The organism is Ruegeria sp. O11 (genome assembly GCF_056535285.1).
The window spans coordinates 1-57109 of sequence record NZ_JBQERS010000018.1 but is presented as its reverse complement, the minus strand read 5'-3'; the positions used below and the strand labels follow the sequence as shown (position 1 = coordinate 57109).

The 57109-nt window shown below is 53.8% G+C and carries 55 protein-coding genes and 1 tRNA gene (1 of these 56 cut by a window edge); 38 read left to right on the top strand and 18 right to left on the bottom strand.

What is annotated here, in order from left to right; translation table 11 throughout:
- From torC to ACRZ91_RS20500, 3 genes are all read right to left on the bottom strand, one after another.
- Window positions 1–648, bottom strand: partial view of a pentaheme c-type cytochrome TorC gene (torC, locus tag ACRZ91_RS20510; protein ID WP_480908232.1) — the 5' portion only. 540 nt of this gene lie to the left of the window's left edge; only the first 648 of its 1188 coding nucleotides appear in the window; it begins with the start codon at window positions 646–648; the stop codon falls past the left edge of the window.
- 31 nt (window positions 649–679) lie between these two features.
- Entirely contained in the window at window positions 680–853 is a 174-nt protein-coding gene (locus tag ACRZ91_RS20505; protein WP_170477205.1) for a periplasmic nitrate reductase, NapE protein, read from the bottom strand.
- Between the two features lie 259 nt (window positions 854–1112).
- Window positions 1113–2294 carry an adenylate/guanylate cyclase domain-containing protein gene (locus tag ACRZ91_RS20500; RefSeq protein WP_480908230.1) on the bottom strand — a complete coding sequence of 394 codons (1182 nt, stop codon included), beginning with the start codon at window positions 2292–2294 and terminating at the stop codon, window positions 1113–1115.
- A 194-nt stretch (window positions 2295–2488) separates the two neighbouring features.
- Between ACRZ91_RS20500 and ACRZ91_RS20495 the strand changes: the two genes are divergently transcribed.
- From ACRZ91_RS20495 to ACRZ91_RS20470, 6 genes are all read left to right on the top strand, one after another.
- Window positions 2489–4021 carry a phospholipase D family protein gene (locus ACRZ91_RS20495; RefSeq protein WP_480908228.1) on the top strand — a complete coding sequence of 511 codons (1533 nt, stop codon included), beginning with the start codon at window positions 2489–2491 and terminating at the stop codon, window positions 4019–4021.
- 630 nt (window positions 4022–4651) lie between these two features.
- Window positions 4652–5818, top strand: a complete 1167-nt coding sequence (locus ACRZ91_RS20490; RefSeq protein WP_480908226.1) for a 4Fe-4S double cluster binding domain-containing protein — start codon at window positions 4652–4654, stop codon at window positions 5816–5818.
- Between the two features lie 272 nt (window positions 5819–6090).
- Window positions 6091–8013, top strand: coding sequence for a DUF3604 domain-containing protein (locus ACRZ91_RS20485; protein ID WP_480908224.1), 1923 nt, complete (start codon window positions 6091–6093; stop codon window positions 8011–8013).
- Window positions 8014–8172: 159 nt separating this feature from the next.
- A complete protein-coding gene (locus tag ACRZ91_RS20480; RefSeq protein ID WP_480908222.1) occupies window positions 8173–9003 on the top strand; it encodes a peptidyl-prolyl cis-trans isomerase in 831 nt (276 codons plus the stop codon).
- A complete protein-coding gene (locus tag ACRZ91_RS20475) occupies window positions 9000–9989 on the top strand; it encodes a HupE/UreJ family protein (RefSeq protein WP_480908220.1) in 990 nt (329 codons plus the stop codon). The genes ACRZ91_RS20480 and ACRZ91_RS20475 overlap by 4 nt, the downstream gene beginning before the upstream one ends.
- 391 nt (window positions 9990–10380) lie before the next feature.
- Window positions 10381–10569, top strand: a complete 189-nt coding sequence (locus ACRZ91_RS20470) for a hypothetical protein (RefSeq protein WP_480908218.1) — start codon at window positions 10381–10383, stop codon at window positions 10567–10569.
- Between the two features lie 265 nt (window positions 10570–10834).
- Here ACRZ91_RS20470 and ACRZ91_RS20465 read toward each other — a convergent pair whose 3' ends face one another.
- The gene (locus ACRZ91_RS20465; protein WP_480908216.1) at window positions 10835–11905 is read right to left on the bottom strand and encodes a hypothetical protein; all 1071 of its coding nucleotides are present in this window, start codon (window positions 11903–11905) and stop codon (window positions 10835–10837) included.
- Window positions 11906–12480: 575 nt separating this feature from the next.
- On the opposite strand from ACRZ91_RS20465, the gene ACRZ91_RS20460 reads away from it, so the two are divergent.
- From ACRZ91_RS20460 to rpe, 4 genes are all read left to right on the top strand, one after another.
- Window positions 12481–12693: a hypothetical protein gene (locus ACRZ91_RS20460; RefSeq protein ID WP_480908214.1), complete on the top strand. Its 213-nt coding sequence runs from the start codon at window positions 12481–12483 to the stop codon at window positions 12691–12693.
- Between the two features lie 31 nt (window positions 12694–12724).
- Window positions 12725–13384: a response regulator transcription factor gene (locus tag ACRZ91_RS20455; protein ID WP_480655222.1), complete on the top strand. Its 660-nt coding sequence runs from the start codon at window positions 12725–12727 to the stop codon at window positions 13382–13384.
- A complete protein-coding gene (locus tag ACRZ91_RS20450) occupies window positions 13384–14742 on the top strand; it encodes an ATP-binding protein (protein ID WP_480908212.1) in 1359 nt (452 codons plus the stop codon). The genes ACRZ91_RS20455 and ACRZ91_RS20450 overlap by 1 nt, the downstream gene beginning before the upstream one ends.
- Window positions 14743–14922: 180 nt before the next feature.
- Window positions 14923–15612: a ribulose-phosphate 3-epimerase gene (gene rpe / locus ACRZ91_RS20445; protein WP_170545820.1), complete on the top strand. Its 690-nt coding sequence runs from the start codon at window positions 14923–14925 to the stop codon at window positions 15610–15612.
- A gap of 107 nt (window positions 15613–15719) precedes the next feature.
- Here rpe and ACRZ91_RS20440 read toward each other — a convergent pair whose 3' ends face one another.
- Complete coding sequence (locus ACRZ91_RS20440) at window positions 15720–17813, bottom strand: 3-hydroxyacyl-CoA dehydrogenase NAD-binding domain-containing protein (RefSeq protein WP_480908210.1); 2094 nt, start codon at window positions 17811–17813, stop codon at window positions 15720–15722.
- A gap of 266 nt (window positions 17814–18079) precedes the next feature.
- On the opposite strand from ACRZ91_RS20440, the gene ACRZ91_RS20435 reads away from it, so the two are divergent.
- From ACRZ91_RS20435 to ACRZ91_RS20400, 8 genes are all read left to right on the top strand, one after another.
- On the top strand, window positions 18080–18898 hold the full coding sequence (locus ACRZ91_RS20435; protein ID WP_480908208.1) for a cyclase family protein: 819 nt from the start codon (window positions 18080–18082) through the stop codon (window positions 18896–18898).
- Window positions 18899–19095: 197 nt separating this feature from the next.
- Window positions 19096–20298: a 3-oxoadipyl-CoA thiolase gene (gene pcaF, locus ACRZ91_RS20430; RefSeq protein WP_480908206.1), complete on the top strand. Its 1203-nt coding sequence runs from the start codon at window positions 19096–19098 to the stop codon at window positions 20296–20298.
- 15 nt (window positions 20299–20313) lie between these two features.
- Window positions 20314–21306, top strand: coding sequence for a 1,2-phenylacetyl-CoA epoxidase subunit PaaA (gene paaA, locus ACRZ91_RS20425; RefSeq protein WP_170545809.1), 993 nt, complete (start codon window positions 20314–20316; stop codon window positions 21304–21306).
- 18 nt (window positions 21307–21324) lie between these two features.
- Complete coding sequence (gene paaB, locus ACRZ91_RS20420) at window positions 21325–21609, top strand: 1,2-phenylacetyl-CoA epoxidase subunit PaaB (protein ID WP_010437865.1); 285 nt, start codon at window positions 21325–21327, stop codon at window positions 21607–21609.
- A complete protein-coding gene (gene paaC / locus ACRZ91_RS20415) occupies window positions 21609–22367 on the top strand; it encodes a 1,2-phenylacetyl-CoA epoxidase subunit PaaC (RefSeq protein ID WP_170775009.1) in 759 nt (252 codons plus the stop codon). Before paaB ends, paaC begins: the two co-directional genes overlap by 1 nt.
- Window positions 22368–22373: 6 nt before the next feature.
- Window positions 22374–22832, top strand: coding sequence for a 1,2-phenylacetyl-CoA epoxidase subunit PaaD (paaD, locus tag ACRZ91_RS20410; RefSeq protein WP_480908203.1), 459 nt, complete (start codon window positions 22374–22376; stop codon window positions 22830–22832).
- A gap of 14 nt (window positions 22833–22846) precedes the next feature.
- Complete coding sequence (gene paaE, locus ACRZ91_RS20405; RefSeq protein WP_480908201.1) at window positions 22847–23920, top strand: 1,2-phenylacetyl-CoA epoxidase subunit PaaE; 1074 nt, start codon at window positions 22847–22849, stop codon at window positions 23918–23920.
- A gap of 13 nt (window positions 23921–23933) precedes the next feature.
- On the top strand, window positions 23934–24692 hold the full coding sequence (locus ACRZ91_RS20400) for a Phenylacetic acid catabolic protein (RefSeq protein WP_480908199.1): 759 nt from the start codon (window positions 23934–23936) through the stop codon (window positions 24690–24692).
- A 3-nt stretch (window positions 24693–24695) separates the two neighbouring features.
- Here ACRZ91_RS20400 and ACRZ91_RS20395 read toward each other — a convergent pair whose 3' ends face one another.
- The 5 genes from ACRZ91_RS20395 to paaG form a co-directional block, all read right to left on the bottom strand.
- Window positions 24696–24908 carry a hypothetical protein gene (locus ACRZ91_RS20395; protein WP_480908197.1) on the bottom strand — a complete coding sequence of 71 codons (213 nt, stop codon included), beginning with the start codon at window positions 24906–24908 and terminating at the stop codon, window positions 24696–24698.
- Window positions 24909–24977: 69 nt separating this feature from the next.
- Window positions 24978–25574, bottom strand: a complete 597-nt coding sequence (locus ACRZ91_RS20390) for a TetR/AcrR family transcriptional regulator (RefSeq protein WP_170477697.1) — start codon at window positions 25572–25574, stop codon at window positions 24978–24980.
- Window positions 25575–25596: 22 nt separating this feature from the next.
- Complete coding sequence (gene paaK / locus ACRZ91_RS20385) at window positions 25597–26904, bottom strand: phenylacetate--CoA ligase PaaK (RefSeq protein WP_480908195.1); 1308 nt, start codon at window positions 26902–26904, stop codon at window positions 25597–25599.
- Window positions 26905–26919: 15 nt separating this feature from the next.
- On the bottom strand, window positions 26920–27348 hold the full coding sequence (gene paaI / locus ACRZ91_RS20380; RefSeq protein ID WP_480908193.1) for a hydroxyphenylacetyl-CoA thioesterase PaaI: 429 nt from the start codon (window positions 27346–27348) through the stop codon (window positions 26920–26922).
- Window position 27349: 1 nt separating this feature from the next.
- Window positions 27350–28135 (bottom strand): 2-(1,2-epoxy-1,2-dihydrophenyl)acetyl-CoA isomerase PaaG, encoded by a 786-nt coding sequence (paaG, locus tag ACRZ91_RS20375; protein WP_480908191.1) that lies wholly within the window; start codon window positions 28133–28135, stop codon window positions 27350–27352.
- A gap of 200 nt (window positions 28136–28335) precedes the next feature.
- Here paaG and ACRZ91_RS20370 point away from each other — a divergent pair, with 200 nt between their 5' ends.
- The 14 genes from ACRZ91_RS20370 to ACRZ91_RS20305 all read left to right on the top strand — a co-directional run bounded on the left by ACRZ91_RS20370 (window position 28336) and on the right by ACRZ91_RS20305 (window position 41138).
- A complete protein-coding gene (locus ACRZ91_RS20370; RefSeq protein WP_170545786.1) occupies window positions 28336–29355 on the top strand; it encodes a TRAP transporter substrate-binding protein in 1020 nt (339 codons plus the stop codon).
- Window positions 29356–29409: 54 nt separating this feature from the next.
- Entirely contained in the window at window positions 29410–29913 is a 504-nt protein-coding gene (locus ACRZ91_RS20365) for a TRAP transporter small permease (RefSeq protein ID WP_170397701.1), read from the top strand.
- Window positions 29913–31265: a TRAP transporter large permease gene (locus ACRZ91_RS20360; protein ID WP_010437888.1), complete on the top strand. Its 1353-nt coding sequence runs from the start codon at window positions 29913–29915 to the stop codon at window positions 31263–31265. Before ACRZ91_RS20365 ends, ACRZ91_RS20360 begins: the two co-directional genes overlap by 1 nt.
- Before the next feature lie 28 nt (window positions 31266–31293).
- A complete protein-coding gene (gene paaZ, locus ACRZ91_RS20355) occupies window positions 31294–33318 on the top strand; it encodes a phenylacetic acid degradation bifunctional protein PaaZ (RefSeq protein WP_480908189.1) in 2025 nt (674 codons plus the stop codon).
- Window positions 33319–33371: 53 nt separating this feature from the next.
- The gene (locus ACRZ91_RS20350; protein ID WP_480908187.1) at window positions 33372–34175 is read left to right on the top strand and encodes a PaaX family transcriptional regulator C-terminal domain-containing protein; all 804 of its coding nucleotides are present in this window, start codon (window positions 33372–33374) and stop codon (window positions 34173–34175) included.
- Window positions 34176–34258: 83 nt separating this feature from the next.
- Complete coding sequence (locus tag ACRZ91_RS20345) at window positions 34259–35731, top strand: flavin-containing monooxygenase (RefSeq protein WP_480908185.1); 1473 nt, start codon at window positions 34259–34261, stop codon at window positions 35729–35731.
- Entirely contained in the window at window positions 35731–36702 is a 972-nt protein-coding gene (locus ACRZ91_RS20340; RefSeq protein WP_480908183.1) for an alpha/beta fold hydrolase, read from the top strand. The genes ACRZ91_RS20345 and ACRZ91_RS20340 overlap by 1 nt, the downstream gene beginning before the upstream one ends.
- 82 nt (window positions 36703–36784) lie before the next feature.
- Window positions 36785–36861 (top strand) — tRNA-Met (locus ACRZ91_RS20335).
- 82 nt (window positions 36862–36943) lie between these two features.
- Window positions 36944–37732 (top strand): helix-turn-helix domain-containing protein, encoded by a 789-nt coding sequence (locus tag ACRZ91_RS20330; protein ID WP_480908182.1) that lies wholly within the window; start codon window positions 36944–36946, stop codon window positions 37730–37732.
- Window positions 37733–37873: 141 nt separating this feature from the next.
- Entirely contained in the window at window positions 37874–38158 is a 285-nt protein-coding gene (locus ACRZ91_RS20325; protein WP_480908180.1) for a CopG family ribbon-helix-helix protein, read from the top strand.
- A complete protein-coding gene (locus tag ACRZ91_RS20320; protein WP_480908178.1) occupies window positions 38155–38436 on the top strand; it encodes a type II toxin-antitoxin system RelE/ParE family toxin in 282 nt (93 codons plus the stop codon). The genes ACRZ91_RS20325 and ACRZ91_RS20320 overlap by 4 nt, the downstream gene beginning before the upstream one ends.
- Window positions 38437–38695: 259 nt before the next feature.
- Window positions 38696–39538: an IS481 family transposase gene (locus tag ACRZ91_RS20315; RefSeq protein WP_480908238.1), complete on the top strand. Its 843-nt coding sequence runs from the start codon at window positions 38696–38698 to the stop codon at window positions 39536–39538.
- 354 nt (window positions 39539–39892) lie between these two features.
- Window positions 39893–40099, top strand: a complete 207-nt coding sequence (locus ACRZ91_RS20310) for a cold-shock protein (protein ID WP_010443199.1) — start codon at window positions 39893–39895, stop codon at window positions 40097–40099.
- 76 nt (window positions 40100–40175) lie between these two features.
- Window positions 40176–41138, top strand: coding sequence for a fatty acid desaturase (locus ACRZ91_RS20305; protein ID WP_480908176.1), 963 nt, complete (start codon window positions 40176–40178; stop codon window positions 41136–41138).
- A gap of 41 nt (window positions 41139–41179) precedes the next feature.
- Here the strand turns inward: ACRZ91_RS20305 and ACRZ91_RS20300 are convergent, their stop codons facing one another.
- The 4 genes from ACRZ91_RS20300 to ACRZ91_RS20285 all read right to left on the bottom strand — a co-directional run bounded on the left by ACRZ91_RS20300 (window position 41180) and on the right by ACRZ91_RS20285 (window position 47083).
- A complete protein-coding gene (locus ACRZ91_RS20300) occupies window positions 41180–41428 on the bottom strand; it encodes a ParB N-terminal domain-containing protein (RefSeq protein ID WP_170447556.1) in 249 nt (82 codons plus the stop codon).
- 74 nt (window positions 41429–41502) lie between these two features.
- Complete coding sequence (locus ACRZ91_RS20295; protein WP_480908175.1) at window positions 41503–42192, bottom strand: hypothetical protein; 690 nt, start codon at window positions 42190–42192, stop codon at window positions 41503–41505.
- 1538 nt (window positions 42193–43730) lie between these two features.
- A complete protein-coding gene (gene rbbA / locus ACRZ91_RS20290; RefSeq protein ID WP_480908173.1) occupies window positions 43731–46091 on the bottom strand; it encodes a ribosome-associated ATPase/putative transporter RbbA in 2361 nt (786 codons plus the stop codon).
- Window positions 46088–47083: an HlyD family secretion protein gene (locus ACRZ91_RS20285; RefSeq protein ID WP_260023720.1), complete on the bottom strand. Its 996-nt coding sequence runs from the start codon at window positions 47081–47083 to the stop codon at window positions 46088–46090. The genes rbbA and ACRZ91_RS20285 overlap by 4 nt, the downstream gene beginning before the upstream one ends.
- A 365-nt stretch (window positions 47084–47448) precedes the next feature.
- Here ACRZ91_RS20285 and ACRZ91_RS20280 point away from each other — a divergent pair, with 365 nt between their 5' ends.
- From ACRZ91_RS20280 to ACRZ91_RS20270, 3 genes are all read left to right on the top strand, one after another.
- Window positions 47449–48429, top strand: a complete 981-nt coding sequence (locus tag ACRZ91_RS20280; protein ID WP_480908171.1) for a nuclear transport factor 2 family protein — start codon at window positions 47449–47451, stop codon at window positions 48427–48429.
- A gap of 143 nt (window positions 48430–48572) precedes the next feature.
- On the top strand, window positions 48573–49526 hold the full coding sequence (locus ACRZ91_RS20275; protein WP_170804870.1) for an ornithine cyclodeaminase family protein: 954 nt from the start codon (window positions 48573–48575) through the stop codon (window positions 49524–49526).
- Between the two features lie 182 nt (window positions 49527–49708).
- Window positions 49709–50758, top strand: a complete 1050-nt coding sequence (locus ACRZ91_RS20270) for a GFA family protein (protein ID WP_480715959.1) — start codon at window positions 49709–49711, stop codon at window positions 50756–50758.
- Here the strand turns inward: ACRZ91_RS20270 and ACRZ91_RS20265 are convergent.
- Both ACRZ91_RS20265 and ACRZ91_RS20260 read right to left on the bottom strand, forming a co-directional pair.
- Complete coding sequence (locus ACRZ91_RS20265) at window positions 50755–50994, bottom strand: hypothetical protein (RefSeq protein WP_480715958.1); 240 nt, start codon at window positions 50992–50994, stop codon at window positions 50755–50757. The two genes, ACRZ91_RS20270 and ACRZ91_RS20265, sit on opposite strands and share 4 nt — an antisense overlap.
- Before the next feature lie 221 nt (window positions 50995–51215).
- Window positions 51216–52940, bottom strand: coding sequence for an adenylate/guanylate cyclase domain-containing protein (locus tag ACRZ91_RS20260; RefSeq protein ID WP_480908168.1), 1725 nt, complete (start codon window positions 52938–52940; stop codon window positions 51216–51218).
- A 457-nt stretch (window positions 52941–53397) separates the two neighbouring features.
- Between ACRZ91_RS20260 and ACRZ91_RS20255 the strand changes: the two genes are divergently transcribed.
- From ACRZ91_RS20255 to ACRZ91_RS20245, 3 genes are all read left to right on the top strand, one after another.
- Window positions 53398–54234: a sulfotransferase domain-containing protein gene (locus tag ACRZ91_RS20255; RefSeq protein ID WP_480908166.1), complete on the top strand. Its 837-nt coding sequence runs from the start codon at window positions 53398–53400 to the stop codon at window positions 54232–54234.
- A gap of 266 nt (window positions 54235–54500) precedes the next feature.
- Complete coding sequence (locus ACRZ91_RS20250; RefSeq protein WP_170816229.1) at window positions 54501–54989, top strand: RidA family protein; 489 nt, start codon at window positions 54501–54503, stop codon at window positions 54987–54989.
- A 74-nt stretch (window positions 54990–55063) separates the two neighbouring features.
- Entirely contained in the window at window positions 55064–55711 is a 648-nt protein-coding gene (locus ACRZ91_RS20245) for a Spy/CpxP family protein refolding chaperone (protein WP_480456287.1), read from the top strand.
- Window positions 55712–55783: 72 nt separating this feature from the next.
- Here the strand turns inward: ACRZ91_RS20245 and ACRZ91_RS20240 are convergent, their stop codons facing one another.
- Together ACRZ91_RS20240 and ACRZ91_RS20235 are read right to left on the bottom strand one after the other, a co-directional pair.
- Entirely contained in the window at window positions 55784–56233 is a 450-nt protein-coding gene (locus ACRZ91_RS20240; protein WP_171239031.1) for a DUF411 domain-containing protein, read from the bottom strand.
- 437 nt (window positions 56234–56670) lie between these two features.
- On the bottom strand, window positions 56671–57109 hold a 439-nt coding region (locus ACRZ91_RS20235; RefSeq protein WP_480908163.1), incomplete at its 5' end, for an adenylate/guanylate cyclase domain-containing protein.

The window sequence follows — 57109 nt, the reverse complement described above, 5'->3', positions numbered from 1 at the left end:
GTAGTCTTCACCGACGGATACACTTCCAGAATTTGCCTTGTTTTCCAATTTGGCCATGGCCGGGCTTCCGACCGCAACGTTGTCTGGCAAGTGATGGGCTATGCCTTTGTGACACTCGATGCAGCCGGTATTTAGTGCTGCTGCAGGTTCCATGTAAAACCGCGCTTCGGCCGACATAGCGTCCCAATCCATGCTGTCATAATCATGACAATTGCGGCATTCGAGAGAGTTGTTTGCCTCCAGTCGAGCCCATTCGTGTTTTGCCAATTCTGCACGGCGCTCTTCAAACTTTTCACGGGTGTTTATGGTTCCAAATACAGCTGCCCAGACCTCCTTCGAGGCTTGCATTTTTCTGGCAACCTTATTGGTCCACTCGTGTGGCACATGACAATCCGGACATGTTGCACGCACACCCGTACGGTTCTCCCAGTGGACAGTGGACTGAAGTTCCACGTAGACATTATCGCGCATTGCATGGCAGGAAACGCAGAATTCCTCTGTATTGGTAAGCTCCATCGCGGTATTGAAACCGCCCCAGAAAATTATCCCTGTAATGAAGCCGCCGAGGCTGATTACACCAAGACTAATCGTCGTAGCTGGGCGCGAAACCGTACTCCAAAATGATGACAATGTGGACTTCAGAGACATGAGAAAGTGCTCCTCGGTTCATGTTCTGGGTTTATAGAGATCCAGTTGGTGGGCCGTAGATCATTTGCAGAATCCAAACGGTAAAACCGTATGCTCCTACTCCCAGGACCGTAATGCCTGGCAATAATATCAAAGTAATAAATAAGAAGGACAGCCATTCGCGTCTGGCTGCGCCTTTCGAGCTGCTGACGGATTGGTCTGACATAGCTATCTCGCTCAGCTAAGAAAAATTCAATTATGGAAGTATTAGTATCATAGATAAACTTGCCTGAAGCAAACGGCGCGTCGGAATGTCGCACAAAGAGGCCGACGTAACTTGCTGACTTTGAATATTATCCTTTGAAAAAGATCGGCTTTGGGCTCAACGCTGCCATTTTCCGCGACGAGCAAGATTGACCGCTCGCAGCACTAAGCGGACCTTTCAAAAATGCAAAGAACGATTGAAGTCCTAACAAGAGAGAGCATCACTTTGCTTGATCAAAGAGACTGATAACGCGAAAAATCTGCACAGGGCTACCGATGCCCTTCAGTTCCTGTTCCCCCAGTTCTTCGGTCTCCACATGTTGTTCTATGTCTAGAAGCGCCCGTTGGTTCAAAAGGATCTGCCCGTCGCTGGCAAAGTCGCAAAGCCTGGATGCGGTGTTCACAACTCCACCGATTGCGGTGTAGTCGGCGCGACCATGAAACCCGATAAGCCCAAGCGTCGCGTAACCACTACTGATCCCAATACCCAAACCCATCGCGTGCCCGAGTTTCTGCCAGGGTGCACGTATTCCCTCGAAGGCTTCGCTTATTTCTTTAGCCAGCCGCACGGCTTGCAGAACGGGCTGATCGCAGGGAACCGGATCATTGAAGAACACCATCAATCCGTCTCCGGCTCGGTATCCGATTGTTCCCTTGTGTTGTGCAACTAAATGGCCAACCTCATCGTGGAAATGCTGGAGAAGCGTAATGACATCTTCTGGCTCAATCGCCTCGGAAATCGCCGTGAAATTGCGGATGTCGCAGAATAGGCAAGCGATGTATCGACGATGAGTTTTAAGAAGCTCGTCAGAATTTTCTTCTACGACAAGCTCCGCAACCTGAGGAGCAAGGAATTGTTTGAGTCGTGCCAGCCTGTCAATCTCGCCTTCCTGACGCTTTACCTTCTCGGTCAGTCTGTCGTTCAATGCCTCTATTTCATGTGTCTGGTTGCGAACCGTGTGGTTCAAAGCATCGAGTATAAAGTTCTGGTTTAGCAAAGCCGCGATCACCAGAAGCACATAGGCGAGCGCTTCGACACGTTCGTCATAGCCGAAGTACAGCGTGACAATCAGGATGACGGCAGCAATCCCTCCGAGGACGAGTGGAAGCTCCTTGGCATGCCGTTTCCGGTCTCTCCATAAGAAACTAACCGCCAATAATGCAAACACCCACATGAGAACCGCTTGCACATGAGGGTTTATGGAAAGCGCTTCATAACCAACCAAATAGGTCAGTAGAATCCCGGAATAGCACGTGGCCAAAGAAGCTAGAGCAGCCAAGACAGCTCCGATCCCGATTGGCATCGAAATTCTGAACTCCTCTGTTGCCACGCCGATACCGTCGTCCACGGCACGCGGCGGAGGTTCCGCGGCAGAGTCATTTCTGTGTTCGGGATCAGACATGGTTCTCGTTTGCGCTTGGCTGCTGGTAGAGTACGTTTGAATTGAGGTTGCGTCAAAATCACATACCTGCGTGGGGCAGTTGAGGGTTTCACCAAATCAACAACGACAAGCGAAACAACCTCATGCTTCACAGAACAAACTTGCAATCACCCGTCTCGGCGTAGTCACCTAGGATACAGGGATGGAGGAAGCTGATGACGCGATGGAAGTTTGTGGTTTGTGTTTGGTGCGCGCTGACTCTTGTTGCTTGCGCTCCAAAAACTCGCACTTATGAAAAGACGGTATCGGCCTCACTTCCGGCAAACTCGCGCACAGCTCTTAGTCAGGCAGCCAACCGGCTTGGCGATCCCAAAGACGGTCGGTCGGGGGTCAAGCTGATCAGTGACGGCGAAGAAGCGCTTGTTTCACGTTTGCTGTTAGCGGCTGCGGCTGAGCAAACGATAGACGCGCAATACTACCTGCTGCACAACGACCCAACGGGCCACCTTTTTGCAGCCAGTCTTTTGCAGGCGGCAGATCGGGGTGTTCGCATCCGATTGCTACTGGATGACATGGATACGTCCAGTTATGACGCGATGACGGCCGCGTTGGACAATCACAAAAATATTGAGATCAGGTTGTTCAATCCTTTTTGGCGAGATCAAAGCCTGTTGATCGCGGGGCTGACGGACTTCAAACGCATCAATCGCAGAATGCACAACAAGTCAATGACAGCAGACAACGTGTTCACGATTGTGGGTGGGAGAAACATCGGCGCCGAGTATTTTCTCGCACGGGAAGAAATGAACTATGCTGATCTGGATGTTCTGGCCGCAGGCCCGGTTGTTCGCGAGGTGTCGCGAAGCTTTGACTCTTACTGGAACAGCGAATTCGCCGTACCAGCTCGGGTGGTTGTTGGAGAACCTCAGGAATTTGACCTTGGTGATGCGCGAGTCAGGTTGAACGAACTGGTCGATGAAGCGAAGCAAACGCAGTATGGCGCGGCTCTCAGAAAGTCAGCACAAGAGAACTTCGCAGATGGTGTCCTGTCACTGGATTGGCTGCCTGCGAAGCTTTATGCTGATCCGCCGTCAAAAGCCGCCGGTCTCGAGAACTCAGGTCCCGTTCTGGCATCTCAATTGCTTCCGTACTTTGAGAATGCCAGCAGTGAGGTGAACATCGTCTCTGCCTATTTCGTGCCGCGCAACAACGGTGTGAAATGGTTGACCGAATTGGAAAGCCGCGGCGTCGACGTAAAGGTTGTAACCAATTCACTTGCATCTAATGACGTCGCACCCGTCTACGCGCACTACGCCAAGAAACGCCGTGCACTTCTACGCGGTGGAGTAGAACTATATGAGCTGCGACCGGACGCCGATAAGGTCCAACGCCGCGGTATCAATTGGGCGCAATCGAAGTCAGGTCTACATTCCAAGGCGTTTGCAGTTGATGACCGATACTTGTTCGTAGGGTCGTTCAACTGGGACCCGCGATCTGTCAACATCAACACCGAGATGGGAATTCTGATTGACTCGCCAGCATTGGCTACACAGACCATGGGTGCCTTGGACGACGCGCTACCTGCATACACATATAACGTGACGCTCGAGAAAGCTGGTCAGCTTAAATGGACGACAAGAGGCGATGATGGCACCGTAATTGAGTACCAATCCGAGCCGACGGGATCGGCCTGGGATCACATAGTTGCTGGATTTCTAAGTATTTTACCAATTGGTTCGCAGCTTTAGGTTTTTTGGCAGATAGCCGACGCTACCAGAGAACTCCGGCCTGTAAAACGGCAGCCTTGGGTAGAAAACGCCTGTTGATCGTTTCCAGCCTGTCATTTGGTTTGTCCGATAGCTAGAATTTGCAAAATCTGCTTTCCTGCGCATTGCCGTCCTTAGCGCGGACCGCAGCACCCGGAAACTTTGGGCTCGAAGCGGATGTTCAGTGATTTCAGCCTGATGTCTGCCATGCGGACACAATCGTCGGTCACCTCGGCCATTTCATTGCAGGGGTTGCACGGCGTTGGTCTCCGGGACAACCTTGGTCTTGAATTTACCCAAGCGGAGTGGCCATCTGTCGACCACTTCAATCAATCAACTACTAGAGTTCCTTCTTTATGGCCCTGTACGAACACCCAAGGGCTGCACATTGATAGCTTGTTAGGTGAAAAGTTTCGTTGCTGTTCGGCAAAGGCCAATTTCTGCTCCCACAACCAAATTCCAAGCAACCCGTTCGATCTACAAACAGTCCACCAAACTGCTTGCTTCACGATCAATCCTCCTCAGCACCATAATCGGAAACTCAGACGGGCAAATGTAAGCGTTGCCTCTGCCCCCTTTGACAACTGACCTATCTCGCGGCAACGTCTCGCAATGGGCTATCCCTCCAACCACCCCCAACGACCCGACGACGCCGCCGCAGGTATTGATGTCACGAATGACTTTGAACGCTTCAACCAGCGTAATGATATATTTACCCGCGCTTTCTGGGATGAGCGTATCCGCAGCAAACAAACCGACGCCTTCTTTGCCTCGTACCGCATGGAAGCCATTCCGCGTCGTGGGGATGGTTTCACCCAACGCGACTTTGCGCTTAGAAACGCGGCTTGGTTGATTTCAGACTTGATCTCCGAAAGAGGAGGCGAGACCGGCAGGCGCGAGGGCTTCCAAGCCCCCATCAACAATGACACACCTGTGGCCCCGACACAGCACCCGATAGACGACCCTGTCGCGATGGCAAGGGAGGTCAAACGAATTGCGAAATTCTTTGGGGCCGATCTCTGTGGCATCACCGATATGGATGACCGTTGGCTTTACGCGGCCCGAGTTGACACTCGCGACTTCTCTGATGCGCCCAACGACCTGCCAGAAGGCACGACATCCGTCATCGTGATGGGCCATCAGATGGATGAAGACCTTGTGGCTACATATCCGTCTGCCCTCGCGGGAGCGGCCACTGGGCGTGAATACTCCCATGAGGCCAGTATCGTGATGCAGCTTGCAGCCTACATCCGTAATCTGGGCTATGAGGCCACGGCCTCTATGAATGACACCGGTCTCGTGATCCCTTATGCTATCAAGGCGGGCTTGGGAGAATATGCCCGCAACCAGATGGTGATAACACCTGAATATGGCCCGCGATTGCGGTTCTCCAAGATATTCACCAATCTTCCACTGGCACATGATCCCCCCAGGCCTTTGGGCGTACGTGCTTTCTGTAGCATTTGCACCAAATGCGCAGATGCCTGCCCGGTCAAAGCGCTCCCTTACGGAGAGCCGGAGACAACCGAGGATCCCTCGGCCATAAAGGGTGTGCGCAAGTGGACTTCCGACGCGGCTAAGTGCTTTGGGTTTTGGGCCAAACTGTCCTCCGACTGTGCAATTTGCATGCGCGTCTGTCCGTTCAACCGCGACTTTACGCTATTGCGCCATCGTTTCTGGTTGGCACTGGCGCTTTCACCCTTGCGCAGATTTGCCCTTTGGCTTGACCGTAACCGCGGCAAACGCGCCAAGCCGACCGATTGGTGGGAAAACCCCTGAGTTCAACACGAAATTTGGCCGATCACTGGAGCAATCGAATTGTGGTCCGCTCCGGTGCTCCCCAGACTGTTGGACACGTATTCAAGGGCGAAAGTCAGCAGTTTTGATCCGGGAACGAGGAGCCGACCGCCTCGAATACAATTAGCTCAAAGACTTAGCGGCAAAATTTTTTCCACGAGCCCGTTAGATATGATATCATAAAAATCGAATATATTAGAGTCACAACAGACTCTGGGAACTCGCTGAGTATTTTTTGCTTTTTGGGGGGCACTATGTATCGAATTTCTGCTTGTTTTCTCACTCTTATTCTTTCGCCGACCGTTGTGCTTTCTGACGCTGTTCCAAGCGAACAGGCAGTCGAAGGTTTGTTTTCCAATCAACCATATTCGCCGTACGCACAGCGTTCTTTCCCTGAACGCCCGCTTTGGGGTGATACACATCTACACACCGGGCTGTCATTAGATGCAGGAGCCTTTGGAAATACCCTGCTACCCGATGAAGCTTGGCGTTTTGCAAAGGGAGAGCAGGTCATTTCTTCCACAGGGCAGCCCGTAAGGCTGGCCAGACCATTGGATTGGATGGTTCTGACAGATCATACGGACCTCATGGGCTTTGCTCCGGATTTGCAAGCTGGTAAACCCGGTGTTCTGGCTGATCCAAAAGGGTTGGAATGGTACGAAGGCTACAAAGCAGGAGGCGAGGAGGCCGGGAAAACAGCCTTCGACATAATTACCAATTTCTCGCAAATGACCCTGCCAGAAGTTCTGTTGGAGTCTTACAGCCCCGGTGCCGACGCATTTTCCTTTACCTGGGAACATATTGTCCTTGCGGCCGAGCGGCACAACGACCCGGGTAATTTTACTGCATTCATCGGGTTCGAATGGACTTCGGTGCCTAAGGGTTTCAACCTGCACCGGAACGTCATGCTGCGCGATGGGCCGATCCGTGCCTTGCAGATGGTGCCACCGGTCACACAACCACCCTACGGCGATACCGACCCAAAAGCACTATATGCTTGGCTTGAAGAATATCAGGAGAAAACCGGAGGACGCGCAGTTGCGTTTGCGCATAACGGCAACCTTTCAAACGGGTGGATGTTCCCAACCGAAGATACCTATCACGGTGGCAAGGTCGACGCGGATTACGTAGCCGCCCGCGCAAAATGGGAGCCTCACTATGAAGTCACCCAAATCAAAGGTGACGGCGAAGCGCATCCGTTCCTGAGCCCAGACGACGAATTTGCGGATTACGAGAACTGGGACGTCGGCAATCTCGACATAACCGAGCTGAAGACCGATGACATGCTAGCAGGGGAGTACGCCCGAGAAGCTCTGAAACGAGGATTGCTGCTGGAAGAAAAGTTTGGCGTGAATCCCTATAAATTTGGCATGGGAGGCGCGACGGACAGCCATACGTCTTTGGCCACTGCCGAAGAAGACAACTTCTTTGGCAAGTCGGTCAGCGTTGAACCGTCGGCCTCGCGGATCAAGCACCCTTTCATTGCGAATGATCTCGGTGAAATACCCGGCGACCTTTTGGTGGCATCCGGATACACGGCAGTTTGGGCCACCGACAATACGCGTGCTGCGATTTTCGACGCGTTTAAACGACGTGAGACATACGCGACAACAGGTCCTCGGATCGGTCTGAGGTTTTTTGGTGGTTGGGATTTCAGTGAAGCTGATGTTGAGACCCGTTTTCTTGCTAATGTTGGTTATACCAAAGGCGTTCCAATGGGTTCGGACATGCGCCCACGCGAGGGAGATGGTGCACCTTCATTCCTGATCGCTGCGCTGCGCGACCCTGTGGGTGCTAACTTGGATCGTGTGCAGGTGATCAAAGGCTGGCTTGATTCTGAAGGCGCCCTGCAGGAAAAGGTCTACGACGTTGCGTGGTCGGATGATCGTGTTGCAGATGATAGCGGAAAGGTTCCCGCTGTGGGAAATACAGTGGATGTTGAAGCCGCCAGTTGGGCCAACACAATCGGTGCCTCCGAGCTTGTGACCGTTTGGTCCGACCCTGAATTCGACCCAAATGCACGGGCATTTTATTATGTACGCGCATTGGAAATTCCGACTCCGCGTTGGATACTGTATGACAAGCTAAGATATGGTATCGACTTGCCCGAGGATGCGGTGCTGACGCATCAGGAACGCGCGTATTCATCACCGATTTGGTACACGCCGGCAGAGTGATCAGCATTAATCACATTAGTATAAGTCGAGGTGGCGATTGTTGCCTCGGTAGAAGCCTATAATTCTGCAGCGCGACAAGAGCCTACTTTATTGCAAAAATTAACTCGCTGATGTCAGCATTGGTACTTAGAACCTGATGCATTTCACGCAGGAGCCTGCATGCGCCTATTGAAAGAACCTTTGTTTCATTTCTTCCTGATTGGGGCGGCTATATTCATTTGGTTCCATATAGTCGCGCCGGAAAATGAGACCACCGAAATTCTCGTGACAATATCAATCGACAAAGATGATGTCGCGCTTCTGGTTACTCAATTTGAGGCCAGGTGGAAACGCCAACCAAACGAAGCTGAACTGCAAGCGTTGATCGATGCATCAATTCGTGAAGAAGTTTTGGTCAGAGAAGCAAGAAAGCTTGGGCTGGATCGCGGAGATAGCGTGATCAGATCGCGGCTAAGCCAAAAGATGGATTTTCTTACTGAAGCGATTGCTGCATCAGTTACCCCTGAAGACGAAGATTTGGAGGCCTATCTTCAGAAGAACCGTGAAAGATACGCGACGTCCAAAAAGGTAGCCTTCAATCAGATCTTTCTTGGCGAAGCGCCAGGTGACGCTGCGATCGCAAACGCGTTGAGCGCGGTGCGCGAGGAACAAGAGCTTCCTGAATTTGGGCGTTCAACATTACTGCCTGCCTCAATGCCTTTGACTGCAACTCGGGTTGTCGACTCGGTGTTTGGCGCCGGGTTTTCGAACGGTCTAACTGAACTCGAACCAGGTCAATGGGGAGGGCCGATCCAATCAGGTTACGGCGTTCATCTTGTTCAAGTGGTCGCTATCGAGCCTGCTCAAACACCGCCTTTATCAGAGATACGCAATGCGGTCCTACAGGATTGGCGTCGCACCATGAGTGCAGATCTGGCGCAAGCGCAATATGAGGCGCTTGCTGATGCCTATGAGATTGTGGTGCCCGATACCGCGGGACCAACCAAATGAGACATTTGGTCTGTATGTTAATTGCGTTGCTGTTCGTGTGGCCCGAAGGCGACGCCAACGCACATGCGCTTGATCCGGGATATTTGGAAATCCGTCAAATCGCGTCAAACACATGGAGCGTTCATTGGCGAAAGCCCGATGTGAATGGTCAGCCAATGGCGATTGACGCAGTGCTGCCAAATGGTTGCGCTCCTTCACGTGGTCCGGAAGCAACACGTGACAGTCGGGCCTGGGTTTCATCATGGGTCATGGAGTGTCGTGAAGATATTGCGGGGAAATCCATTGCGATTGAAGGCTTGGAGGCACAAAGAAACGATGTTTTGGTGCGCTTGCACCCCTTAGAGACCGCACCGACGACCCTTCGTTTCACCTCAGATACAGCAATCCAAACCATACCTCCTGAACAGACGACATGGTCAGTTTTCGTATCCTATTTTCAATTGGGATTTGAACACATACTGGAAGGCTGGGATCACCTTTTATTCGTGTTCGCGCTGTTTATTCTGGTCCGAGATGTCTGGAGACTGGTAGGAGCCGTAACAGCTTTTACACTAGCGCATTCAATAACTCTGGCGCTGGCGACCTTTGGTATTTTGAATGTTCCTGGGCCACCGGTCGAGGCAGTAATAGCGCTCTCAATCGTGTTTCTGGCGATGGAGATTGTCAAAGGTGGCGAAGGTCGCTTCCGACTTTCCAAGCAAAAACCGTGGATCGTTTGCTTTGGGTTTGGCCTTTTGCACGGCCTTGGTTTTGCAGGTGCCCTGGCAGAAATTGGACTACCACCAAACGATATTCCGGCAGCGTTGCTGGCATTTAATCTCGGTGTTGAGGCTGGTCAGTTGAGTTTCATCGCTGCGCTGGCCGTCTTCACTGCGATTTGGCGCTTGGTTGCCTCGCCGACTGATCGAGGACCGGTCGTTCTCACCGCCTATGGCATCGGATCGGTTTCAATGTACTGGCTTATCGAGCGCTTAAGCGGTTTCTAGTGTCTACGACCCCAATCAAGACGTCACCCTAGAAGTGCGGGTCAATAAGTAACACTGTAGGCTTGAACAAAGGACCACTCTCAGGGCGCTGAACACAACTAGGCGATCCTTGAGGCCGACAATTCGAGGGAGCTGAGGCAAACGAGGGTCAAACAAGCAATTTAGCCTAGCCAATTAAGACCATTGACAGATCGCAGGTGAAGCAAAGGCATGCCCTGATCTGCGCAACAAACCCCGGCAAATGGCCGTACTATCCCATTGTTTTCGTTTTGGGGACAACATTAACAGAACGTGAACAATGTATTTTCGCGACGTTCAACCGAGATGAGCCATAGTGCTCTATAGAGTTGAACGAGCGAGTCATTGTTCAATTGCAAATGAGGGGAAACGCATGATCAAGTCTGCCTTTATGACTGAAGATTCCGACACTGTTGCTGTGATGCCAACCTCTGGCAGTATCGCTGCGGACAAGTTGCCAACCAAACGCCCTACAATCAGCGGTCGCTTCCCTCCTATCGAAAATGCACTAACAGAAATTATAAAAAACAAGCGACTTTCTGATGCGCAAACCAACGTCTGAAGGTAGTTCAGTCGACCCTTGTTCGATTCCTGATACTCGTCCTAAACAACGGAATTGACAACAGAATCCCGCCTAACTTAGGCGGGATTCTTTCGTTTGGTACTATAAGAAATCGTGGGTTGTAGCTCACAAAGCATAGTTAAATGCCAGTAAACCAAGGGGCGGCCATTCCGCTTCTGATGAAGTAAATGACCGCCCCGGCTTATGGTGCTTCCGTGAGTTGTCTGCACCGTTAGAAAGTTATACCTGAGATTTGAGGCTGCGATTACAAACCCAGAAGCGACTTGACCTCTTCTTCAACGGCATCGGTAACAGGTTTGTTGGCCGCCGCTTCCAAGGCTTCGCGCTCGGCTAATTCTTGTTCTTCAACAAGTTCAGCCAGTTCCCGAACCTCTTCTGTCGCTTCTTCATATTCTAATGCTGCCTGACGTTCGTCATTGAGGTCCTGTGCCTCCTCAATTGAACCTTCCAGATCCATCCGTGCTTGTTCGAGTTGCTCTTCGATCACAGGGTCCTCTCCGTCGGCATCTTCCAAAGCCTGTTCAAGTTCTTCAACAAGCTCTTGATTGGTTTGAACATCATCCAATGCGACTTCTAAATCTTCTTCGATTTCTGCGACAGTACGCTCTGGTGGCTCCAGTCCGGTAAGCTCTTCCAACTGTTCTGCAAGATCCTCCCGCAAGAGATCTCCGGCCAGCACCGTGTCACGATATGTCGCTATTCTTCCGACACGTGAATTAAGTGAAGCATTGGCCAAGGCTGTCGCACTTGCGTTCGCAGCATTAAGCGCACCCAGTTCAGAAGGGTGGGCACCAAGAAGCGCCGCCATCCTGTTACCCGTGGGCCGAACTGCGGGGCGAACAGATTCTTCGACAATCAAATTTTCTGTAGTCTGCTTGTAGGTCTTGGATGTTTGCTTTCCACCGCTGGTGGTCGTGCGCGTCCTAGAATTTGCAGTGCCTTTTGATTTGCCGCTTCCATTAAAAAGTTCTTTTAGTGAAAATCGACCGCGGTTCTCTGAAGTGGAACGCGAAGACTTGCTCTTTGAGTCGCCGAAAATGGATTTCCCGGAATTTCCAACTTTGCGGTTTCCGTCAGACCCTTTCTTACTGTTATTGTTACCAGCTGAATCGCGATCGCCTTTGTCGGCACCACCATTGTTCCCGCTGTTCCCGTTTCCACCGGAATTGCCGCCGCCATTACCCCCGCCGTTGCCTTTTCCTTCTTTGGCAATGGCAACATCCGGCATTGCGACTGCAACAATAACGGCGGTCGATCCCAGCAAAGCGATAGCCACTGCAGAGGCTTTTATGGGGCTGAGGATAGAGGTTTTCATATCAGTCTCCTTGGTGGAACAACAGCGGCGCTTTATTCTAAGAAATGGCGTGCTGTGTTCGAATGCTGCAATTCACGTACGAATCGTCTGATCTCTCAATCATTTAACTTGAGTGCGCTTGAACGCAGGGCTAACTGCTTGTTCATCACCGGTTCACGTCGATTGACGTATCCTCTGACCTGCAAGAGTGAGGAAGTTGATGCGTGCAGCGGTTTTACTGACGGTGGTAAGTTTGCTTGTTGCTCTACCTGTTAGGGAAGCAACGGCCGACGTCCGTGAGCTTAAACAGAGCGAACTGCGCAAGGCGACCCTATCGGGTAATACAATTCGGCTTGCACGGGTCATCAAAGGCGTCGCAAAAACTTACGGAGGCACCCCGGTTGATGCCCGCGCGTTTCAAGCGGGTGAGATCTATTATCGTATTCTTGTAAAAAAGCCGGATGGAAAAATCGTTAGCGTGATTGTGAATGCGCAGACGGGCGCCGTTGTGTCCAACCGGTCTGGGGTGGGCAACCAGATTACGAAAGCTGCGCGTTCCAATTCGACCAAAGCCAATAGCAATCGTGGTAACCGCAATGGACGCGGATCAGCTGCAAATCGCAATAATGGGAATGCTGGTGGCAATGGAAATGGTTCCGGAGGCGGCGGCGGAAATGCCGGTGGAAACAGCGGCAGTAACAGCGGTGGAAATTCTGGCGGAAACGGCGGAGGTAATGCTGGCGGGAACAGCGGTGGAAACGGCGGCGGCAATTCCGGTGGGAACGGGAAAGGCAGAAATTAGGACTTAAACCAACGCGAATGTGCCTGTAGTTTTAAGATATGAGAATACTTCTGGCTGAAGACGAATCCCAACTCTGCGAACAGATTAAAAAACTTCTGGGGGTCGAGGGTCATGTGGTGGATGTGGCCCATAATGGAACGGACGCTCTTCATATGGGCGCGACCGAACCATATGACATGATCATACTCGACATTGGGTTGCCTGAACGGGATGGAATTTCCGTTTTGCGCGAATGGCGCAGTTCCGGTGTTAAGACGCCGGTATTGATACTGACGGCCCGTGACGGTTGGAGCGAGCGGGTCGATGGTCTTGATGCGGGAGCGGACGACTACATGACCAAACCGTTTCACATGCCGGAACTGGCCGCGCGTGTGCGGGCAATATTGCGCAGGCAGAGTGGTCAGCTCAATCCAGTTATCGAAATGGGAGACGTCTCGCTGGATACCAGGAACGGGCGGGTCAGTGTTGCGGGGATTCCGGTCGATCTAACCGCGCAGGAGATTGCAGTGCTAACCTACCTTGCGCACAACTTGGGGCGCATGGTTTCCAGAACTGAATTATCGGAACATATATACGAATACGACGGTGACCGAGATTCAAACACTATCGCCGTATTCATTACCCGGCTACGCAAGAAATTGGGGCCTGATCTCATCACTACGGTCAGAGGACGCGGCTATATGATCGATACCGCCTGATGCTATCGCTGCGCCATCGCGCCCTACTTAGTGGGCTGGCGTCTGCCACAGTGTCGGTAGGTGTCGGAACGTTGGTCGTTTTCTCATACATCAATACGAGGGTGCTCCAGCAGTTTGATGAAACGTTACGTGACCGTCACACTCAATTAGTTGTCGGACTAAGTGTCACCACCGATACTCCGGATGTCCTGAGAGAGCTGATATTCGACCCCGCATATGGTACGCCTTATTCAGGCAGATATTGGCAGGTGACGAATAACAAAGGCGACATCTATACATCGGCCTCATTGTTCGACGAAACGATCGCAGAGCCCACGCGTACTGGCAACGAAGCAACCATTTGGAACACGCTAGGACCAGACAATGAAGCTGTTCGCAGCATTTATCAGAAAATCACCTTTGAAGACGGAACGGAATGGGGCGTGAGCGTTGCGGAAAGCAGGCTTGAACTGCTAAGCGAACGCCGGGCTGCACAATCAAACCTGCTTCCAGTCTTTGGGCTGGTTGGGCTGATTGGTGTTGCGGGCTCTCTTTTGTTGATGTCTGCGGTCATTGGCCCGCTCAGGAAATTGCGTGCTGACGTTGCCCATCGCTGGGACAACGGAGACGACCTGAAGCCGGATGATTATCCTGAAGAAGTATCGCCGCTTGTGGAAGACCTCAATCAGCTGTTGCACCGAAATCGCGAGATCGTTTCGAGTTCTCGACGTCAGGCCGCAGATCTGGCCCATGCACTTAAGACGCCAACATCGATTCTCCAAAACGAGTTGTTGAACTTGTCGGAATCCGGATCCGATACCGGGCCCGCGGAAGAGGCGCTGGCACGTATAGATTCCCAACTTGGTCGAGCACTTGCACGCATGCGTGCGTCAAATACCGCCGAATTGACCCATTCGCGAACGGATATCTCGAATTCGGTCGAAAGGCTGTCTAAATTTTTTTCAATTATGGCAGAGCGCGAAGGCAAATCTCTAACTTCAGACTACCAAGCCGGTCTTTGGGTCAGCATCGACACTCAGGACATTGAAGAGGTGTTGGGTAACCTTCTCGACAATGCCCTTAAGTGGTGCCGAACGACTATTCATATTTCGGCACATCGTAATGGGCGCAACATAAAAATCTGTATTGAGGATGATGGACCCGGCATTCCAGAAGAGGCGCAATCAGCCGTGCTACGATCTGGCGAGCGCCTGGATACCTCTGTCAGCGGGACTGGTTTGGGATTGGCTATTACTGTCGATCTGCTGAAGGCTTATGGTGGTACGCTTAAACTTGGCGTTTCGGAACGCCTCGGCGGTCTTGGTTGCGAAATACTGATACCTGAACGGAAGGACGACCGACATTTGAGTCGCATATAGCTTTCACTTTCAGGTATGAAATCCCACTCGCGCTCTCGATAAATAAGATACTTGTACCGAGGCTTGGATGAGCGGCGGCAGGTTAGGGGAGACTGGTAAGATTTTCGTATCTCGGGTCTACCGCTCCTTGCCCATCACAGATATATCCCCTCGCAACTGCATATCCACATGAGGCCCGCCATGAACTTTGACCGTTCCATCAAGATCGCACCGTCGATCCTGTCGGCAGATTTCGCAAACTTCGGACAAGAGATTCAGGCCATTGAAACGCAAGGCGCCGATTGGGTTCATGTGGATGTTATGGATGGGCATTTTGTGCCCAACCTCACATTTGGCCCCCCGGCGGTCAAAGCATTCCGACCACATGTGAAGACGGTTATGGATGTGCATCTGATGATCTCACCGGTCGATCCATACATTCAGGCTTATGCCGATGCTGGGGCTGATGTGCTCACAGCTCATGTTGAGGCCGGGCCGCACTCGCATCGCACGTTACAGGCCATTCGCGCCGCCGGGATGAAAGCAGGTATTGCCTTGAACCCGGGAACACCAGCTGAGGCGGTAGAGCATCTGCTGGATCTGACCGATCTGGTTTGTGTTATGACCGTTAACCCCGGTTTTGGCGGGCAAAAGTTCATTGATATGACCGCCAAGGTGCGCCGTTTGCGTCAGATGATTGGTGACCGCCCGGTGCATATCGAAATAGATGGTGGTGTCGATCCTAGCACCGCACCTCTGGTTGCAGCCGCCGGTGCAGATGTGCTGGTCGCTGGCTCGGCTGTTTTTAAGGGCGGGTCAGTTTCAAATCCGTCTGTTTATGGCGACAATATTCGTGCAGTTCGCGCAGCTGCTGAAGGTGTACTGAACTAATCCCAAACGCACCTGTCAGGTATTGGCGTTTCATTGGAAACGCCTTCTCTTGCTCCGCCCGGCAACATTGGCAATTTCAATATCTGGCGGGCAAGGAGGCCTAGATCTCAACTTGCTTTGTTGAGATCGTCAAAACAACGACCTTCGGTTGCCAGTTGTTCAAGCAAAGGCGCGGGCTGCCAATAATATGAATCTTCTCCAGACCACCGGCGAATGTCATCCACCACGCTTGACGGTCCCTGCAAGTCGGCCCATTTCAATGGTCCGCCCCAATATCGTGGAAATCCATAGCCATAAAGCAGCGTGATATCCACATCCAGTGGTCTGCGGGCGATCCCCTCACCAACTACCTTTGCCGCCTCATTCACCATCGCAATCATATAACGACGCACGATCTCTTCGTCGGTGAACTCTCGTGGAGAGATACCTTTGGCGGCGCGCTCGGCTTCGATCAAAGGCATGATTTCAGGGTTGGGTTTTCGGCTTCGATTTCCCGATTCGTAGACATAATAACCTTTGCCGGTCTTCTGACCAAAATGCCCTGCTTCGCAAAGTTTGTCGGCATAGATGCTGTCACGCGCACGCGGGTCCAGGCCCGCAGCCCGTTTGCGTTTGCGAGCGGCCCAACCGATGTCTAGCCCGGCAAGGTCGGAAACCGCAAATGGCCCCATTGCAAATCCAAATCCGGTCAACGCGGCATCAATCTGAAAAGGGCTTGCCCCATCCAGAACCATGTGATCCGCGCAGGTTCGGTAGGCGTTGAGAATACGGTTACCGATGAAACCGTCGCATACGCCGGCCCTGACGGACACTTTCCCTAACCGTTTTCCTAGAGCAAATCCTGTCGCAATAACTTCGGGCGCAGTGTGGTCCGCAACAACGATCTCGAGCAGTTTCATCACATGCGCAGGTGAGAAAAAGTGCAGACCGATCACGTCACTGGGCCTGCCTGTGGATGCTGCAATTTCGTTCAGGTCGAGATATGAGGTGTTTGTTGCCAGCACGGCACCCGATTTACAGGTCGCATCCAGTTTTGCAAAAACCTGTTTCTTGATCTCCATATCCTCAAAAACGGCTTCTATCACCAAATCAACGCCACTCAGCGCATCATAGTCCGTCGACAGGGTTATCCTGTTCTCCAGAATTTCCACTTGCGCGTCCGGGCTCAGCTTTCCGCGTTTCACCGCACCCGCCAGATTTGCTGCGATCCGGTCTTTTGCAGCCTTGGCTGCGTCCACCGACATTTCAAGCAATACAACCGAAAGCCCCGCCAGCAGAGCGGATGTGGCGATGCCTGCGCCCATCGTACCTCCTCCGACAACACCTATCAGATGAAGCTCGCGGGGGTTGACCCCTTGTAGTTCCGGGAGTTTGGAGACAGCGCGCTCAGCAAAGAAGGCATGGATCAGTCCTTTACGCTGATCTGACGCCATCAGCTCGGTGAACAGTTCCCGTTCGCGAGCCTGACCTGCTGCAAAATCATGGGCTTCACAGCTGGCTTGCACAGCACGCACGGCAATCGCCGGCGAAAGCTGCCCCCGTCCTTTCTTCAATACGGCATCATAGGTCGCGTCAAAGTCGATCGGCGTTGGTTTAGCCATTTCGCAGACAGGGCGGCGCGATGCGCCCGTATCAAGTAGATCTCGTACGAAGGCCAACCCAATCTCGCGCGGATCTCCGTCCTGAACCTTGTCCAGCACGTCCATCTGTAACGCTTCAGAGGCCTGCACATGGCGGCCCGTCGTTATCATTTCCAATGCGGCCTCGACGCCAGCGACCCGTGGCAATCGTTGGGTTCCACCCGCGCCGGGGATGATGCCAAGGTTGACCTCGGGCAGCCCGACTTTTGTTAATGGGGTCGCAATTCGATAGTGACAGGACAGTGCAACCTCAAGCCCGCCGCCAAGGGCTGTTCCGTGTAAAGATGAAACCACCAGAAGCGGTGATGCTTCAATGCGATCGCAGAGCGCGGGTAACCAAGGATCCTGTGGCGGCTTGCCGAATTCGCGAATATCAGCGCCGGCAAAATAGGTTCGCCCCCTACCGTAAATCAAAACGGCCCGTACGCCATCAGCTTCAGCACGCTCAATCCCTGCTAGGAGGCCTTGGCGTACTTCTGCACCCAGAGCATTTACCGGCGGGTTATTCGCCGACAAAACCGCGATGTCGCCCACTTTTTCATAGCCAATAACCTGGGACATTTGTTCCTGCCTCCTGAAAAGATATGCGTTGTGGTCCATTCAACCCGATTTGCCACGCAGTCAGAGACTGAACCGTACTGAGACAGTATTCAACCCTATAATCGACCAACCGTTCGGTTTTTTAGCTACGGTCGCAGCGTTACGAACATGTGAAACGCACATCATCAGCGTCGGGCTAAACTGAACTTAAGGGGGCTGAATTGGACTCGGTCAAGCATGTCGGGCAGTATTCCGCTGTCGGTGTCATTTAATAAGGGAGCTAAAAGATGTGTGATGTATGCGTAATGAATGCGGTAAAAGATCGGATGCTATCTCGGCGTTCTTTCTTTAAAGCCGGGGCCGCAATGGTGGCTGGAACCGCACTAAGCTCGGCTGCGACGACACCTGCAATGGCGATGGGCCATGGCGAAGTCGTAGACATGACACATGTATATGATGCTGGTTTTCCGACCTATTTTGGCGAACCCGGAATTGAGGCAACTCAAGCCTTCAACTTCAAGGACCACGGTTTCAATCTATTCAATCTCGCTGTAAATGAACACACAGGCACGCATATCGATGCGCCGCTACATTTCTCGGCCGATGGTCAGTCGGTTGATGAAATTCCTGTATCCAATCTGGTATGCCCACTTTGCGTAATTGATATCGCTCCGCGGGCAGCAGAGGATGCGGATGCTCAGGTTACGCCTGACGATCTTGAGGCCTGGATCTCTGCAAACGGTCCGATCCCAGACGGTGCTTGCGTCGCGATGCATTCAGGGTGGGGAGCTAAATCCGCAACGCCAGACTTCCGCAACGCAGACGCCGAAGGAAAAATGCACTTTCCGGGTTTCCATGTCGAAGCCGCACAGATGCTGATGGATGGCACAGGCGCTGTTGCCTTGGCGGTGGATTCCCTATCCCTCGATCACGGACCATCAGCCGATTTTGCTACTCACTACGCGTGGCTACCTACGAACAGGTATGGCATTGAAAATCTTGCAAACCTGGACAAAGTGCCAGCCAGTGGAGCGACATTGATTGTGGGTGCGCCAGCTCATCGGGGGGGGTCTGGCGGTCCGGCCCGCATATTTGCGATGGTCTGAATTTCTTCGTCATTCATGCCAAGTATTAAAGCCCGCAAATCTGCGGGCTTTAATAATTTAGCCGCCCTAATATGTTACCATTATCCTCAAAAACTTAAAATCATGTTACATTTTTCTTGCTGCGAATCGCGGCGTTGCTTATTAACCGACCTATCGGTCACTTAATCACGCGACATAACTCTCGGAGCCCTCGCCCAATGGACGCCTTTATCTGCGACGCGCAGCGCACACCAATCGGACGGTATGGCGGCAGCCTCAGCCAGGTTCGCACGGATGATTTGGCAGCGATCCCAATTGCTGCGCTGATAGCGCGAAACCTTCAGGTTGATTGGACAGGCATAGACGACGTGATCTACGGCGACGCCAATCAGGCTGGGGAAAGCAACCGCAACGTGGCGCGGATGGCGGCGTTGCTGGCGGGGCTGCCGGTGGATGTGCCTGGAACGACCATCAACCGACTTTGTGCTTCTGGTATGGATGCGGTAGGTATGGCGGCCCGCGCGATCCGCGCCGGGGACTATGACATGGCCATCGCCGGGGGTGTCGAAAGCATGTCGCGCGCACCATTTGTGATGCCCAAAGCGACGTCCGCCTTCTCGCGCGCTAATTCAGTCTACGACACAACGATTGGCTGGCGTTTTGTGAACCCCAAGATGAAGCAGGAATTCGGTATCGACTCGATGCCCGAAACAGCAGATAACGTGGCGGAAGCTTACGGTATCAACCGCTCCGATCAGGATGCGTTTGCCGAACGCAGCCAGGCCCGCTGGGCCGCGGCGCACCAGACCGGGGTGTTTCAGGAGGAGATCACCCCGGTCACAATCCCGCAACGAAAGGGCGATCCTGTGGTGGTCGATACGGATGAACATCCGCGACCTGGAACCACAGCCGAGAAACTGTCGGGCCTGAAGGGCATTAACGGGCCGGAGAATACCGTCACGGCTGGGAACGCTTCGGGCGTAAACGACGGCGCGGCGGCGATCTTGATGGCGAATGAATCCGCAGCGGCAAAGAACGATCTGACCCCAATTGCCCGCGTTGTCGGAATGTCCGTTGCCGGGGTCGAACCGCGCGTGATGGGCATCGGTCCTGTTCCAGCCAGCCGCAAGGTACTGGCCCGCGCGGGTCTCAGCATCGATCAGATGGATGTGATAGAATTGAATGAGGCATTTGCCTCGCAAGGCCTTGCCACGCTTCGCGAACTGGGGGTGCCCGATGATGCGCCCCATGTAAATCCGAACGGAGGCGCCATTGCGATCGGGCATCCGCTTGGGATGAGCGGCGCAAGGTTGGTTATGACCGCTGCTTATCAACTGCGCCGCACGGGCGGGCGCTATGCGCTCTGCACCATGTGCGTCGGGGTGGGGCAGGGTGCAGCACTTATTCTCGAACGCGTGTAAGGGAGGAGACCTCACATGTATGCTCAGATGATCAAGACAGCCGGAACAGGCGTGAAATCCCGCGAGGAGATGACCGAGCAGGAGCGCGCCTTTCAGGACAAGATTGACGCCGATATCAAAATCGAGCCCAAAGACTGGATGCCCGATGACTATCGCGCGACTCTTATCCGTCAGATTGGCCAGCACGCGCATTCCGAGATTGTCGGCCAGTTACCCGAAGGCAACTGGATCACGCGCGCCCCAACACTGGAGCGTAAGGCGATCCTATTGGCCAAGGTGCAGGATGAGGCCGGGCATGGGCTGTATCTCTATTGTGCGGCCGAAACGCTGGGCGTCAGCCGGGACGAGATCACCGAGATGCTGTTGGATGGCCGCATGAAGTATTCGTCGATCTTCAACTACCCGACATTGAACTGGGCTGATATCGGCGCGGTCGGATGGCTGGTCGATGGTGCCGCGATCATGAACCAGGTTCCGCTGCAGCGGACGTCCTTTGGCCCCTATTCGCGCGCTATGATCCGCATCTGCAAGGAAGAGAGTTTTCACCAGCGTCAGGGCTATGATGCGATCCGCAAGATGGCAGAAGGCACGCCAGAACAGCGCAAGATGGCGCAGGATGCATTGAACCGGCTCTGGTATCCGTCGCTGATGATGTTTGGACCTTCCGACAAGGAAAGCGTGCATTCAGCGCAATCTATGGCTTGGAAGATCAAGATCAATACCAATGACGAGCTGCGCCAGAAATTCGTGGATCAGACCGTGCCGCAGGCCGAGTATCTCGGCCTGAGCATTCCCGACCCCGACCTGAAGTGGAACGAAGAGCGGGGCCACTACGACTACACCGACCCGGACTGGTCCGAATTCTTCGATGTGATCAAAGGCAACGGCCCCTGCAATGTCGATCGTTTGGCCGCGCGCAACAAGGCGTGGGACGATGGAAAATGGGTGCGCGATGGGTTGTTGGCCCATGCCCGCAAGAAACGAACACGAAATCTGGCCGCAGAGTAAACCCAAGGAGGATACCAAATGAACAATGAATGGCCCCTGTGGGAAATCTTCATCCGTGGTCAGCATGGGATGAGCCACCGTCACGTCGGCTCGCTGCATGCGCCTGACGCGGAGATGGCAATCAAGAATGCGCGCGACGTCTATACCCGCCGCAACGAAGGCGTGTCGATCTGGGTGGTCGAGGCCAACAACATTTCGGCCTCTTCGCCTAGCGACAAAGGCCCGCTTTACGAGCCCAGTGAGAGCAAAGTGTACCGTCACCCGACCTTTTTCGACATTCCCGATGAAGTGGGGGCAATGTGATGACCCGGGACGAAGCATTCCTGCAGTTTCTGCTGCGGATGGGGGATAATACCCTGATCCTCGGCCATCGCGTTAGCGAATGGTGCGGCCACGCGCCGGTGCTGGAGGAGGATATCGCTCTGGCCAACACTGCGTTGGACCTGATCGGTCAGACCCAGATGTGGTTGGGCCTCGCCGGTGAGATCGACGGCGGCAAAAGCGCCGATGACCTGGCCTTTTTGCGCGACGCATGGGACTTTCGTAATGTGTTGCTGGTCGAGGTCCCGAATGGCGATTTCGGGCGCACTCTGATGCGCCAGTTCCTGTTCGATGCGTGGCATTCGATCATGCTGGGGCGATTAATGAAATCATCCGACGAGCGGGTCGCGGCGATTGCTGCCAAGGCCAGCAAAGAGGTCACCTATCACCTCGAACGCTCTGGCGATACGGTTGTGGGGCTCGGCGATGGAACCGAGGAAAGCCACACCCGGATGCAAGAGGCGCTGGACTATCTCTGGCCCTATGTAGGCGAGATGTTTGCCAGCGATGATGTTGATGCTGAGATGGTTGCGGCGGGGATTGCTCCGAACCCGGCATCTCTGCGAGCAGAATATGACGCTCTGATCATGCGGGTTCTGAGCGAGGCAACGCTGACCATTCCCGAAAGCCGCTTTGCCCATAAAGGTGGGCGTGACGGGCGGATGCATACCGAACATCTGGGCCATTTACTGACACAGATGCAGTGGCTTCAACGCGCCTATCCCGGCGCCTCTTGGTAAGAGCGCATGAGGGCTTCGACTGATCAGGTATGGGAGTGGCTGGACGCTGTTCCCGACCCCGAGATCCCAGTGATCTCGGTCGTCGATCTGGGCATTGTGCGTGATGTGCAGTGGGACGATGACACGCTGTTGGTCAAAGTTACCCCGACTTATTCGGGCTGCCCGGCGACTTCGGTGATCAGCATGGATATCGAAACCGCGTTGCGTGATCACGGGATTGACGATTTGCGGATCGAAACAAGCATTGCGCCCGCGTGGACCACCGATTGGCTCAGCGACAAGGGCCGTGCCCGGCTTGAGGAATACGGCATCGCTCCGCCCCAGCCCGCTGGCGGACCCGAACGTTGCCCACATTGCGGCAGCAAAGCGGTCGAGAAGGTCAGCCAATTCGGCTCGACCCCGTGTAAGGCCCATTGGCGCTGCACCGACTGTTTGGAACCTTTTGACTATTTCAAGTGCATCTGAGGGAGGATCACCGGATGGCACGCTTTCACGATCTGGAAGTCACCGACATTCACAAAACCATCCGCGACGCGGTGGTGGTGACGTTGAAACCGGTGAACGGCTCGGCTGAGGAATTCGATTTCACCCAAGGCCAATACCTGACCTTCCGTCGCGATTTCGACGGGGAAGAGTTGCGCCGATCATACTCTATCTGCGCTGGTAAGGATGAAGGCATTCTGCAGGTCGGCATCAAGCGCGTCGATGGCGGCGCGTTCTCAACCTGGGCCAACACTGACCTGAAGGTGGGCGACACGGTTCAGGCGATGCCGCCGATGGGAAGCTTCCACACGGCAATCGATCCAACCGCCGAAAAGCATTACCTGGGCTTTGCCGGTGGGTCGGGTATCACACCGGTCTTGTCGATCCTGAAAACAACGCTCGCGCGGGAACCGCATTCGCGGTTCACATTGGTCTATGCCAACAAGGGCGTGAACGCGATCATGTTTCGAGAGGAGCTTGAAGATCTCAAGAACCTCTATATGGGGCGCTTGAACGTGATCCACATTCTGGAATCGGATGCGCAGGAGATCGAGTTGTTTACCGGTTTGGTCACGCAAGAGAAATGCGCCGACCTGTTCGAACACTGGATCGACATCAAGAACGTTGACTCCGCCTTTATTTGCGGACCCGAGCCTATGATGCTTGGTATTGCTGCGGCACTGCGCGCGCACGGTTTGAATGACGGTCAGATCAAGTTTGAACTGTTCGCTAGTGCTCAGCCTGGTCGGGCCAAGCGTAAGGTGAGCGGGGCAGACACGGCGTCTCAGGCCAACCAGACCAAGGCATCGATCACAATGGACGGGGCAACGCAGTCAATCACCATGCCCAAGGATCAATCGATCCTTGATGCCGCGTTAGAGAATGCGATGGACGCGCCCTACGCGTGTAAGGCAGGTGTCTGTTCGACCTGTCGCTGTCGGGTGCTCGAGGGCGATGTTGAGATGATCGCCAATCACGCTTTGGAAGATTACGAGGTCGAGAAAGGCTACGTCCTGAGCTGTCAGGCCTACCCGCTGACCGACAAAGTAGTCGTGGACTACGATCAATAGACCGGAGGGAACGATGGCTGAAGACATGACAATCGAGAGCTATTTGGCAGCGGGTGGTGTTCTGAGTAATCCCACCAACGTGCCTCCGCGCTACCGCGCAGAACTCATGAAGCTGATGGCGACCTTCGTGGATAGTGAGCTGGCAGGTGCTGCGGGTTTTGCCGACATCATCAATCAGGGCCCTGGCATCAAGGAGCGCATAGCGGCGGCAAAGATTGTGTTGGAAAAGACCGACAATGCGGATCGTGTGCTGAAAATCATGGGCGAGTTCGGGGCCAATACTGATCGCTATGCAAACCATCACCCTTGGACCAAGCGTCTGGATCGCGATGCGGATATTGGGGCGACCCGGTCCGAGCATGATATGCGTCTTGCGGTCTTTAACTATCCGATCGAAGGGTGGGGCGATGCTGTGGTGATGAACCTGCTGATGAGCCAGGCGGTTGCCGTTCAACTCGCTCAATTCTCTCAGATATCTTATCAACCTTTGGCCGAAGCCTTCCGGGATATCGCTCCGATCGAGGCGCGCCATGGAGAACTGGCCCTTGAAGGCGCGCTCAAGCAGATCGAACAGGGGAAGGCTGCCGAGATGCAGGCGTCAATTGACTATTGGTGGCCCCGCGTGGCGGCCAGTTTTGGGGCCGGGGGTGCGGAGAAAATCGAGACGCTGCGCAAGCTGGGGCTACGGCAACTGACCGGAGCCGAGATGAGAGATCAGTGGGTGGCGAAGGCGACTGAGCAGGTCGCGAATCTGGGGCTGAAAGCGCCCTGACTTTCAGGGCTGATGCTTGCGGCTAAGCAATCCGTATTTCACGGCCAACCCACGCAGAGATCGCCGTTTGCCTCGGTCTTTCTTCGCTGATTGTGTCTGAGCGCCAGCCTTCCGGTTGAATTCGAACACATCAATCACGCGTTCGGCGCAGCCACAGGCTTCGCCTAAGCCCACTTTGGCGAAATAGAATTTATCGAAACGATCAGGGCGTTGCATAAGGGTCCTCCGCCCTCATTCAAACCTATTTGGGTGGAAGAACCAAATCAACTCTGTTCCAGCCGCCTGTCAAAGACCGTCAACACCCGACAAAGTCAGATCACTTACCAACGCAGCATAATCGCTGCGCGCATCAGAATCTGCGCCGGCGTTCCACATGTAGAACCAATTCAGCATACCAAAGACAGACATGGTGGTTGCCCGCAGTTTTGCCGCGTCATCCTCGAAAGTGGCCGGTGATATACTGGCAATGATGTCACTGACGAACTCGACCAAATCCCGCTGATAGCCACGCAGTAGTTTCTGCTGTTCCTCGGGCAAAGCAGACATACCGCTGGTTTGCACCCGGTGTTCATCATCCACGCCCTGATAGGCCAGCAGGATTTCCCGCACCACGCGTCTCAGGCGATCCGCTGGCTCAAGCGCTTCAAGGTCCAACCCACAAATCTGATCACGCAGTTGCAGCAAATAGCTGTCGAGTATGTCAAACAGGATCGCGTCCTTGCTGTCATAGTAGTGATAGATATTGGCCTTGGATATTCCACACTCGCGCGCCAGCTGAGACATTGACGCCCGGTCAAACCCTTCTTGCGCGAAGACGCGGGCGGCGGATTTCAGAATACGAGCCCGTTTGTCGTCGTGGTCTTTTGCTATCGTCCGCGCCAAGGGCCGACCCTCCGTCTCTTGTTTAACTATCCCGATTGTCGATCACGCGCCGCGCCTTGCCCTGCGAGCGTTCGACCTCGCCCGGCTCGCCTATATCGATCTCGGTCGAGATTCCAACCACCTCTTTGATCCGTCGCGACAACATCCGGGCGGCAGCGGTTTTGCTCAGCTCATCCGCCGCATCCGGCGTTGCCTCGACATGTACGCGCATCGCGTCCATCCGTCCGGCTTTGTAAAGCTCGATCTGGTAATAGGGTGCTAGGCCGCCGGTTGCCAAAACCTGCTCTTCGATCTGGCTGGGGAAGACGTTTACGCCGCGCAGGATGATCATATCGTCCGAGCGACCGGTGATCTTTTCCATCCGCCGCATCGACCGCGCTGTACCGGGCAACAGCCGCGTCAGGTCGCGGGTGCGATAGCGGATCATCGGAAGGCCCTCTTTAGTCAACGTGGTGAAGACCAGTTCACCGATCTCACCGTCGGGCATGACCTCACCGGTTTGGGGGTCGATGATTTCTGGATAGAAGTGATCTTCCCAGATCACCGGTCCGTCTTTGGTTTCGACGCACTCATTGGCGACGCCAGGTCCCATGATCTCGGACAAGCCGTAGATATCGACGGCATGCATGTCGAAGGCCTGTTCAACCTCAGCACGCATGGAATCCGTCCAGGGTTCAGCGCCAAAGACGCCCACAGCCAGAGAACATTCGCGCGGATCTAGGCCAACCTTATGATACTGTTCAAGAATATTTAGCATATAGGATGGCGTAACCATGATCCCGTCTGGTTTGAAATCGGTGATCAGATCGACCTGTTTGGCGGTTTGCCCGCCGCTCATCGGGACGACCGTGGCCCCCAGACGCTCGATCCCGTAATGTGCGCCCAAACCACCGGTGAATAGGCCATAGCCATAGGCGTTATGTACCATGTCACCCCGGCGCAACCCGCTGGCACGTAGTGACCTTGCCACCAGATCGGCCCAATTATCGATATCGCCTTGCGTATAGCCCACCACGGTTGGCTTGCCCGTGGTTCCTGACGAGGCGTGAACACGGATGATCTGCTCACGCGGTACGGCAAACAGACCGAAAGGATAGTTTTCCCTCAGATCGTTTTTGTAGGTAAACGGAAAACGCGCCAGATCACTGAGAGATTGCAGGTCATCAGGATGCACCCCGGCTTCATCAAACCGCTGCCGGTACACAGATACGTTGTCATAGGCATGGCGTAGCGACCATTTAAGCCGATCCAACTGTAAGCTGCGAATTTCATCAACCGAGGCGATCTCGATCGGATCAAGATCCGCCTTATTCGGAGTAAGATCCTTCATGCCATCCCCCTCATCTCAGGTCTCGTCAAACACTGGGCCTTTGACCGCGCGGGAAAATCCCCGAAACTCTGCGATCTTTTGGCCGGTCTGGTTGGTTACGGTTACGTCATAGATGCCGCTGCGCCCGGTCAGGCTCAGTTCCGTTGCACAGGCCATCAGCAGGTCACCGGATCGCGCGGGCGCGACGTAGCTGATCACATTGTGCTGCGCGACTGTCGATTGGTTGCGGCTGTTGCAGGCAAAGGCAAAGGCACTGTCGGCCAGCATGAAGGTTACACCGCCATGGCAAATACCGTGCCCATTGCAGTGATGGTCCTGAACGGCGAGCGTCAGGATCGCGGTCCCTTCGTCAACTTCGCCTAATTCCATGCCCGCCCATTTCGAGGCATTGTCGCGTCCCCACATGGCAGCTGCGGCTTTTTGGGCGCGCTCCTTTGGCGTCATCTTATTCTCCCCGAAAGACCGGCGCGCGTTTTTCCAGAAACGCTGTGACACCTTCGGCATAGTCTGCGCTTTCACCGCAGGTTTTCATCGCGTCTGCCTCAACCTCCAGATGGTCGGTCAGGGAGTTCGTGGCTGCTGCCTGAATCGATTGCTTCGTCAGGCCCAGCCCCAGCGTTGGACCATTGGCGAACTGTTCTGTCAGCGCCCGCGCCTCGGCCATCAGGTCAGCGTCGGGGATGGCCTTCCAGATCAGCCCCCAATCCGCAGCCTGTTGTGCGGGCAGCGGCTGCCCGGTCAAAGCGAGCCCTTTGGCCCGTGCTTCACCTAGCAGGTGGGGCAGATGCCAACTGCCCCCGGTATCGGGGATCAGTCCCACTTTGGAAAACGACTGTATGAACTTGGCAGATTCGGCGGCCAGTACCAGGTCACATGCCAAGGCGATATTGGCACCCGCGCCTGCCGCAACACCATTGACTGCGCAGACGACGGGGAAATTCAGCGACCGGATTAGGCGCACCAGAGGTGCATAAAACGTGCGCACCGTGTTGCCCAGGTCTGGCGGGCCCTCCATCGTTGCAGGGTTTCGATCCCCCAAATCCTGCCCGGCACAGAACCCGCGTCCGGCCCCAGTCAGCAACACAGCGCGGGTTCCACCATCGCGCGCGGCCTCAAGCGCGGCGCGCAAGGCATAGTGCATCTCATCCGTGAAACTGTTCAGGCGATCTGGGCGATTGAGTGTGATTTCAACCCATTGCCCCATATTCTGCGAAATAATCGTATCAGACATGCCTGGTTCGCTTTTCATAAGTTACAACAAACTTCTTGCATAAACCGAACGGTTGGTCAATAAATTCTATAGCCGTTTGTGACTCGGCGATCAGAAATGCCCTCTGGCCTACGCGCTGAACTGCTTTTCTCGTCGTTGATAGTTACAAAACGTACCATTAACACATTCACGACTTGCGCTTTTGAGGAGGAGACCCGGTCATGAAATTCACCAAGCTCACCACGCTGCTGGCTTCAGCAACATTGGCGGTGTCAGGCACTATTGCTTTTGCGGCTGACTACACCCTGACAATTTCCAGCTGGGCCCCACCCACCCACGGCATCAATGCGAAGATGTGGCCCAAGTTCGTCGAGATGGTGGAAGAAGCCACTGACGGGCAGGTTACTGCAGAACTCAAGCTGGGCATCGCTCCGCCACCGGCACAGATGGACCTGATCATGGATGGCGCCGCCGATGCCTCGATTATTTTCCACGGGTATCAGCCCGGGCGTTTTGTCACCACCAAACTGATCGAACTGCCAGGCTATGAAGGCTCGGCCGAGGACGCTTCGGTTGCTTACTGGCGCACCTACGATCAGCATCTGAAAGCTGCTGACGAGCATCGTGGTGTAAAAGTCATCGCCCTGCACACACACGGGCCTGCGCAGCTGCATTCCAGCGCGCCGGTCACCACTCTGGATGAGGTTTCGGGCCTGAAAGTCCGCATCCCAGGCGGCGTTGGCGGAGACGTCGGTGCGGCGCTGGGCGCGACCGGCATTCAGGTGCCCGCCCCAAAAGTCTATGAAACACTGGCGTCCAAGGCCGCTGACGGTGTCGTTATGCCTTTGGAATCGCGCAAGGGTTTCAAGCTGACCGAAGTTGCACAGAACGTCTATGAGATGCCCGGTGGCCTTTATCGTGGCTCGTTTGCCTTCATCATGAACGAAGACACCTTCGCAGATCTGCCGCCCGAGCTACAGACGGCGTTGGAAGAAAACGTATTCGGTGAACCGCTGAGCCGTGAGATCGGCAAGATCTGGGATGAGATTGATGCCACAGGTCGCGAGGCAACCGAGGCGGCAGAAGGTAATGCCATCAACGCTGCCACGGACGCGGATATGGAGAAGTTCTCGGCCATCGCCGAAGACATCCGCGGCAAGGTCATCGCCGAGGTTGACGCAACAGGTGTCGACGCTCAGGCCGCCTATGACATGATCAAATCGGAAATGTCCTCGAACTGATCCGACCGCAGGGCGGCTCTTGCGCCGCCCTGACTTACCCTGCGCGAGTTTCCCATGACCCCGATAATCCAACTTGTGCGACGCGCAAGCGCCCTTCCCGTGATCGTGGCGTGCATCGCCCTGTTCATCCTGATGGTAATGACCTTTTGCGACGTGATCCTGCGTTCGGTCTTCAACGCGCCCATTGAGGCCGCGACCGAGTTGACGCGGATTCTGATGGCGATTCTGGTGTTTTCAGTCCTCCCGATTGTCTCCACTACCAACGGACATATCGCGGTCGATCTGACCGACGGGTTCTTCCACCGTCTGCACCTGTCGCGCGCGCGGGACGTGGTGATCTATGTGGTCAGCGGCATCATGCTGTTCTGGCCGGTCCAACGCGTCTGGGTCTTGGCCGAGCGGGCGCGGGACTATGGGGATGTGACCGAATATCTTTCAATCCCCACCTACCTGATCGGCTGGTTCATTACCCTGTCAGTTGCCATCACCGCACTTGTGATGATCGCCACTGGGCTGCTAAAGGCCTTCGCCCCAAATACTCTGTCGGAGCCTATGTAATGACCGCAGCGCTGATCGGATTTGCGATTGTATTGATCTTGGTGCTGGTGCGCCTGCCCATCGTCTTTGCCATGGGACTGGTCGGCACATTGGGCTTCGCCTACGAACGTGGCGGCTCGATCTTTGATGAGCGCGGGTTGAAGGCTGCCATGTCCATGGTGGGCCGCCAGATCACCGACACCGCACAGGATTATGGTCTGTCGGTGGTGCCGCTGTTCATCCTGATGGGCCTGTTCGTGAACAAAGGCGGTATGGCGCGAGAGCTTTATGCGGTGTCCAACGCTTTCTTAGGTCATATGCGCGGCGGCATTGCCATGGCTACAGTTGCGGCCTGCGGCGGCTTCTCGGCCATTTGCGGATCGTCGCTGGCCACCGCTGCGACCATGTCAAAGGTCGCGATGCCGCAAATGCGCCGCTATGGCTACTCCGATGAACTCTCGACCGCCTCGATTGCAGCCGGTGGCACGTTGGGCATTCTGATCCCCCCATCGGTCATTCTGGTCATTTACGGGCTGTTGACCGAAACCTCGATCGGGAAACTGTTCATGGCGGGAATCATACCCGGCATTCTCGGTATCCTCTTCTACCTTTTCGCGGTGCGCTGGACCGTTTGGCGCAACCCCGAGGCTGGGCCAGCCGGGGAACGCGCCACCTGGTCGGAGCGTATCCGTGCGCTGGGTTCTGTCTGGGCCGTGTTGCTGCTGTTCTTTCTGGTGATCGGCGGGCTCTACGGCGCCTTCGACTTCGAGCCGCTTAACCTGACTTTCTCACCGACCGAGGCCGCAGGCATGGGCGCCGCCGGGGCCTTCCTGATCGCCCTGTTTCGCGGTGGCTTGACTGTCGGCTCAACCTTCGAGGTGCTGAAAGAGACCTGCTTTACGGCGTCTGCATTGTTCGCAGTACTGATCGGCGCGCAAATATTTTCGAACTTCATCAATCTGGCTGGCTTACCCGAGGCATTGATCGCGATGGTCACGGCCTATGATGTGGCACCGTTTGTCGTGATCCTGATGATCCTTGGTATCTACATTATTCTGGGCTGCGTCTTCGAATCCCTCTCGATGCTGTTGCTGACAGTTCCGATCTTCTTCCCTCTGGTCACATCTCTGGGCTATGACCCAATCTGGTTCGGCATCGTAGTAGTGGTTGTTACCGAAATCTCGCTAATCACCCCACCCGTTGGTCTGAACGTTTTCATTCTGAAAGGCGTTGTGGGCGACGTCTCGACCGGCACCATCTTCCGCGGTGTTACACCATTCTGGGTTGCCGATATCTTCCGCCTTGCGCTGATCGTACTGGTGCCCATCGTGGTGCTGTATCTGCCGGAGCAAATGGGCGCGTTGGGGCACTGAGCCTCGCCTCATCAAACAGGAGAACATCATGTCTCTGCATCAGATTTCCAGCTTTGCCGCTGGTACTTGGGTCGCGCCCGGAGAAGGCGCACGCACCATCGCATCCGCCATCACCGGCGCACCGTTTGCCAGCGCTGGCAACGCGGCGCTCGACGTGCAGGCGATGCTTGATTATGCACGCAACACTGGTGGCCCAGCCCTACATAAACTCACGTTTCATGATCGTGCCCGGATGCTCAAGGCACTGGCGCAAGAGCTGTCAGCTCACAAACAAGCCCTTTACGACCTGAGTTTCGAAACCGGGGCCACGCAGAAGGACCACCTGATCGATATAGACGGTGGCATCGGCACGATGTTTGTCTTCGCCTCCAAGGGTAGGCGCGAGATGCCCGACGCGCAGGTCTACCTGGATGGAGATATCGAGCAACTGTCGCGCAACGGCACGTTTCTGGGGCAACATATCTGCACCCCTATGCAGGGTGTGGCGGTCCACATCAACGCATTCAACTTCCCGGTTTGGGGCATGTTGGAGAAACTCGCTCCAACACTGTTGGCGGGCGTTCCTGCTATCGTGAAACCAGCCACCAATAGTTGTTATGTTACCGAACTGGCCGTGCGGATAATTCTGGATAGTGGCATCCTGCCCGCCGGTGCGCTGCAATTGGTGTCAGGCGGGTTGGGAGATGTGCTCGATCACTTAAGCTGTCAGGATGTGGTCAGCTTCACCGGTTCGGCGAACACCGCGTTGAAGCTACGGCAGACACCTGCGATCTTGCAGAACTCGGTCCGGTTCGTTGCTGAGCAGGATAGCTTGAATGCTTCAATCCTCGGCCCGGATGCAGAGCCCGGCACGCCGGAATTCGATCTGTTCGTTAAGGAAGTCTCTCGTGAAATGACCACCAAGGCGGGCCAGAAATGCACCGCCATCCGACGCATCATCGCGCCCGATAGTCAGGTCGACGCCGTGATTTCCGCGCTCTCGGAACGGTTGGCGAAGATCACCATCGGCGATCCGCGGGCCGAGACCACGCGCATGGGCGCGCTTGTGTCGAACGGGCAGAAGGCTGACGTGCTGGAAAAGGCCGCTTTGATTGGGCAAGAGGCTGAACGGGTTTATGGAAACCCCGACGCGTTCGACCTGAACGGCCCCGAAACTGGTGCCTTCGTTCCCCCGATGCTGTTTCACTGCGCTGATCCTGACAAAGCGCTGCGCGTGCACGATACCGAGGCGTTCGGCCCGGTCTCAACCCTGATGGGTTACCGCGATCTGGATCATGCGGTGGCACTGGCCAATCGCGGGCAGGGGTCTCTGGTCACCTCACTGATCACCCATGACACTGAGGTGGCGCGGGATGTGGTGATGGGGGCTGCGGCCTATAACGGGCGGATTTACATTAACGACCGCGACTCGATGGCAGAATCGACCGGCCACGGTTCTCCGCTGCCGCATATGGTGCATGGTGGGCCGGGTCGAGCGGGCGGCGGTGAGGAAATGGGCGGCGTGCGCGGTGTGAAACACTATATGCAACGCACCGCCATTCAGGGCTCGCCGCGCATGCTCAGTGGTATCAGCACCAAATGGGTGCCTGGGGCGCCTGAAATCCAAGGTCCGGCACATCCGTTCACCCGTAAATTCGGTGAGTTGCAGGTCGGAGAGACGCTGCACACAGCCTCGCGCGTAATCACGCTGGAGGATATCGAACACTTCGCCAATTTCACCGGCGATACGTTCTACGCTCATATGGACGAGGACGCGGCGGCACGAAATCCGTTCTTCCCCGGTCGTGTGGCGCATGGCTATCTTTTGCTCAGCTTCGCGGCTGGCTTGTTTGTTGAACCGAACGAGGGGCCGGTGCTGGCCAATACCGGGCTGGATGGGTTGCGTTTCATGAAGCCGGTCGTCGCCGGGGACAGCATCAAAGTGCGTTTGACCGTCAAACAGAAAACCCCACGCAATGACGATTATGGCGAGGTTCGCTGGCACGTGTCCCTGACCAATCAGGATGGCGAGCCGGTTGCAGAATACGAACTTTTGACAATGAATGCCCGCTAACTCGTTAGCGTAACCTGTTTTTCTTATTGGGCCTAATGGGTTAAACTGGTCCCATGACCAATCAAAGCTCATGGTTCGAAACGGCCGTAGCCGATCTAGTGGATCCGCAAGACCAGCGGGTCTGGTCGATTATTGTCTCTTTGTTCGGAGATATGGCACAGGAACCGGGCGCGCAGATTTCGGGCGGCGCGCTGACCCAGATTATCGAACCGATGGGCATCAAACCCGAAGCGATCCGGGTGGCGCTCCACCGTTTGCGCAAGGACGGTTGGATCGAGAGTGACCGGATCGGTCGCGTCTCGCGCCATGTCCTCTCGGAATTTGGCAGAACCCAATCAGCGGCCGTCACACCGCGCATTTATGCGCGTGACTCGGCGCCTGTCGAACATTGGCATCTGCTGATTGCCGAGGACGGAACGGGTACGCAGGTGCTTGACGATGTAATGCTCAGCGATGACTACATTCCAATCGGACGCAACATAGCAATGAGGGCAGGTGCGGCTCCGCTTCAGGCGGAAGGATTACTTGCGCTGGATATCTCGCCGCAAACAGCCCCGAAGTGGATTCAGGATCGGTTATGCCCACCCGAGCTGCGCGCTTCGTGCCGGGCATTGCTAACTGCAGTCCAGAACGCAGCAAAAACTCACCCCGAGGAATGGACACCAACACCATTGCAGAGCGCCACATTACGGACTCTGCTGGTGCATCGATGGCGGCGTGTGGTGCTGCGCCAACCGGACCTGCCCGCAGCCTTTTACCCACCGGATTGGGTCGGCGCTGCCTGTAGAAACAGCATTATTCGCATACTTGATCTGCTTCCAAGGCCCTCAGCTGCCATTCTAAGCGGGAGCGGTTGACCAAACGGCACTCTGTTCAAAATGCGTTTGCGACCTTTATCATCTGATCAGCCGAGTGCAGCGCCAACGGAGGAGGCCGAAGGATGATGAAGCAAACAGATATGCTTATCATCGGTGCAGGTTTTTCCGGGCTAATTATGGCAATTGAGACGCGAAAGCGCGGCATCGCAGATATTGTCATATTGGAGAAAGCAGCCGACATCGGCGGTACATGGCGCGAAAACACTTACCCTGGCGTCGCTTGCGATATCCCCTCGCATCTCTACTCGATGGCGACACATCTGAACCCAGATTGGAGCCGCGCCTATGCAGGTGGCGCCGAAATCCAGTCCTATTTGCAGAAAATCGCGCGGGATGAGGGGCTGTACCAACTCTGTCACTTTCATCGGAAACTCAAATCTGCGCGATGGGATGGTACGCGATGGCAGGTCGAGACAGAGGACGGCAACCATTGGTCAGCGCGGTTTCTGGTCTCGGCTATCGGCGCGCTGCACGTGCCGCGCATCCCGCATATCCCCGGCGCTGACAGCTTTCCAGGCCCTAGCTTCCATTCCGCAGAATGGGATCACGATGTTTCGCTTTCTGGTAAAAGAGTCGCTGTCATCGGCACTGGAGCTTCAGCCGTTCAGTTCGTCCCCGAGATCGCTAAAACTGCGGCGCAGGTCACCATCTTCCAACGCAGCGCGCCCTATGTTCTGCCTCGCCCGGACGGCCCGATTGCACCATGGGTGCGCCGCTTGTATTGGTACTTCCCAGTGCTGCCCCGCATCCGGCGCCAACTGATCTATATGCTGTTTGAGTTTCGTCATCGCGTGTTTCGGGGCGAACCGCGGGCTGTCGATTTTGCAATGAAAATGTGGCGCCAGGCCTTGGACAGCGCGATCACCGATCCAGACCTGAAAGCCGCGCTGACGCCTGACTACACAATTGGATGTAAACGCATCCTCAGCTCAAATGACTGGTATCCGGCACTGGCACAAAACAACGTGGATGTGGTGCCGCATGCCGTCTCCAGGGTTGAAGGTGATCACATCATCGCGGGTGACGGCCGCGAGTTCATCGCTGATGTTCTGGTCTGGGGAACCGGATTCCATGTCACTGATGTGGTCGATAATCTCGACATAACTGGAACCAATGATCTGACACTGAAACAGGCCTGGTCAGGGGGTATGCAGGCCAACCTTGGCACCGCAATTGCCGGGTTTCCTAATTTCTTCATGTTACTCGGCCCGCATACCGGGCTGGGGCACAACTCTGTCGTGCTTATGATCGAAGCACAGGTGGCTCATATCGGTCGTGTTCTAACAGAAATGCAGGAGGGTGGTCTTCGCACCATCACCCCGAAAACCGACAAACAGGTGGCGTTTACGAAAGAGATGCAGGACCGTCACCTCGAAAGCGTTTGGCAATCTGGGGGCTGCACCTCATGGTATCAGGACGCTGAGGGGCGCAATACAACGCTGTGGCCGGGCACTGTGTCCGAGTTCAGAAAACGCATGGCGCGATCCGGGCTCGAACAATATCATCCTGTGAGAGAAACGATCGGAGACCCATGATGTCGATCCTGCTGACGATTGTCCTGCTGCTGGTGGCTTTCCTGCTGTGCATGAACTTCTGGACGCGCCGCCTGACCCGTCAAGGGATCGAGATGGTGCCACAATTGGGACAAATCGTGACCGTTCAGGGAGGCAGCATCCACTATGTCGAAAAGGGCGACCCCGTTAATCCGACCATCGTCCTGATCCACGGCCTCTCGGGCCAGTTGCAGCATTTTACATACGCATTGATGGATGATCTGGCAGAGGACTATCACGTTTTCGCGGTCGACCGACCGGGTTGCGGTTACTCAACCCGTGATACCGCTGCGCTGGCCGCCCTGCCTGAACAGGCCCGGATGATCCACGCGTTTCTGGAAACCAAGAACGTCGACCAGACCATACTGGTTGGCCATTCGCTTGGAGGCGCGGTATCGCTGGCAATGGCATTGGACTATCCCGACACTATCTCGGCGCTGGCACTTCTGGCCCCTCTCACGCAGCAGATGCCCGAACCGCCTGCCGTCTTCAAACCACTGGAAATCCGCTCCGATTGGTTGCGCAGCCTAATCGGAAACACCATCGCCGTCCCGATGGCCCGTAAAACAGCACCGCTGGTTCTGAAAGATGTCTTCGCCCCCGAACCCGCGCCTGCCGATTTTCTAAACCGCGCCGGGGGCGCTCTCGGCCTGCGACCTTCGGCCTTCATCACCGCGTCGCAAGACGTCATCGGCGTAGAAAGCAGCATGGGTGAATTAAACCAACGATACAGTGATCTGAAAACGCCTGGAGGCATCCTGTTCGGCACCGAAGATCCGATCCTGTCGGCTGAGACACACGGTGCATCAATGACGAAATTCGGCCTCACCTTCGAAAAACTGGAACATCGAGGTCACATGATCCTGATCACAGAGCCTGATATCTGCGCACGTTTCATCCGCCAGATCGCCGGCATGACCCACGCCGACATGACAAATCAAAACCCTCACTGAAAGCGCACACAAAGAATCCCATCAGACCCTCATTTCCCTCTTGACCCTCTCCGGTCCGTCGCTTACATCGCCTCTCACTCGTGGCGGAGTAGCTCAGTTGGTTAGAGCAGCGGAATCATAATCCGCGTGTCGGGGGTTCAAGTCCCTCCTCCGCTACCAAATTCCCTTAACAATATCAGAATACTGGATGCATTCTGGCATCACTAGTAGCGATGACCCCTTGTTCTGGGTGACATTTTGGGTGACGACAGTTGAACGCCATATCTCGGCGCTGGTTGAGCTTGGGCTTATCCGTCGCGTCATGAGCGCAAACGGTAAACGTTGGGCACGTCGGAACCGACAGGGCAGGGTGGTCACTGCAACCGGTCTTTCCCTGATGCCTTTATCTGAACGACACTCTGAGTTAATCCAGGAAGCCCAGAGGCATGCTGATCGAGTTCTCGAGTTCACTGTACTCCGCGACAAGGTATCGGCCGCTCTGGCGCGCCTCAGAGAGCTCGTAGCAGACGACACCGCGATCTCAGATTTGATGGCCACCGTGCGCAATGCTCTGCGTCGCAAACCAGAAGCAAATGTACTAGGCGAACTTCTGGCGGAGATTTTTGTGGAAATCTCCCAGATAAAACAGGCAGATACAGAAAATTTGAGGGCCAATGACCATGAAAATGAGGGGCACAAAGAGGACTCTTTGAATCCGATAGTTAAGAAAGAAAAACAAACTCAGATTCAAGTTTCTCCGGATCAAATGGAGCGCAGCTTTCCACGCTTGTGCTCCGAACTTCGCTTCGCCCGGAATCAGACGCATTGTGACCGTCTTATGGACGATATCGCCGAATACCTACGACTTGGTCAGACTTGGTATGCTATGAAATCGACACATGGCCCGGCTCTCCGTTTCATAGTTTTGGGATATATTTTCCAACGAGCGGAGAACATAAAATCTCACCAGGCCTATTTGATTTCTCTGACATCAAAGATCGATCGGGGAGACATGCAGCCAACCGCATTGTTGGCGCAAAATTCAAAGTAACCGCAGAAGTGAGGCCCGTACCCATGATATCTCATCTCGCTCATGAGTTCAGAGAAACAGATGTAGTTCATGCCATCGTTCTATTGTGAATAGTGTCCCAATGTAATACATTGTACTACACTGCGGAAACAGGTGATTGCGATGAGTACGACCCCATATTCAATCCGTCTCGATGAGGACTTGAGAAAGTCCCTGGAACGAGAAGCTGCGATAGAAGATCGGCCGCCTGCACAACTCGCCGTTCGGGCAATTAGAATGATGTTGGAATCCAAGGCCGCAAAGCGAGCAGCCATTGATGCAGCTGTTGAAAAAGCAGATCTAGGTAAGTTCATCACGGCAGACGAAATGAATGCCTGGATAGACAGCTGGGATACCGAGAATGAGCTCTCTGCTCCGGTCGCAAGCGGGCAATCCAATAGCCAATGAAAATTGTATTTCTCGAAGATACGGCCCGGGACATTCAATGGTTCCGCTACTACTACACGTCAGTTTTTCCTGAAGGCAGCGAAAGGGCACGAGCTCAACTCAAAACCATTCAGCTTACTCTTGCAGCCAACCCTTATGCAGGTCACCCAAGTGACACACGCCAAGACGTACGTGAGCTTTCAGTGCCGCGAACCCCATTCACGCTGATCTATCGTGTAATGCCCACTCAGATAGAAATTCTGCGTCTCTGGGATACCCGCCAGGGCGCAGATTACTGAAACCAGGGTTTGAATACTGGTGGTATATAGCGAGCGGGGTAAGGGGCAAGCAACCGAACCTACTTTGCAGTTAGATCGCTTTCTTCTGCGCAATTGTCGGAAATGTGCCCGCGCTTTCAATTGGTCGGACTCTGAATTTCAATCAGTCGAAGAGGCGACCTAGGAGTTTCTCGAGTTCTTCCCTTTGCTCGACGTGCTTTTTCGGGTTGTCCCGGATCAGGCGCTCCAGATTGAGAAGCTTCCAACGCACGGCGGGAAGATTGGCGGCTTGCGGTCGATCTATTACGGCGAAATCTGGCGCGCCATTGGGCGCGCCAGTTTCTATCGCTGGCGGCATCTGTATGACAGCCACGGTGAAGCCGGCTTGATCAACAAGCGATCCGTCCCTCACAGCCACCCAAACAAGACGTCCAAGGAAGTGGTTGAGAAGGTGCTGCATCTTCGACGTAGATACCATCTCGGGCCTATCAGGATCGTCTGGTATCTGGAGCGCTATCACGGCATCCGGATCTCCGATGCTGGGGTTTATCGGATTCTACGCCGGAACGGTCTAAACCGCCTTCCAGGCGGCACCCGCAAGCGGAAGGTCCACACCAAGAGATACAACAAGCAAGTGCCGGGTCATCACATCCAGATGGATGTCAAGTTTCTGACCTTCAAAGGAAAACGCGGTGAGAAAGTTCGCCGCTTCCAGTTCACAGCAATAGACGACGCAACACGCATCCGCGCCCTCAAGATCTATGAACGACACACGCAGGCAAATGCCATCGATTTCGTGGATTATGTCATCGAAAAGTTCCCGTTCCGGATAAGCGAGATCAGGACCGACGATGGCCACGAGTTTCAGGCCAAATTCCACTGGCATGTCGAAGACAAAGGAATCCGCCACGCCTACATCAAACCCAGCTCGCCTCAGTTAAATGGAAAGGTGGAAAGATCGCACCGATCCGACCAGCAGGAGTTCTACCAGCTTCTCAGCTACAAAGGTGACGTTGATCTTGAGGCCAAACTTGATGGGTGGGAGCGTTTCTACAACCTGGCGCGGCCGCACGGCGCACATGGTGGAAAAACGCCTTACGAAGCGCTTCGAGAAAAACTATAAATGAACCGCAAGATGTCTCGCTGAAACGCGCTCATTACAAGCCGTGCCCGAGCAATCAATTTGCTGCATACGTATTCGGCAGGTTTTATCGGAAGCCGACCTCTGATTTCCGAACTACAGAGCAAAGGTTCTGCTTATCCTTGTTCTAACTTGGGCTAGGCGGATTCAGATATTCTGTGGTCCTCCATTGTATCAAGGCTTGTATCGTGTGTACTCGAAGGCCATATACACACGGCTTACGTTTTTCTTTTTCGACCTGCTGTCTCCCAAATTCGGCGTTCAGTCTTTCGATTCAGACCGACCACGCCGAGTCGCCGCAATAATGCGGGCGGCAAGTATTAGGAGACTTCGACCATGGCAAATGGCACAGTAAAATGGTTCAACTCGACCAAAGGTTTTGGCTTTATCGAACCCGAAGATGGCAAGCGCGACGTGTTCGTGCATATTTCAGCACTTGAACGTTCCGGCATTAGCGAATTGAAGGACGGCCAGAAGGTTACCTTCGACATTGAAGCTGGCCGTGACGGACGCGACAACGCCGCCAACCTGGCACTCGCATAGCCTGCTGGGGGCACCCTTCTGGGGTGCCCGTTTGCTCAGAGGGCTCCTACGTAAGAGCCGTTGGAGAACAAGTCAGTTGCAACAGCAGGAATTGACCCGGGCGCTCGCGCAATACCATGTGCCCGATACGAAGCGTAGCGTTTTTGAACTGGCAATCACTGTCATCCCCTTTTTCGCGCTATGGGGCGCTGCGTGGTTTGCGCTATCCCTTAGTGTCTGGGTCACTGTTCTACTGGCCATCCTGAACGCCGCATTTCTGGTGCGTATCTTCATCATCATGCATGATTGTGGTCACGGATCTTTCTTTAGAAGCCGCACCGTTTGCAATTGGACTCGCCGGGTTCTGGGTGTTCTCGCCCTGGCACCCTATGACGTCTGGCGGCAAAGCCATGCGATTCACCATGCCTCAGCCGGTAACCTTGATCGGCGTGGTACGGGTGACATTCCTACATTGACTATTGAGGAATACCTGAAACGGAATTGGTTGGGGCGTGCCGCTTACAGGTTAATCCGGAACCTCTTCTTCCTGTTCTGTATCGTACCGGTCTACACGTTCTTTTTTCAAAATCGCTTGCCCTTTGGTTTCATGCGGACGGGCTGGCTGTATTGGGTAAGTGCAATGGGAACAAACGCCGCGATTGCGGTGGTCCTGGCTCTGATTTTTTGGACTGGAGGCCTGGGTGTACTGGTTATTGTATTCCTTCCAACCATGATCGTCGCCGCGTCGATTGGTATTTGGCTATTCTATATTCAACACCAGTTTGAACACACGACTTGGGAGCGGGAAGAAGGGTGGAATCTTCAGAACGCCGCATTCTATGGAAGTTCTCACTATGCCCTGCCAGGCATCCTGCGGTGGTTCTCTGCCAATATCGGTATGCACCATGTTCACCACCTTGCCAGCCGTATACCGTTTTATCGGCTAAACGAGGTTTTGCGTGACCATTCCGAGTTGGAAAATTGCCAGCGTATTACTCTATATGAGAGCCTTCATTGCGCACGATTGCATCTTTGGGATAAAAAAGTCAGCGCCTGCTGACATTTTCCGAGGCTTTGTCGAACGCCAATCCCAACAAGAGTTTAGTGTAATCTGGCGCGCACCAAAAAGGCGTCGACAGTATCACCGCCGAGGGCGCGAATGGCCTCTAGTCGATGAAGGCCTTCAATCAGCACGAACCTCTTGTTGTCCGCGCGTATCTGAATCGGGGTCTTCTGGCCGTTCTTCAGGATATCTTCGGCCAGCGTCAGGACTTTTTGCTGATCAAGTGTTTTTGCACGCTTCACAGGTACATAGATCAGGTCGAGCGGGTATGGTTTCTTCTCCAGCATAAGCTACGTGTGCAACCTTTCGTGCATTTGTTCCGGTTCAGAGTTCTCTACAAAAGCGGGGGCTGGAACGTACGTCATAGAACCGAACGAACAGCGTCGCGCAGTTCCTGATGCATAATCCAAGTTGCTGGCTCATCGTCACTTTCGATGTGAGAATATGCCAGGACCTGAGCGGCGCCATCATTCTGTACCGTTCCGGCTTCGGGAAGTTCGAGCTCCAGATATTCTGCGATCAATAGTCCGATTTTCTTGAAGACCTTTATGGATGCCTCGCGCGATTTGTAACCGGCTGCCTGAGACAAGTGACCAATGGTCAGACCGTCCTTGCCTGCGATTGTAAGTGCTTTGAGCATTGTGACTTGCGCAGGGGTGAGCCTGATCTGGCGCAATGCCTCGGCATATTCTCTTTCACTGGGAACGAGGGTGCCGGAGTTTCCCTCCAAACGGCGTTGACCGCTACGCTTCCTGTCTCGTTCTTCGAGAACTTCTTTTAAGGCTTCAATGGCTAATGCCGGCGTTTCGCCAACTGCATCGGCAATCATTGCCTGCGTTTTAGCTGGTGGCATGGGAAATGCCCGTGCAACACTATTACCGCTCAGAACGCCAGCCTTAATCAAGTACTTTCCAAATTCTACTTCAATCACTCCTGATACGTCAGCGTTCCGCGACTTACGAACACTGCGGTCCTGAAATGCTCTTTGTTCCAAACCACGAGCTGACATATTGTAGTCCGGAAGGGTTACTTGAGGGGCATTTTTGCGCATCAGAAAAACACCACAACAATTATCGCCGTAACAAATACCGCTATCGCGATAAACATCTTTACATTGTAGGACCAGCGATGCGCCCTTTCCGCCTTGAGCCTTTTGCCCAGATTTTCGTTAATCGAGTTATGGTTCACGGCTTGGTCCTTCCGGATATTTCAGGCGGTATTGATTTCCACCAACCTATTGTCGCGGCACATTTTCGGCGCACTTGTCATTCTGTCTCGTGAACGGCCGATTACATTCCCAACCGTCACCTCTTCGATTTAAGTGAGCGTTGAAAGGGACAAAGATCGCAACACACCTGTCCTGGTTCGCGCGAAAACCACGTTCGCATTTCCATCCGGAATAGGTTTCAGGCGCAAGATATGCATGCTGTGGAACAGCCACTGGCTCACAGCCGCTCTCCGCTGCCCTGTAACCTCTGAGGCATACCCAACCATCCGAGCTTCTTTTGTCGCTCAGACGACCGTTTTTTGGGACAACTATTGCAACACACTCCTGGCTTTCCTTACGAAATCCCCAGTTGCAGTGTACTTCTTGCGCACCAAACCGCGTTTCGACGTACCCATTTTGAGGTGCAATCAGTTCTTCGCATTCTTCTCCAACACGCCGGAACAGCCGATTGCATTTCCACTGATCTCCGGTTGATACAAGAAAGGCATTTTCAGGAACTCTTATTTCCTCACAGAGTTCTCCGACATTCTGAAAACCGTGATTGCATTCCCAGCCGCTGCCATAGGAGCTACCAGTTAAATATGCGTTTTCTGGTAAGTCTATTCTTTGGCACGATCCGTTCTTGTTTTCGAAACCTTCGTCACAAACCGATCCATCGGCATTGCCTGCGACTTGGGCAGGAAGCTGCGTTCCTGAGAGCAACACCAAAAGTGTCGGGATCAAACAAAGAATGCAGCGCGTAAACACGATGAATGACAGATTGATACGGAGCGTCAGACTTGATCTATCTGGCATCAAGTACGCAATTTATGAGCCATGTGCTGTTCATACGGCGCCTTCTTTCATGGGTCACGCGATGACTGGGGCTTGTCAGGTGACGGTTGCGAATGCTTGCGAGGAACGAGCTCATAGCGAAGACCCCAGCGAAACCCGTTCCTATGCTGGGGCACATGCTACAGTTAGTCTGAAGGCCATTGGATTATCGTAACCGGCAGCATCGCGGCGGCGAGTAATTTTCACCAATGCGCTTTTGTGGTCCTTACCCAGAATAGAGTCAAGGAAGTTTCCCTCATCGCAATGGGAGCACCGCTACGGCTAGTAGTATTTGAAACTGCCGGTGACCAAGGTTCCTGGTGAACTACCGAAAGAAATTGTCTGGTATTAGTTTTTCGTTGTGTCGAATTGGGGCCAGGCTATCAGCGGGTGGCAGTTTAAGTCCGCGTTTCAGTTGCCGGGCCTGAGTGCGGCGAGAGAGGAGTATGTGATCAAGGCTTCCTCGTAACTAGGAATGACTGGCCGGACGACATTTGCTGTCAGGCGGGGATGTTCGCGCCGCTTCTGCACAAGTACCCGCGGTGCGATCAAATGGCCGCTCGGTCCGGTACCCTGTAAATTGCGCCTGTGCCGAGAAATCTGTGCTGCGAGCGCATGCAACAAGATTTTGACATCAAAATGTACGGAATTTGTTTGCCGACTAGAAATTCAAGCCGCGTGGTTGGTGTCACGTAGAAATTGACAACTGACCCCAGTTCTCGTTCCCTTGCTACGCTTACGGCAGTCAAAACAGCTGGCAACATAATCAGTAAGATAGCAGGCATTGCCGGAGCCATCGCGGCGATACTTTCAAAGCTCTGATTGTAGCGAAACCGAGGTTCGATCCTGGCGATATCTATCTGGCTTTTGCCATTGTTAAGGGCATATTCCGCGAAAAATGATTGGTGCAATCCGGAAACATAACCTTCAACCGTCTCACCCTTAAATGGGATAGCACCGTCTACAGTTGCAAGTATCTGGGTTGGTTCACCCGTACTCATCTTTCGGTCAAAGTCAGGTGGTAACTCAACAACCAGAGAGACCTCACCTGACACTAAACGGTCGCGCCCTTCGCTGGCGCTTTGCAGCGGCGATGTGGCTTTAAAGTAAGACGATCCGGCGAATTCAGCCGAATAAGCACGACTCTCCGGCCCCTGAGAAAGGTCAAGTACAGCGAATTCAAGCTCATCGATATCCAGCGTAATTCCAAAGCAAAAAACCAACATTAGAATAGCAGAACCTAGAAACGCGAAAGCCAGACGCACCGGGTCGCGAGCTACTTCAACGGTTTCGCGCCGCGCATATGCCAATACACGAGAAAACGCTCCTCCCCCGGCGTGGGATTTGGTCCTAAAACCCACCTCTGGCGCGACAACAGAGACTGGTTTTTCTGCTGCTTCCAATACCGAAATGAAGGCGTCTTCAAGGTTTTCCGCCCCTTCAACAGCGATCAGTTCAGCCGGAGTACCTTCCGCTAGAACTCTACCAGCATGCATAAAAGAAACGCGATCACAGCGTTCCGCCTCACCCATGAAATGAGTGGACACAAAGATTGTAACCGACTCGTTTCGAGAAAGCTCAATCAGCAAGTCCCAGAAGGAATCGCGCGCCTCTGGGTCCACACCGGATGTTGGTTCGTCGAGTATTAGCACTCGCGGACGGTGGATCACAGCTACGGCTAGCGACAGTCGCTGTTTGATCCCCAGGGGCAGTGCCGTCGCCAACGTATGACGGTGCTCCTCGAGCCCAAAGCGCTCAGTGAGTTCCGAAACGCGTTGTTCTCGGTCGGCAATTGCAAATATCCGCGCATGCAATTGTAGGTTCTGATGGACCGACAACTCGCCATATAAGGAAAAGGCCTGGCTCATGTAGCCTATTTCACGCCTCATTTTTCGGTCATATGCATCGACGGGGTTGCCAAACAGCAGTGCTTCACCTGAGCTGGAAGGTAACAAGCCAGTCAGCATCTTCATTGTCGTGGATTTGCCGCAACCGTTTGATCCTAGAAACCCGAATATCTCTCCGCGATTGATTGTGAAGTCGACGTTGTCTACGGCCGTGAAATCACCAAAGCGTCGTGTCAGTCCACGCGCAACTATCACTGGGTTTGCTTCGATCTGCCCATTCGTTTTGTTTTTTCCCGCCGGTTCGACAGGCAACTCCCGTGCTCTCAGACGCCGATATGCAATTTCGAGGTCGACATCACTCCCTTTCAATTCGGCGGGCTTCCCATGAAAGATGACTTGACCCGCGTCCATCGCGACAATCCGGTCAAAACCCTCGGCTTCTTCCATGTACGCCGTTGAAACCAATACCGACAGTTCAGGGCTTTTTGCTCGGATTGCATCAATCAAAGCCCAGAACTGCCGACGCGACAACGGGTCGACCCCGGTCGTTGGCTCATCCAAAACCAAAAGTTTGGGGTCATGGATTAACGCACAGCAAAGACCTAGTTTTTGCTTCATCCCACCCGAAAGCTTGCCCATCAGACGGTCTTCAAACTGCGCAAGCCCTGTCGCAGCCAATAGCGCTGCGATACGTTCGTCCCGCTCTGAATGCCCTTGAGCAAAGAGACCTGAGAAGAACTCAAGGTTCTCGCGTACAGACAGCTCCGGATACAGGTTTCGACCCAGCCCTTGCGGCATGAAAGCGATGGCTGGGCAAATGCTGTGTCGATGGCGAGAATTGCCAATCGGGCCGCCTAAAACGTCGATATTGCCGGATTGCAGTTTCTTTGCGCCGGTGATCAAACCAAGCAGTGTAGACTTTCCCACCCCATCCGGCCCGACAAAGCCAACAAGCTGGCCGCCTGGCAGTTCCAACGAAACAGAATCCAGTGCAACATGCTTGCGATAACGGTGCGTAACACCTGAAATGTGAATATCGCAGGCGTCATCCTCTACTCTCATTCGAACAACTCTTCTGGGATGCGTTGTTCAAGCGCCTCAGGCCAAGCAGCGGCTGGGTTTAGCCGGATCACCGCGACACCGCGCAGACCGGTTTTGACGTGCTCAATCCGACTTTCAACCAAGTCTATTGGGATACGGACGCGAACGCGAAAAACCAGTTGCTCTCGCTCATCCAGGGTTTCGACCTGTTTGGGGGTGAATTGTGCCTCGGGAGAAACAAAGCTCACGTATGCAGGTATCGCATATTCCGGCAAAGCGTCGAGCACGATGCGAGCCTCAGCTCCAATGGGCAAAAGTCCGGCTTCACGCGCCGGAAGAAAAACCTCCATGTAAACATTCTCAAGGCCAAGAATAGTCAGGATTGGTTCGCCCGCGCCAACCACCTCTCCGGGTTCTGCAAGCCGGTAAAGCACGCGTCCGGGCAAAGGTGCAACTAGAGCGCTGTCTTCAATCTGTGCCTCAATCCTGCGCACTTCCGCCTCAGCGGCAGCAATACGGCTTTCCGCGGTTGCCACTCGGGCTTTGGCGGCGCCCAATACTGCTGTAGCAACCTTATGAGTGGTATCGCGATCTTCAAAAATAGTTTTGGAGATGTTTTGTCCTGCCAGCAACGCCGTGGCACGATCAAGCTCCTGCTCGGCCCTGCGCTGTTCGCTTTCGCGTTGCACAACGAGCGCTTCTGCTTCGGCCCTTGTCTGATTTGCCAAGGCTACTTCGGCTCTAGCCCGGTCCAGGGCGGCAGATAGCTCATCTATGTCCATTTCGGCCAGGATTTGACCGGCTGCAACCATACTGCCCTCTGTTGCCGTTACCTTCGCAACCCGACCTGCATTAGTTGGTGCTATTTCGACTTGTTCCGCTTCAACCCGCCCGTTTCCTTGCACAAATCCGACCGGCAATTCATCGCCATCCTCGGCAACAGCGACATACAGCAACGCACCAGCAATTACTAAACCAGCCAAAATAAGAAAAACCGATAGGTTTTTGGTCATAGCGTTTCACCTGAAACAGGGTTTCTGGCACAGAGTTTAGTGTCTCAAAAGACTCAAAGCCTTGTTTTGGATCAAAACCGATCCGGGCACCTCAGTTCCAAGCAATTGTTTGTATGAACACTGGTTTGGGTGTTGCAGGCTCTTTCGCGGTGGGTTGGAAGAAGTAGACGTGAAGCGCTTTTGTTATCAGTTTGCTATTGAAACGGGTTGTCTTTATGGCCGCCCCGGCTTGGCCTACACTGACAGGACCTCAGAAATCGAGATTTCGAGAAAGGTTCTGCCATGATACGCTTCTATAGAAACTGGACGTGCGAAGGTCATGTTTTTCGAGGCAGCTTTCTGGCTATCGACGCGACGGTTTTGGCATGAGAGATACGATCAGCCCCTCTTCGGAACTCGCCGCTATAGTGGCACGATGGATCAACGCCTACGGTCGGGGCGATGGGGAGACGGTGGCACATCTATTTTCTGACGACGCTGCCCTGTCATACTTTGGCTCAGCACACGGCGAGGCTTGGAAAGGCGATGCGCTGCGTCGCGGTATGGAGCAATACATCGGTGAGGTTCCACGGTTCAAGTGGCACCCAAAAGACCTGAGAGGATTTGAATGCGGATCACTCGGTTGGGTCGAATGGGAAGCAAGCATTGAGGGTATTGAAACAGGACAGATCGCGCACCTGCGTTCTACGGTCATTCTGAAACTCGACAAAGGATCCTGGAAGATTGTGCACGTTCACAATTCCCTACCGGTCAACAACGTAGAGGGATTTGGGTATGAGGCCAGAGGCTTTGAGGAACTGCTTGATGCCGCCCTCTCTACACCCCACGAACTCGGCCAAAGTGGTATAGCGACCATCATGTTCACCGATATCGCGGACAGCACAAAAATCGCTGAGGCTATAGGCGATACGCTTTGGAGCGACGCCCTCGGAAGACATCTGCGACTTGTCGAAACGCAGATCGTCGGGAGTGGTGGACGTACGGTGAAATCACTGGGAGACGGGGTGATGTCGTCTTTTGCTTCTGCAAGGGCAGCATTGCTGGCAGCTCAAAATATTCAACAGGCGAACGCGGCGGAAACAATCGAGCCAAAGTTGCGGGTTCGCATCGGCTTGCATACCGGCGAAGTGATAACTTCTGATGCTGATCACTTCGGGACTGTTGTCAACAAAGCAGCACGTATAGCCGCCCTGGCAGCACCAAGTGACATCCGCGTCTCGGATGCCACACGGATCATGGTGGGCGGATCACAGGAGTTTCAGTTTGCCGAGCAAATGACTGTTCCGCTTAAAGGTCTCGAAGGAGAGCATACAATTTTCAAACTCAACTGGCTTGAGACAACTTGAGACCGTAAGCATGAAAACAGAAATCCCAGTGCAACGAATAATGTACTCGAGTGAAGTCCCAATCTAGACACCCAAAGCATATGTTAACACGCAATTTGATAGCCTAATCGGGAAGCCGGGTTGTAAAATGGAGCGGCGCCAACATGACTTCTGAAAGCAAAATTACTTATCTTTCTGACAAAGACTTGGAAGGTTTAGGTATCCAACCTTCGGAAGTTGCTGACGCGATTGAATCTGCGCTGATAGCCAAGGCAAGTAAGCAGCTTCATACGTCCCCCAAGACAGCCATTTTGCCCGGGGATGGACGGTACGCAATGTCGACCTTGGCAGTAGGAGATGATGGGTTCATCGTGACCAAACAGGTAACGGTGTGTCCGAACAATCCGGCAAAGGGGCTCCCTGCGATTAACGGCGCTATCATGGTAATGGACGGGCAAACCGGGGTTCTCCGGGCAGTCTTAGGGGCAAATTGGGTAACGGCTGTTAGAACAGCGGCGCTGTCAGTCGTCGCCGCGCGTCGACTTGCTGATCCAAATGCTGAGACAGTGGCTTTTGTTGGGGCCGGCGTGCAAGCTCACTCCCATTTAGTTGCGTTTTCCGAGGTTTTCCCATTGAAAAGCATTCGTGTGTTCGGACGTGGCAAAGCGAATGTCGACAAGCTTTGTCGCCGGGCTCGGGATATGGGCCTCGAGGCCCAAACAGCCACCAGTGCCAAGGACGCCTTGCGGGATGCCGATCTGGTAGTGACATCAATAACTTTGGACTATTCCATCGAACCTTTTCTGGATGCCCGATGGCTAAAGCCAACTGCCTTCGCCGCCATTACAGATGCCTGCATTCCGTGGCTTCCAAAGGGTATGACCGCTTTCAAAACCGTTATTGTTGACGACCGAAAACAGGAATCTGAAAGCGACAAACCAATGCTGCCATATCAGCGAGTAACTGGAGATTTGACGGAAATTGTCTCGGGAGCAGTCGATACCACTTTAAGCGAGAAACCGGCTGCATTCGCTTTCAGAGGGATTTCTTTGGGAGATTACGCCACAGCGGTACTCGCAGTTCGACGGGCGGCCGAGGCACGAGCTCGGCAAGAATAGGATTCTTTCGGCTTTGGGCTCAGCGCTGCCATTTTCTGCGATGAGCCTGATTGACCGCTCGCAGCCCCGAACGGTCTTTCAAAGTTGGAAATTAACACCTCAGCCACCGTGGCTCGCTCCGACCGATTTTATGCTAAAGTAAGCAGGCACCAATTGGAGATTTTTAGCTCGGAGCAACGGAGATGGAACGCAAATTAGCGGCCATTCTGGCCACCGATATAGTCGGTTTCGCAGGATTGGTATCACGCGATGAAAGCGGGACATTAGCTAAGTTGGTTCGACTAGAACGTGAAATCATCGGCATGCAGGTGGAAGCAAACCGGGGTCGTGTTTTTAAGTCTACTGGCGATGGGTTTTTGGCTGAGTTCTCGAGTGTCTTTGAGGCGGTCAATTGTGCAATCAACATTCAACGAGCGTGCGCGCGCGAAGCACGCCAATCGAACAGTGACGACCCACTCATTTTACGCGTCGGAGTTTCGCTCGGTGATGTCGTTGTACACGGCGACGATATTCTCGGAGACGGCGTAAATACTGCCGCACGGCTTGAGGCAATAGCGGAACCAGGTGGAATCGCGGTTTCAGGAGAAGTAATGGCGCAAATAGCGGGCAAGATAGATCTTCCGCTGGCGGATTGCGGTCACAAAAGACTCAAGAGCACTGATACTCCAATACATGTCTACATGACCGTTTCAGAACCCGGCGAAGAAGGGGGTTTTCTGGATTTTGATGAAGATGAATTGGCCAAAACCTTAGTGACAGGTGGCTGCATCTGTGGGTTGGTCCGGTATGAAATAAACGCACCCGCCATAAGCACAGGGTATTGCCATTGTAGTTGTTGCAGAAAATTTTCTGGTTCAGCAGTTAATGCATGGGCGGCCTTTCCCGCTTCTGCTGTTCGATTTCTCACCGAGGAACCTCGATACTTCGCAACTACGCCAATAGCAAATCGTGGCTTTTGTGCCAAATGCGGCGCAAGCCTAACTTATAAGCTCGTTAAGCCAAGAGAAACGGCCTATCTGGTCCTGCATACATCGAGCCTCGACCAACCAGAAAACTTTTCTCCTTCGGTCCACTCTGGAATAGAAAGCAAAATGCCATGGTTTGATATTTTGGATGACTTACCTCGCACAAGGTCTTCGGACTCTAAAGTTTTGCAAGAAGCATGGTCAAGTGTCGGTCTACCAGACCCTGAAACTTGGGGACCTTTGGCTAAGCCGCCTGAGGTTTTTTAGTGATCGAGCGATTTCTGCTTTATCCGCAAAGAGAACACTCCTAGCGTTTGAAAAATGACAACATCGAGCCCAATGCGGGCGCCCATCCGACGGCAGTGCGGCTGCACAAAGACTGAACGCTCGGAGACCAGATCGGTCGGTCGTTTTCCCCAGACTTCCAGTGTCCCCGGCTCACGATCTACTGATCGGTTCGATTTCCATTGAAGCCATGTCGCAGCGTTCAACATTTCTAACATGCGAGAGCACCTCCATCTCGAAACTTTCCTTGAAGGTAATGGTAGCTATGTACGCAGAGCAATCGTTCACGCCGAGCGCCGCGAAGGTTCGATTGCCGTTCGCCGCTATTCACTTCTACGACTGTTCGCAGACAACATTGTGCATTCTTCCAGCGGCAAAAAATACGTTTCCACATGTTGCATGCTTGCTATGACTGGCCGCTGGTCTACAACTGGTGTCGTCAATCAGGAATGCCTGCGGCTGCTAGCATTTTATAGTAGGCGTCATAGATTTCTGGTTTTGCGATAGAGATACGAGCGCGCATATGCCGGAACATTGAAACGCTAAAATCGGGTTCCCGCGACATGTGAATACGTGCGAGTTCTCTAGCTCGGCTCTCATTGCCGAGAGCCATTTCCGCCACAAGTTCGTTCAGGCGAAAAACAGTCACAGTATTATGAAATGCACGCATTTTTTGGGCGGTTTCTCTTAGATCGCGCCAGTTCCCTTCCGCGATTTGCGACAGGCTGATACCCATCTGGACACGGTAGTTTAGTGGGTCATTCGGGTTAAGTCGGAGCGCCTCCCTGGCGTGTGCCTGTGCCGTTTGTGCTTGGCCCATCAGGCCATGCAGTACGCAACTGGATCCCCAGGCTGAAACGCAATTTGGGCTTCTCTCGACGACTTGATCCACAAGTGACAAACCGTACTCTGTATCCTCCGACAGAAACGCGAGTACGTAACCGGCATATGCTTGCGCCTCTAGGTCAAGATGTGATGCCGCCAGAGCCTCATGTGCCAGCTGAATTGCGTAATCAAATCGGGCCTCGTTTGGACGCGTATCCGGGTTCCATAGCAAAGTGCGGATCCAGCCTCGAAGAGCGCTTGCCAATGGGTACTCACTTGAGAGTGAAAGAGCTTTTGACAAATGGTCGTCTGCTTCAGTGAAATTGAACCTGTAGATCAAGGACTGCGCACGTAGGAAGTGATCATAGGCTCCAAGGGTGTCAGGGCGCTTGTGAGCAGCACGGTCTATTTCAGCTTGTCGGATACCTGGCGCAATCGAAGCAACGACAGCCTCGGTAATCTGGTCCTGAAGCTCAAAAACATCATCGAGCTTGCCATCGTATCGATCCGCCCAAACATGAGACCCGGTTTCCGCATCAATTAGCTGGCCCGTGACACGCAACCGGTCACCAGCGCCGCGAACGGACCCTTCCAATATATAGCGGACACCAAGCTCTCTGCCGATACGACGCACATCAACCGAAAGCCCTTTGTAAGAAAAAGAAGAGTTTCGGGCGACCACGAATATCCAGGGCACTCTGGATAAGCTGGTGATGATGTCTTCGGTAATACCTTCCGCAAAGTAATCCTGTTCAGCGTCAGGCGACAGATTGTCAAAAGCCAACACCGCCACTGAGGGCCTGTCAGGACGGGATTGAGTTAACGGGGATTCAGTAGCAAATGCTGTTTGTACCAAGTAAGCAGTTACAGGGCGTGTGATGTTCTTCAGATATTGCGGCCCCAATTCGGTGAACGATAAATCCACCTTACCCACAAGGTCTTCGTAAACCCGACCTGAAACGATGATCCCTCCGGGAGGAGCAAGACCTTCCAGCCGGGCCGCGATGTTGACGCCGTCACCAAGAACATCACCGTCGTCATCAAAAACATCGCCCGCGTGAATTCCCATACGGAATTGCATTTCTGGACTTTGCCCGCGCGCCCCGTTCCGCTCAGCCATCTGACGTTGCATCGTTTCCGCACATGCCAGCGCATCTACAATCGAGGAAAACTCTGCAAGAAAACCGTCACCAGTTCTTTTGAATAGGCGTCCGCCATTCAGGCCGACATGCGGCTCCAGCGCCCTAAAGTGGCCCCTATATGTGTGCAATGCGGCTTCCTCGTTAGCACTGACAAGCGCGCTATAGCCAACAACATCAGCCACGAGAATGGCAGCCAAGTACCGCTCCAAACAAAATCCTCCCGCGTATCCATTGTGAAGGAGTGTCAAAGGGATATTAGGGGTTTCGCGCATAAATCGCGATCATTATTCAATGAACATCCGTGACCGAATAACGACACGCAAGCTTTTTGCTTTTGGGTAAATTAGGCAGAAGCGGACCTCGAAAACCGAACTTTGTAATTTCGACTTTGCACCGCAGCACAGACACTGGAGCAAGGTGCCGCGTATGACTGCCTTGAGGGCAAAACGAGCTTCTAGCCGCGAATGCAAGGTTTTGGCTTGGCACTTTGAAAGGCCTTCCTACTCGGGTGCCATCAAAATTCTAGGTTCAGCGCCGCATGCTTGCTATCGTTTCATTAAGGGTCCATTGGCGGAAATCAGAATGACGATACGGGCGTCTTCAAGGAAGGCATTCGAGTACAGAACACGTCTCACCGACAATCGGATTTGGGACATGTTCGCGCTGCGCCAAGGAGATGTGATTGTTGCAACACCGCCAAAGTGCGGAACAACATGGACGCAAGCCCTTGTGCTGTCGCTCTTGTTTGAAAAGCCAGGTATGGACAAGGTCATGGATGACCTGTCGGTTTGGCTCGACCCTGCGTTTCGAGATCAACTCCCCATAGCTCGAATGTTCGAAGCTCAAAGCCACAGAAGATGCATCAAGACCCATACGCCTTTTGACGGCATTCCTTTCGATCCAGATTGCACCTACATCGCGGTGTTCAGACACCCAATCGACGCACATTTTTCGATGCGCCGACATGTGGCAAACCTGAAGGAAGACCTGATCCAAGACAGGTTCCCGGATGAGCCGACAGCTTCATTCGCCCTTTTTCTTGGTGAGACCGTTCGAGAGGAGATGGCCGATGGGATCACCCTTGAGGCCATCGTTCATCACTTCAAGTCCTTCAAGTCCTTCAAGTCAAACATCCAACATCCCAACATACACATTTTCCATTACGCCGATATGCGGCGCGATTTGCTCTGTCATACTAGAAAGCTCGCTTCCGTACTTGGTTTGAAAATTGGCGATGAAATGCTGTCCGCAATTGCGGAAAGTATGCAGTTCGAGAACATGCAAGCCAATGCACGCGCGAGTGCTAAGGAAGAAACACAACGGTCCACAACCTTTAAAGACCCGTCAGCCTTCTTCGATAGCGCAAGCAGTCGCAAGTGGGAGGGCAAGCTTTCAGACGAAGACCTTCTTGCGTTTCACAAACGTCTTGCAGAGTTGCTTCCGGAAGCCGACGCGCAATGGCTTCAGTCTGGCGGAGAGCTTCCTGCTTAGGACCTCGCTTTCTTAGTAAAGATTGCCGCTTCGGGACCGTCTCGGCCATCTGAGACCTTTTGCCGGATGACCCGTAACCACGATGAGCGGTCATTCATGCCCGAAAACGCGGCCAGGGTTTGCCCTAACCAACAACAGCTGTTCGCCGCGGTTTCGCCAGATGACACAAATGTGGACGAAGCGGACCTTGCAAAGTTTGGTGGTCGAGACCGACTTTGGGCATGGTTTATGGTAAGATCCATGCAAGTGCTGCGAGGGAGAGTACCATGATCGACGCTGAACAGCGATTGGTAGACCACAACATCATTTTACCTGCGCCGCTAAAATTGCCTGTTGGTATGGTGTTGCCATTTCCGTGGATTAACGTTCGGGGCGACCGGGCGTTCGTATCTGGTCATGGACCACAAGAAATAGACGGTACTCCGGCCGCGCCATTTGGAGCAGTCGGAGAAAATGTGTCTGTGGAAGAGGGCTACGCCTCAGCACGCAAAGTCGGGCTTTCTATTCTCGGCAGTCTAAAGCGCGAACTTGGCAGTCTAAACCGAATAACGGGGTGGTGCCGAGTTCATGGGATGATAAATTGCAAATCTGGCTTCAGCGATACGCCTGCGGTTCTCAACGGTTTCACGGATTTGATCATTGACGTCTTTGGAGAAGAGATTGGCCGCCATTCACGTACGGCGGTCGGGGTGGCAGGCCTACCAATCAACTTCCCAATTGAAATCGAAGCTGAGGTTATTGTCTCAACGGCCTAGAATACACGTGAATCCGGAACGACGTACCGGTCAAAAAGGAGCAGGAATGTCGCTGCACCGGGCAGAAGTACTGTATGGAAGAAGGCATTTTGGTGAGCCAGAAAGGAGACTTCATGATCAAGTTTATGCCTAAGTTTCTGATTGTAACGGCGCTCTGTACGATCCAATACTCTCAAGTAGCACTCGCGCAAAGTCACACTCACGACGCTGAAGTCACGCCATACGCCGGACTGCAATCCAGGACCATCAAAAGCTTATCTGACACCGATTTAGAAGAGCTGCGGCGCGGCGGAGGTTGGGGTTTTGCTTTACCAGCGGAGCTGAATGGCAAACCAGGCCCAGCACACTTGCTCGAATTGAAAGATGAACTTGGACTCTCGAAGGATCAGCTGAGAAAAATTGAGGCGATCCATTCTGAAATGCGCGTACAGGCAGTCGTCGCAGGCGAGCGGTTTATTGAGGCCGAGGCGGCGTTAAGTGAAGCGTTTGCCGGTGACCAGCTTGAATTGGCCGAGCTAAACAAACTTGTTGAAGCGGCCGAAACTGCCAGGGCCGAGTTGCGACTGGTTCATCTGTCCCGGCACCTGCAAACAACACCACTGTTGAGCGCAGATCAAATCCAACAGTACAGCATTCTAAGAGGGTATGCGAACGACCCGTGCTCCAATGTGCCCGAAGGCCACGACCCAGCCATGTGGAAAAAACACAACGATTGCAGCTGAATCCTTTTGAAATCAGCGCAAACTAATGTTGGACATGGAGCTGAAAAATCTGATTGCCCTTCATCCATTCTCTCAGCTGTGTCGAGCAAACACACTCGTCGTCCCATCCAGACCAACGAGCAAGGTTTCATAAGGTTCTCGTTCGTCTGAAAAATCCATGCCGGGTGAACCCATCGGCATGCCTGGAACTGTTAGGCCGAGGCCTTCAGGATGTTCGGACAAAAGTCGATTTATGTCTTCTGCCGGGACATGACCTTCGACAAAATAGCCCCCAACAAATGCAGTGTGGCAACTGGAAAGCTCATCTGAGATTTTCATTTGTTCTTTAAGCGACCACAGCTGCTCCTGCCCTACGTCTAGCGTATCGGTACGAAATCCTGCGGAAATCAGGTGATCTACCCACGCAGCACAACAGCCGCAGGTTGGAGTCTTGTAGACTTTGATGAGTGGGGCTTCTTGTCCGACGGAAGGAGTAGCCAACACTGCTGCTGTACCCGCTAATAGAAATTCGCGTCGTTTCATTGGTCTCTTCTCCGCTTCCTCATGGGACTACAAAGATATTGTGCCAAGGCCAAATTTTTCAATGTTACCGGACTGAGCATCAAACGGGCAGTTTCGATACAAGATCTGAATCTCAATCCAAATAACACTGGTCGCCAAACGTTTTGTGAGTTGCATCGCGTATGGCTCAAGTTCACTCGAGCGTTCGGCAATGGACCTCGCGATCAACGTCGTGGTGAGGTCCATAGCAACCTTCTAAGCCGTGGCCATGCCAATTGCCTTGGTGGTGCCTGCCCGTGCACCCTGACAATGCAATCACTATGACCAAGAATGCCGCTCTTCGCGGGTGCTTGATCCAACAGTTCTGTTCCATGTGCAAACCAACCTAGTAGCAATCCGGCTACCTTTGCTTTGACGCAGGTCAACACCCCATTGCGGCAGCTTCCAAATAGCGGCAGTTAGTCTATCGTGAACAGCTCCTGTCTTTCAGCAACACCGCGCAATCTGTATTGCCCCAGGGAAACAAGACTTGGAATGGAGCCCACTAAGTCACCCGCCACCTTATCGGAAACCACAATGTTCTGATCAAGCGCGCTGCACATGCCTAAAATGCGCGAAGTTGTATTTACCGCTGGGCCGACCACTGTGAAATCCAAGCGAAACCTACCGCCAATATTGCCGTAAAGAACATTGCCTGCGTGCAACGAGAGAGTGAAGCCGGTCGTTGGCAAACCGTCAGCTTGCCGTCGTTGGTTGAGTTCCTCAAAGGTATTTCGCAACTCCACGGCCGCGTGAATTGCGACGCGGCGAGCGTCCGGAACTTGATTGATATCGAAGATGGCAAGCATTCCATCTCCCATGAATTTCAGAACGTTACCGCCATTGCGTTCGACTACG

What these genes read in the sequence shown, in the direction of transcription:
- ACRZ91_RS20250 (WP_170816229.1), top strand. Translation starts at nt 54,501, where the DNA reads ATGATCGACGCTGAACAGCGATTGGTAGACCACAACATCATTTTACCT.
- ACRZ91_RS20485 (WP_480908224.1), top strand. Translation starts at nt 6,091, where the DNA reads ATGTATCGAATTTCTGCTTGTTTTCTCACTCTTATTCTTTCGCCGACC.
- ACRZ91_RS20360 (WP_010437888.1), top strand. Translation starts at nt 29,913, where the DNA reads ATGACCGCAGCGCTGATCGGATTTGCGATTGTATTGATCTTGGTGCTG.
- rpe (WP_170545820.1), top strand. Translation starts at nt 14,923, where the DNA reads ATGAACTTTGACCGTTCCATCAAGATCGCACCGTCGATCCTGTCGGCA.
- ACRZ91_RS20465 (WP_480908216.1), bottom strand. Translation starts at nt 11,905, where the DNA reads ATGAAAACCTCTATCCTCAGCCCCATAAAAGCCTCTGCAGTGGCTATC.
- paaK (WP_480908195.1), bottom strand. Translation starts at nt 26,904, where the DNA reads ATGAAGGATCTTACTCCGAATAAGGCGGATCTTGATCCGATCGAGATC.
- ACRZ91_RS20240 (WP_171239031.1), bottom strand. Translation starts at nt 56,233, where the DNA reads ATGAAACGACGCGAATTTCTATTAGCGGGTACAGCAGCAGTGTTGGCT.
- paaG (WP_480908191.1), bottom strand. Translation starts at nt 28,135, where the DNA reads ATGTCTGATACGATTATTTCGCAGAATATGGGGCAATGGGTTGAAATC.
- paaD (WP_480908203.1), top strand. Translation starts at nt 22,374, where the DNA reads ATGAGGGCTTCGACTGATCAGGTATGGGAGTGGCTGGACGCTGTTCCC.
- ACRZ91_RS20255 (WP_480908166.1), top strand. Translation starts at nt 53,398, where the DNA reads ATGTTCGCGCTGCGCCAAGGAGATGTGATTGTTGCAACACCGCCAAAG.
- paaZ (WP_480908189.1), top strand. Translation starts at nt 31,294, where the DNA reads ATGTCTCTGCATCAGATTTCCAGCTTTGCCGCTGGTACTTGGGTCGCG.
- ACRZ91_RS20325 (WP_480908180.1), top strand. Translation starts at nt 37,874, where the DNA reads ATGAGTACGACCCCATATTCAATCCGTCTCGATGAGGACTTGAGAAAG.
- ACRZ91_RS20490 (WP_480908226.1), top strand. Translation starts at nt 4,652, where the DNA reads ATGGGCTATCCCTCCAACCACCCCCAACGACCCGACGACGCCGCCGCA.
- ACRZ91_RS20440 (WP_480908210.1), bottom strand. Translation starts at nt 17,813, where the DNA reads ATGTCCCAGGTTATTGGCTATGAAAAAGTGGGCGACATCGCGGTTTTG.
- ACRZ91_RS20395 (WP_480908197.1), bottom strand. Translation starts at nt 24,908, where the DNA reads ATGCAACGCCCTGATCGTTTCGATAAATTCTATTTCGCCAAAGTGGGC.
- paaC (WP_170775009.1), top strand. Translation starts at nt 21,609, where the DNA reads ATGACCCGGGACGAAGCATTCCTGCAGTTTCTGCTGCGGATGGGGGAT.
- ACRZ91_RS20370 (WP_170545786.1), top strand. Translation starts at nt 28,336, where the DNA reads ATGAAATTCACCAAGCTCACCACGCTGCTGGCTTCAGCAACATTGGCG.
- ACRZ91_RS20350 (WP_480908187.1), top strand. Translation starts at nt 33,372, where the DNA reads ATGACCAATCAAAGCTCATGGTTCGAAACGGCCGTAGCCGATCTAGTG.
- ACRZ91_RS20400 (WP_480908199.1), top strand. Translation starts at nt 23,934, where the DNA reads ATGGCTGAAGACATGACAATCGAGAGCTATTTGGCAGCGGGTGGTGTT.
- ACRZ91_RS20455 (WP_480655222.1), top strand. Translation starts at nt 12,725, where the DNA reads ATGAGAATACTTCTGGCTGAAGACGAATCCCAACTCTGCGAACAGATT.
- ACRZ91_RS20470 (WP_480908218.1), top strand. Translation starts at nt 10,381, where the DNA reads ATGATCAAGTCTGCCTTTATGACTGAAGATTCCGACACTGTTGCTGTG.
- ACRZ91_RS20345 (WP_480908185.1), top strand. Translation starts at nt 34,259, where the DNA reads ATGATGAAGCAAACAGATATGCTTATCATCGGTGCAGGTTTTTCCGGG.
- ACRZ91_RS20310 (WP_010443199.1), top strand. Translation starts at nt 39,893, where the DNA reads ATGGCAAATGGCACAGTAAAATGGTTCAACTCGACCAAAGGTTTTGGC.
- ACRZ91_RS20480 (WP_480908222.1), top strand. Translation starts at nt 8,173, where the DNA reads ATGCGCCTATTGAAAGAACCTTTGTTTCATTTCTTCCTGATTGGGGCG.
- ACRZ91_RS20460 (WP_480908214.1), top strand. Translation starts at nt 12,481, where the DNA reads ATGGACGCGGATCAGCTGCAAATCGCAATAATGGGAATGCTGGTGGCA.
- ACRZ91_RS20280 (WP_480908171.1), top strand. Translation starts at nt 47,449, where the DNA reads ATGAGAGATACGATCAGCCCCTCTTCGGAACTCGCCGCTATAGTGGCA.
- paaI (WP_480908193.1), bottom strand. Translation starts at nt 27,348, where the DNA reads ATGACGCCAAAGGAGCGCGCCCAAAAAGCCGCAGCTGCCATGTGGGGA.
- paaE (WP_480908201.1), top strand. Translation starts at nt 22,847, where the DNA reads ATGGCACGCTTTCACGATCTGGAAGTCACCGACATTCACAAAACCATC.
- ACRZ91_RS20270 (WP_480715959.1), top strand. Translation starts at nt 49,709, where the DNA reads ATGGAACGCAAATTAGCGGCCATTCTGGCCACCGATATAGTCGGTTTC.
- ACRZ91_RS20450 (WP_480908212.1), top strand. Translation starts at nt 13,384, where the DNA reads ATGCTATCGCTGCGCCATCGCGCCCTACTTAGTGGGCTGGCGTCTGCC.
- ACRZ91_RS20495 (WP_480908228.1), top strand. Translation starts at nt 2,489, where the DNA reads ATGACGCGATGGAAGTTTGTGGTTTGTGTTTGGTGCGCGCTGACTCTT.
- ACRZ91_RS20285 (WP_260023720.1), bottom strand. Translation starts at nt 47,083, where the DNA reads ATGACCAAAAACCTATCGGTTTTTCTTATTTTGGCTGGTTTAGTAATT.
- ACRZ91_RS20365 (WP_170397701.1), top strand. Translation starts at nt 29,410, where the DNA reads ATGACCCCGATAATCCAACTTGTGCGACGCGCAAGCGCCCTTCCCGTG.
- ACRZ91_RS20275 (WP_170804870.1), top strand. Translation starts at nt 48,573, where the DNA reads ATGACTTCTGAAAGCAAAATTACTTATCTTTCTGACAAAGACTTGGAA.
- pcaF (WP_480908206.1), top strand. Translation starts at nt 19,096, where the DNA reads ATGGACGCCTTTATCTGCGACGCGCAGCGCACACCAATCGGACGGTAT.
- ACRZ91_RS20475 (WP_480908220.1), top strand. Translation starts at nt 9,000, where the DNA reads ATGAGACATTTGGTCTGTATGTTAATTGCGTTGCTGTTCGTGTGGCCC.
- ACRZ91_RS20295 (WP_480908175.1), bottom strand. Translation starts at nt 42,192, where the DNA reads ATGCGCAAAAATGCCCCTCAAGTAACCCTTCCGGACTACAATATGTCA.
- ACRZ91_RS20245 (WP_480456287.1), top strand. Translation starts at nt 55,064, where the DNA reads ATGGAAGAAGGCATTTTGGTGAGCCAGAAAGGAGACTTCATGATCAAG.
- paaB (WP_010437865.1), top strand. Translation starts at nt 21,325, where the DNA reads ATGAACAATGAATGGCCCCTGTGGGAAATCTTCATCCGTGGTCAGCAT.
- ACRZ91_RS20435 (WP_480908208.1), top strand. Translation starts at nt 18,080, where the DNA reads ATGTGTGATGTATGCGTAATGAATGCGGTAAAAGATCGGATGCTATCT.
- ACRZ91_RS20505 (WP_170477205.1), bottom strand. Translation starts at nt 853, where the DNA reads ATGTCAGACCAATCCGTCAGCAGCTCGAAAGGCGCAGCCAGACGCGAA.
- ACRZ91_RS20265 (WP_480715958.1), bottom strand. Translation starts at nt 50,994, where the DNA reads ATGTTAGAAATGTTGAACGCTGCGACATGGCTTCAATGGAAATCGAAC.
- rbbA (WP_480908173.1), bottom strand. Translation starts at nt 46,091, where the DNA reads ATGAGAGTAGAGGATGACGCCTGCGATATTCACATTTCAGGTGTTACG.
- ACRZ91_RS20340 (WP_480908183.1), top strand. Translation starts at nt 35,731, where the DNA reads ATGTCGATCCTGCTGACGATTGTCCTGCTGCTGGTGGCTTTCCTGCTG.
- ACRZ91_RS20300 (WP_170447556.1), bottom strand. Translation starts at nt 41,428, where the DNA reads ATGCTGGAGAAGAAACCATACCCGCTCGACCTGATCTATGTACCTGTG.
- paaA (WP_170545809.1), top strand. Translation starts at nt 20,314, where the DNA reads ATGTATGCTCAGATGATCAAGACAGCCGGAACAGGCGTGAAATCCCGC.
- ACRZ91_RS20500 (WP_480908230.1), bottom strand. Translation starts at nt 2,294, where the DNA reads ATGTCTGATCCCGAACACAGAAATGACTCTGCCGCGGAACCTCCGCCG.
- ACRZ91_RS20320 (WP_480908178.1), top strand. Translation starts at nt 38,155, where the DNA reads ATGAAAATTGTATTTCTCGAAGATACGGCCCGGGACATTCAATGGTTC.